Below are 56967 nucleotides of genomic sequence, written 5' to 3'. Positions count from 1 at the left end.
GCCTCACTGTCCGAGGCCGACACCCGGGAAATCACCGACTGGCTCAACACCGTGGCCCAGGAACTGGGCGAAGCCCCACCCAACAACCGCATCACCGAGGCATTCTGGTTCACCCGCAAACATGGCACCAAACACATCCGACCCGAGGTCTGGCGCCGGGCATCGGTCAAAAGTCCATCCAACTGTCAGGCCTGCCATGTCGATGCCGCCAAGGGCGACTTCAACGAACACAACATCCGCATCCCGCGCTGAACCTGCGGGCTGCAGCCGCCTATTTTTTGTTTGATCCACTGAAAGGAAATACCATGAAATTCACATTCCATACCTCTGCCCTGCTGGCTTGCGCGGCCTTGGCTTTGCCGCTGGTCGTCAGCGCCAACCCGATCCTGGATGGCTACAAAGCCGAAACCAAGGGCACCTTCAGCGCCGCGGCTGGCGAAAAGCTGTACAAAACGGTCGGCCCGAACCAGTTGTCCTGCGCGTCGTGCCACACCGACTCACCCAAGAATGCCGGCAAACACGCCAAGACCAACAAGGCCATCGACCCGCTGGCACCCAGCGCCAATGCCCAGCGTTTCACGGATGCCGCCAAGGTTGAAAAATGGTTCAAGCGCAATTGCAATGACGCCCTGGGCCGGGCCTGCACCACCCAGGAAAAGGGTGACTTCATGACCTACGTGCTGTCGGTCAAATAAGGTGGCCTTCATGAAACTCGTCAAATCCCTGTTGTTGGTCACGCTGGCGCTTGCTGCGGTCGGCGTGCAAGCCAAATACAACGGTGAAGACCGGGGTCGCCCGGTCATGCCCGCTGAAATCAACGCCAAGATGCAAGCCGAGTGTTCGGGCTGTCACATGGCCTTCCCGCCTGGCCTGCTGCCTGCAGCATCGTGGAAAAAAGTCATGACCGGCCTGGACAAGCATTTTGGAACAGACGCCTCGCTGTCGGCCGCCGACACCAAGGAAATCACCGATTACCTGGTGAAATATGGCTCCAACCGCTGGACGGCCAGCACCGCGCCCCTGCGCATCACCGAGAGTGAGTGGTTCAAGGCCAAGCACCTGAGTGGTGAAATCAGTCCGGCGGTCTGGAAACGCGAATCCGTCAAGAGCGCTTCCAACTGCATGGCTTGCCATAGCGGCGCGGACAAAGGCGACTACAACGAGCGCAATATCCACATTCCCAAGTAACCAGCGTCAACCACGCCAGCGCCAGCTGGCGTTTGTTTGAGGTATCAGCTCTTTTTTTTCCTGAAAGCCAGGCTCATGCAACGCACCCTGATCTGGGATTTGCCCACCCGTTTGTTCCACTGGACGCTGGCGTCCAGTTTTGCCATCGCCTGGCTCACCAGCGAAGGTGACCGCTGGCATGCGGTGCATGTGTTTGTGGGTTACCTGATGTTGGGGCTGGTGGGTTTTCGGGTGTTATGGGGCTTTGTCGGCTCGCACTTTTCGCGCTTTGCCTCATTCTGGTTTGGCCCACGCGAGGCCTTTGACTACCTCAGGCAGGTGGCCAGTGGTCACGCCGCCCGCCATGTGGGTCACAACCCCACGGGCAGCCTGGCCATTTACATTTTGCTGGCCCTTGCGCTGACAGTTGGGTTCACCGGCATCACCACCATGGGCGGGGATGAACAGCAGGGTATCGCTGCCGGTTGGTTCAGCTTTTCACAGATCAGGCTGTTGAAGAAACTGCACGAGGCCGGCGCCGTCCTGATGCTGCTGGTGGTCATCACCCACATCGCCGGGGTGGTGGTGGAAAGTGTGCTGCACAAGGAGAACCTGGCCCGCTCCATGGTCACGGGCATCAAGCTGGCTGAACCTGGCACCCCGGTGGCGTCCAGCCACAGGCTGGTGGCGCTGGTCATGCTGGTGACCATGCTGGGTTTTGGCGGCTGGTGGTTTTCTTATACCCTGGTCCCGCAAGCGGACAGACCAGCGGTCAAGTTTGTCGGACAGCAATTGCCGGACAACGCGCAATGGCGCGAGGAATGCGGCAGTTGCCATGCGGTGTTTTACCCGGCATTGTTGCCGGCGCGCTCCTGGCAAAAGATGATGGCCGAACAGGACAAACACTTTGGTTCGGACCTGGGTCTGGACGCGGCCACCACCCAGGCCGTGCTGAAGTTCCTGGTGGACAACGCTGCAGATCGCCATCAGACCGAAGCCGCGTTCAAGATTGACCGCTCCGTTGCCAGTGGGGACACGCCACAGCGCATCACCGAAACCCCTTACTGGATCAAGAAACACCGCGACATTGCCGGCGCCGACTGGGCCAACCCCCTGGTCAAAAGCAAGAGCAACTGCGCGGCCTGCCACCTGGACGCGGACGCCGGCACGTTTGAGGACGGCGCCATGCGAATCCCCAAGGCCCCGGCCGCCGGGACCTCTGGCCCCCAGCCTGCTGCCGCCAAACCCTGACTCTTTGGAACATCCCCGGCGGGCTGTGCCAGGCGCCGCTGTGGTGGCCTGGGCACGGCTTGCGATAATCCCTGCCATGAACACATCCAGCCCTTCTTTTGCCCCCCTTCAAAACGACACCTTCCTGCGCGCCTGCCTGCGCCAGGCCACCGACTACACACCGATCTGGATGATGCGCCAGGCCGGTCGTTTTCTGCCTGAATACCGCGCCACCCGCGCCAAGGCCGGCAGCTTCATGGGGCTGGCCACCAACACCGACTACGCCACCGAAGTCACCTTGCAGCCGGTCGACCGCTTTCCGATTGATGCGGCCATTTTGTTCAGCGACATCCTGACCGTGCCCGATGCCATGGGTCTGGGGCTGTCATTTGCCCTGGGTGAAGGCCCCAAGTTTGCCTCCCCCGTGCGTGACGAAGCCGCCGTCGCCAAGCTCGAAGTGCCCGACATGGCCAAGCTGCGCTACGTGTTTGATGCCGTCACCTCCATTCGCAAGGCCCTGAATGGCCGGGTGCCGTTGATCGGCTTTTCCGGCAGCCCCTGGACGCTGGCCTGCTACATGGTCGAAGGCGGCGGCTCAGACGACTACCGGCTGGTCAAGACCATGCTGTACAGCCGCCCGGACCTGATGCACAAAGTGCTGCAAATCAATGCCGACGCGGTAGCGCTGTACCTCAACACCCAAATCGAAGCCGGGGCCCAGGCCGTGATGGTGTTTGACAGCTGGGGCGGCGTGCTGGCCGATGGCGCCTTCCAGGAATTCAGCCTGGCCTACACCCGCCGGGTGCTCGCGCAACTGCACAAGACTTGGAACGGTGTGCGCATTCCCAGTATTGTGTTCACCAAAGGCGGCGGCCTGTGGCTGGACGAGATGGCGGCACTGGACTGCAACGTGCTGGGGGTGGACTGGACCGTCAACCTGGCCAGGGCACGTGCCCAGGTCGGTGGCAGCAAGGCCCTGCAAGGCAACCTGGACCCGAACGTGCTGTTTGCCCCACCGGCCCAGATCGAGGCCGAAGTGTGCAAGGTGCTCGACGCCTTTGGCGCCCCCCACCGCGGCCCGGGCGAGGGGCCGACCCACATTTTCAATCTGGGCCATGGCATCAGCCAGCACACGCCGCCCGAGCATGTGGCGGCCCTGGTCCAGGCGGTGCACGAGCATTCCCGGCGCATGCGCAGCGCGAGCTGACCGTCCAGGGACGCCCTAGCACTTTTGCACCCGTTTTTGTCAATCATCAGACAAAAAAATTTGTAACTTATGCACAAAAATGAGAGCGGCCGATCAAGACGGCACTGCGCTGCCCGGCTCTCGCTACCAAACGAATAGCAATCGTAAGTTGTTGATTTATATAGGCATTTGAAATTTGCATGTTTTTTGAGCAGGTTAACCAAAGCCTTGATTTACAAGGCTCGGCAGCAGCTATTGACGATCTATCAACAAAGTTATCCACAGAAAAGTTGAATGACCTGCAAAACCTCGCAGAATCAATGACTTAAGGCCACTTTCACAAGTTCACTTGAACAATACAGCCCGACCGGACCTGCCCATGCCCTCCCCGCTTACGGTGTTGGTGCACACCCCGGCCTATAGCCAGGTGGGTGGTGCGTTGAGTTATTTGAGCGATCAGCCCTTGCCGGCAGGTACCCTGGTCCGGGTGCCGCTGGGCCAGCGTGAGCTGCTGGGGGTGGTGTGGGATCACGCTGATCCCGGGGCGGCATCCACCGCGCTGGACCCGGCCAAGCTGCGCCCCATCACCGCCGCGCTGGATGCGCTGCCACCGCTGACATCCGCCTGGCGGGCATTGATTTCGTTTGCCGCGAGTTATTACCAGCGCTCCGCCGGCGAAGTGGCGCTGGCGGCACTGCCCCCGCAATTGCGTGACCTCAACGCCCTGCAACTGGCCCGGCGCTTGAAAAAGCAGGCCAAGTTGAGCCACCCAGTGTCGACCGAGACCTCAGCCTCCTCAAAAAACACTATAGATTCAATAGCATTAACTGAAGAACAGACGCGGGCTATCGGCCAATTTCATTCACATGCCGGGCCATTTTTGCTGTTTGGCGCCACCGGCAGCGGCAAGACCGAGGTCTTCATGCGCTGTACCGCCGACCTGCTGGCCGGCTCGGACATGGCCCAGGCGCTGGTGATGGTGCCTGAGATCAACCTGACACCACAGCTGGAAGAACGCTTCAAAAGCCGTTTCAGCGCGCAATACGGTCCGGATGCGGTGGTGTCGATGCACAGCGGCATGACACCAGCGCAACGGCTCAAAAGCTGGCTGGCAGCCCACAGTGGTACGGCGCGTATCGTGCTGGGCACCCGCATGGCGGTGTTTGCCTCGCTGCCGCACCTGGCCCTGATCGTCGTCGATGAGGAGCATGATCCCAGCTACAAGAGCCACGAAGGGGCGCGTTACTCGGCGCGCGACCTGGCGATCTACCGCGGCAAGCTCGAAGGTGCCAAGGTGCTGCTGGGTTCAGCCACACCGTCACTGGAGAGCTGGTACCACAGCCGCCCGGCCAGCGACGGCGGGCGTTACCTGCGGCTGGAGATGCCCAGCCGGGTCGGTGCCAATGCGGTCCTGCCACTGGTGCGCCGGGTCGACATGAACCACCAGCCCAAGGCCTGTGTCATTTCACCGCCACTGCTCGAGGCCATCAGCCAACGTATTGCCAACGGTGAACAAAGCATGGTGTTCCTGAACCGGCGCGGCTACGCCCCGGTGCTGCACTGCACCGACTGCGACTGGAAGAGTGAATGCCCACACTGCAGCGCCTACCGCGTGTTCCACAAGATCGACCGCACCCTGCGCTGCCACCACTGCGGCCAGGCGGAACGGGTGCCACGCGCCTGCCCGGCCTGTGGCAACCCCGACATCGCGCCACTGGGGCGCGGCACCGAGCGTCTGGAAGAACACCTGGCACAACTGCTGGCCGGCGTCACACGCCCGGAGGGTTCCGCGGTGCGCATCGCCCGCATTGATGCCGACACCACCCGGCTCAAGGGTTCACTGGAATCCCAATTGGCGCAGGTGCATGCGGGCGAGGTGGATGTGCTGGTGGGCACCCAGATGATTGCCAAGGGGCATGACTTTCGTCGCATCACGCTGGTGGCGGCCATCAACCCGGATGGAGCCCTGTTTTCCAGCGACTTCCGCGCGCCGGAGCGTTTGTTCAGCCTGCTGATGCAGGCGGCGGGCCGTGCCGGGCGCGACGCCAGCCAGACCCGGCGCAGTGAGATGTGGGTGCAGACCTTTCACCCGACCCACCCCTTGTTTGAAGCGCTGAAACGCCACGACTACCCGGCCTTCGCCCAGTCGCAACTGGTCGAGCGCCAGCAGGCCGGCATGCCACCGTTCAGCTTCCAGGCCCTGGTGCGGGCCGAGGCGCGCACCCAGGAAGCCGCCCAGGCTTTTCTGAATGCGGCCAGACAAGCCAGCGCCGAACTGCCCGAAGCCGCACCGCTGCTGCCCCACATCACGCTGTACCCGGCGGTGCCGATGAGCATCCAGCGTATTGCCAATGTGGAACGGGCCCAGATGCTGATCGAGAGTGCGTCGCGCTCGGCCTTGCAGCGTTTCCTGGGCCTGTGGCAAACCACCCTGCACGCCACCCGTGCCCAGCCCGAGGGCAAGGGGCTGATCCGCTGGGCGGTGGACGTGGACCCGCTGGCGATTTGATGGACTAGCTGCTCAGAAAGCGCTGATCAACGGGCACACCATACCCGATGGCCAGCCGATTGGTTTCGTTGGCCAGGCCAACCACGGCCAGCAACTCCCCGAACTGCTCATCGGTCATGCCCTTGGCCTTGGCCGCTGCCGTATGCGAGGCCATGCAATAACCGCAATTGTTGGTGATGCTGACGGCCACGTAGATCAGCTCCTTGGTCAGCGGGTCCAGCGCGCCAGAGCCCATCACCTGTTTGATGTTGTTCCAGATGCGCTCCAGCGTCGGCGGATGATGCGCCAGGACTTTCCAGAAATTGTTCACCCAGTCCGTCTGGCGGGTGGCCATGATGTCGTCGTAAACCGCTTTGACAACCGGGGAAGCCTGATCGTATTCAATAGGTGTTTGCAGTGCCATGGTGTTGATATCGGTGATGAGGGGGTTGAACACCCACCGATTTTGACAACACGGCCGGCCAACTCAGTCGGCAGCGCCTTTGGTCGCCACAATCACTTGAAAGTTGCCAAAAAACACCACATGGCGTTCGCAGCGCACGCCGGGCATGGCACTGAGTTGCAGCACCGGGTCGTGGGTGTTCCAGAGCGCCAGACCGTAGGGCTCGAACACTTTGAAATACGTCCAGCTCAGGGCCCGCAGCACCGAGGGCCGGGGCCGGTGAAATTCGGCCAAATAGAGCTTGCCCCCCGGGGCCAGCACCCGCATGGCTTCCTTGAGGGCTTCACCCTTGAGGTGATGCGGCAACTCATGCAGCAGGAAAAACATGACGTTGGCGTCCACTGAACCATCTGGAAGTTGCATCGCAATGGCGTTGTCCTGCCGGTAGTCGACCTGCCCGGCATAGCCACCCAGCTTGCGCCGGGCATGGTCCAGCTCGTTCTGGATGATGTCGGCCACCAGCACCTTGCGCGCCCCTGACTTGAGAGCTGCCTTCACCACCCGCGGCATCACATTGCCAAAGGCACAGGAGGTGATCAGGACCTGCTGGCCACGCAGGTCCGTGTGGTGCAAACCATGCGTGATCAGGGACACCAGCCGGCTGTACTGGAACAGCAGAATCGCGGCAATGATGGGCTGGTAGTCCACCAGCCGGATCAGGCGCATATTGGAATAAATCGGATAAACGTGGGCGGCTTCGTGATGCAGACGGCCCAAGGCGCCGCGCATGATCAGCGCGCCACGGGTCAGGGTGAAAAAAAACAGCGCGGTGCTGGCCAGTACCAGCACCACAGCAACCATGCTGTAAGTCAACCAGGTAGTCATGTCATTCCTTTGTGATCAACAGTGATCTGTGACGTTCATCATTTGTTAATAATCGCCATTAGACTGCTGCCATTGACAGGAAACTTGAGCCAGATCAGGTTTTGCTGAAAAACCCGGCGATCCCCCCTGGGACTGGCGCTGCCAAACCTAATGCAGCAGGATCACCGCCAGCGAAAACGTGACAAAGGCCGCGGCGGTGGACACCAGAATGATGCGTGCCACCCTTCCGTTGTCCGCACCAAAGCGCTCGGTCAGCAGCGACACATTGCTGGCGCTGGGCAAGGCCGCCACCAGCACCACCACCGTCAGGGCAAAAGGGTCCAGCGACATGCCCAAGCTGATCACCGCCCCCCCCACCAGCAACACCAGCAACGGGTGCAGAAACAATTTGAGCATCGCCACCGGCAGGTAGTCACCCAGTCGGGTGGCTGGCGCGTGCCCGGCCATGGCCATCATTTGTGATCGTGCCAACACCGCCCCAATGGTGAACAGCGCCACCGGTGACGCCGCATCAGCCAGCATCCCCACCACTTGCATCACCGGCGGTGGCAGGGCCAGTCCCAGTGCAGACACCAGCGCGCCCAGCAAAATCGACCAGGGCATGGGGTTGGTCAACACCCCCTTGAGGGCGTTCTTCAACGCCTTGGCCGCACCGTGTTCATCCGCACCATCCAGCCGGGACAAGGCAATACACAGCGAACTGATGACAATCATGTCAATCACCATCGTCAGGATGGTGGGGCCTGCGGCCTGCGCACCCAGCAAGGCCACCAGCAGCGGCACCCCCATGAAGCCAGAATTGGGAAAAGCCGCGACCAGGGCACCAAAGGCCGCGTCATTCCAGCCAATGCGGGAACTCAGGCTGGTGGCCACCGTGAAACCGACCATGATCAGACCACACACCAGCCAGGTGATGGCCACCGACACATCCAGCAACTGCGCAATGGGGGTGTTGGCGCCAAAGCGGTACAACATACACGGCAAGGCAAAAAACAGCACAAAACCATTCAAGCCAGGGATCGCCTCCAGGGGCAACATGCGTCGGCGTGCCGCCAGATAACCGCACAGCACCAGCGCAAAAAACGGGAAGGTGGTGATGAAGATTTTCAGCATGGCCACATCAGGCACCCGACGGTGCCTGCTCCAGCCATTGCGCCTGCCCTTGGGGCCCAGTCGGCTTGCCGTCGGTTCAACGCAGGTTTCCGGTGTGCCCCAGGGAGTACCTGCCGGGCAAGGGCCACATGGTCAGACCATGGGGCTCGGCGCCAACCGCCACCTTGTCGACTTTGCCATTGCTGGTGTCAAACCGGTACACCACGTCATCAAAACGCCCGGCCAGCCACAGCCATTTGCCGTCCACGCTGACATTGCCCATGTCCGGGCTGCCGCCCCCCGGGATGGGCCAGGTGGTCACCACCTTGTTGCTGGCAAAGTCGACCACGGTGACACTGCCCGGCCCCTTGCGCTTGCCGTGGATGGCATGGGAACCGCGGTTGGCCACATACAGCAACTTGCCGTCACGGCTGGGGTACAGGCCGTGGGCAGCCACACCGGTGGCAATGAAGCCGGTTTCCTTGAAAGAGGCACCGTCAATCAGATGGACCCCGTCAGCCATCATGTCGGCCACATAAAAGGTTTTGCCGTCAGGCGAAATCCGGATGTCCTGCGGCATGCCTTTGCGGGTGGTGCAGATTTCGGTTTCCAGCGGATTGAAGGTGTTGCCCACCTCCTTGAAACGCACTTTCGGCATCGTCAGCTTCAGATATCCCACCACACTTCTGGCCACCATGTCGATCTTGGCGACGCTGCCGTCGAACTCGCAAGTGAAGATGGCGTACCGCCCATCGATGGCAAAGTCACCATGGTTGATACCGCCGCATTGAGGCACCTCAATGGCGTATTGCAGCTTTAGAGTCTTCGGGTCGCGGAAATCGAGCCGACGTCTGGCTTCGGCCACCACGATGGCCGACTGGCCGTCCGGGGTGAAATACAGGTTGTACGGATCATCCACGTCAATGGCCTTGCCCGGTTTGCCGGTGCGCGGGTCGATCGGGGTCAGGCTGCCCTTGTTGCTGCGCTCGGCGTTGTTGGCCACCCACAGCGTACGCAGATCCCAGGAGGGCACCACATGCTGCGGTGCCTGCCCCACCTTGAAACGGTCGACCACCTTCAGGGTTTTGGGGTCAATCACCGACACGTCGTGGGAACGCAGGTTGGGCACATAAATACGCTCCAGGTCGTCCTTGACAGCCGCGCTGAGCTGGTCGGTCCGGGTGTCGCTGTAGAGGTTATCAGCGTCCGTCACCGCCGGCATACCCGGCACCGTCTGCACCACGGCCTTGGGCGCACTGGCCGCCGGCGTGGCCGAAACACCATGCATGACCAGAGAAGGGGTCAAGACCACCCCGGCAATAACCACGATACGTTTGAAATTGAACTTCACGAACGGATGACTCCACAGATTTACCGAATACCACGCTGCCGGATCGCGTCCTGAATCGCCTGAACCGACTGGTCCACAATGATTCGCACGCCCATTTGCCCCAGTTCCGCGCTGGCTTTGCGCGGATCACCATAAACACCATCGGCCGCACCGATTTTCGCCGCAGGTCTCAACCAGACCTCGCGCACCAGGGAAGGGTCCACCGCCAAGGCCAGGGAAGTATCGGACAAGCCGGCATGGGTGCCGATTTCGGTGTCCGAAAGCCCCCGGGCCCTGAGTTCCTGTGAAAAAGGGGCTTGGGCGGCTTCGTAATAAGCCGTCAGGCCGTAGGCGCGGTAACGGGTATCACCAGCCCATGCCTTGTTGAGTTTCTCCGCCGCACGCACTTCGTTTTTCTGATAACCGCCATGGTCACCAAGAAAAACCACATCGCGGAAACCATGCTGCTTGAAACTCCTGGCCGCAGCCACCAGCAGGTTTTCAAAGGTGTCGGGGGGGATCGAGATCGTCCCGGTAAAACGCATGTGGGCTTGCGGTGGGGAAATCGCCCCCTCAGGCACATAGGCCAATACCGGCGCCACCACCGCATTGCCCAGCCGCTGGGCGATCTGCCCCGCCAACGCCTTGACCCGGACATTGTGCTTGCCCAGCACCATGTGGGGACCATTCTGCTCGGTCCCGCCAATGGGAACCAGGATGGTCGTCACCCCGTGGGCGACCTTGTCACGCAGTTCAACCGAGGTCAGCTCTTCGAGAAACACAGTCTTGGCCGTGTCTGGCGCGGCCAGGGCCAGCCCCCACCAAGCCAAACTCAAACCAACCACCAGACAGGGCGGCAAACGGCGTCTTCTGAAAATGCTCAAACACATGACACCCATTGTGCCAAACACAAGACAAGCCATGCCCCGCTGCTACGCCTGGTGGCAGGTCAGGCCGGATTCATCACCATCCTCATGCCGCAGCATGGCATCGAGGTTGGCGCACAACGCCCGTCAATTTAGTCTGAGCAGGTGCGTGTTGTCTGGCTCCTGGTCCAAGGCAGCCGGTGTAGTCCTGACCTGCTCATCCGTCAGTTTGAACTGTGCCACCATCTGCACCAGATCCTGGGCCTGACTACGTAGGCTACCGGCAGCTGCAGCCATTTCTTCGACCAGAGCCGCATTTTGCTGCGTGGTGTGATCCATTTGGGACACCGCCTCCCCTACCTGCGTCACACCGGTGGACTGTTCACGGCTGGCCGAGCTGATTTCTCCCACAATATCGGACACATGCTCAATGGCCTTGACCACCTCGCTCATGGTCGCGCCAGCCCGGTCCACCAGGCTGGAGCCTTGTTTGACACTGGTCACACTGGCATTGATCAGCGTCTTGATTTCTTTGGCCGCATCTGCGCTGCGTTTGGCCAGGCTGCGCACTTCGCTGGCCACCACGGCAAAGCCACGCCCTTGCTCTCCGGCGCGTGCCGCCTCCACCGCCGCATTGAGCGCCAGGATGTTGGTTTGAAAGGCAATACCGTCGATCACGCCGATGATGTCGACGATCTTTTGGGACGACTCGTTGATGTCTTTCATGGTTTCCACCACTTGCCCCATCACCTCCCCCTCCTGCACGGCCACCGCCGAAGCGCCGGCGGCCAATTCACTGGCCCGGCGCGCCGAATCGGCGTTTTGCGCCACGGTTGCCCCCAGTTGTTCCATGGAGGCTGCTGTTTGCTCCAGCGCGCTGGCCTGCTGCTCGGTGCGATTGGACAAATCGGTATTGCCCTGGGCGATCTCAAAGCTGGCCGTGGCCACGCTGTCCGAACTCAAGCGCACCCCCGTCACCACACTGGACAGGCCCTGGCGCATCGACTCCAGCGCCCCGAGCAATTGCGCGGGTTCGTCCCGGCCCTTCACCTGCAAGGGGGTGGACAAATTGCCAGCGGCAAACTCCCTGGCTGCCAACACCGCCGCTTGGATCGGCACGGTGATCTGTCGCGCAATCCACCACCCCAGCACCATGGCCACGCCCAACACAATGGCCAGCACCAGCGCCACGGTGAACGTGGCCCTGGCGTAAGCCGCATGGCCGTCTTGTGCGGCCTGATCCGCACCCTTGACATGCAGGACATTCATTTCATCCAGTGTCTTGAAAATGGCCCGGAAGGTGGTTCTGGAATCACCTTTGAGGTATTTGGTGGTGAGCTCCTGCCCGGAGGGGCCAACGGAAGACAGCTCAAACAATGAGATGCTGGTGGCCAGGTAGGCTTGGCTTTCGGTCTTGTAGCGCTCATAGAGTTGCCGCTCTTGTGGTGCATCCAGCAGCTCTCCCAGTTTTTTCTCCAGCGCGCGAAGTTTGGCCACATCCGCCTTGAATCGCTCGGCCTCGGGCTTCTTTTCCTCAGCGCTGGCGGCGATCACATGCTGCAATTCGGCCCGGCGCATGTCATTGAGCAGGGCTTGCATGTCACCCACCACCCGGATCGAAGGCAGCCAGTTTTCTGATAGATCGGTGGTATCGGCGTCAATCCGGCCCATCTGCATCATGGACAACCCGCCAATCAGCGCGGTCAACAACACAATCACCCCGAACCCCATACCCAGCTTGGTGCTGATCTTGTAACGCGACAAGTCCATGACCCTGCTCCCGTCTGTTTGCTTACCTCAAATTACACCATCGACCTCGCTTTTGTCCAATAGAAAACCGGCAGGAACATGACATAACTCAAACCTGACGGTGTCGGGCTGGCTGGGTATGATTCGCCCCTTCGCGAAAGTTGTCGTCCTCCATGTTTGCCCACTCCCCCAACTCCGGCCTGAACCTGGCTCAGCAAGAAGCCGTCAATTACCTGCACGGCCCGTGTCTGGTGCTGGCCGGCGCCGGCTCGGGCAAGACACGGGTGATCACCCACAAGATCGGCCGCCTGATCCAGTCGGGGGTGGCGGCCAAGCGTATTCTGGCCATCACCTTCACCAACAAGGCTGCCAGCGAGATGCGCGAACGCGCCCGCGGCCTGATCGGCAGAGCCGCCAAAGACGTGGTGATCTGCACCTTTCACGCCCTGGGTGTGCGTCTGCTGCGTGAAGATGGCGCAGCGCTGGGTCTCAAACCCCAGTTTTCGATTCTGGACAGCGATGACGTCACCAGCATCCTCAAGGACGCTGGCGGCAGTGTGGATGCCGCGACCGCACGATCCTGGCAATGGACCATCAGCCTGTGGAAAAACCTGGGGCTCAATGCGGCAGCGGCAGCGGCGCAGGCCAGCAACGACAACGAACGCATCATTGCCCGGGTCATGGCGCACTACGAAGAGCGGCTGGCGGCCTACCAGAGTGTGGATTTTGATGACCTGATTGGTCTGCCCCTCAAGCTGCTCCAGAACCACGAGCCCGTCAGGCAGAAGTGGCAGAAATTGATCGGGCACATTCTGGTGGACGAATATCAGGACACCAACGCCACCCAGTATGAGATGCTCAAACTGCTGGTGAACGGTGACCAGCCGGCGCAGGCACGGTTCACTGCCGTGGGGGACGACGACCAGTCGATCTACGGCTGGCGTGGCGCCACGCTGGACAATCTGAAGAAGCTGCCGATCGACTTCCCCACGCTGAAAGTCATCAAGCTGGAACAGAACTACCGCTCCACCAGTGCCATCCTGCGTGCTGCCAACAATGTGATCGGCCCCAACCCCAAGCTGTTTCCGAAAAACCTGTGGAGCGACCTGGGCGAAGGTGAGCCGGTGCGGGTGGTGGATGCCGACACCGAGGAACACGAGGCCGAGCGAGCCGTCGCCCGCATCCAGAGCCTGCGCGCCAGCGGCACCAGCACGGGGGGACCCCAATTCAAGGAATGGCGTGACTTTGCCGTGTTGTACCGCGCCAACCACCAGGCCAAACCGTTCGAAAAGGCCCTGCGCCGGGCGCAAATTCCCTACAAGGTGTCCGGTGGCACCAGTTTTTTTGACCGCGCCGAAGTCAAGGATCTGTGTGCCTGGTTTCGCCTGTGGATCAACAACAACGACGATCCGGCTTTTTTGCGTGCCGTGACCACGCCCAAACGCGGCATCGGCCACCAGACCCTGGCGCACCTGGGCGACTTTGCCAGCAAATACCGCCTCAGCATGTTCGAGGCGCTGTTCTCCAGCAGTCTGGGCAGCGTCATTTCAGGCAAGGCGCTGGGCAGCCTGCATGAATTCGGCCGCGAGGTCAACGACCTGGAGTTCCGTGCCCGCCACACCCTGGGCGCCGAAGCCGCCAAGGCCTTTTTGCTGGATTGGCTCAAGGACATTGGCTACGAGGCCTACCTGTACGACGGTGAGGACAGTGAAAAAGTCGCCGCCGCCCGCTGGAGCAATGTGCTGGACTTCATCGACTGGATGTCCGGGCGCTGTGGCGGGCAGATTGAAGACGCCACCGGTGTCAACACGGCGGGGGAGGTCAAATCACTGCTTGAAGTGGCCCAGACGATTTCGCTGCTGTCGACCATCAGCGAGCGCGAGCAGGACCAGAACGTGGTGACACTCTCGACACTGCACGCCTCCAAGGGCCTGGAGTGGCCGCATGTGCTGCTGGTGGGGGTGACCGAGGGCATGCTGCCGTTCAAGCAACGCGACAACCCCGACGAGACGGCGCCGAGCAGGGCATCCAGCATCCAGCGCGCCGCCGCCCTTGAGGCCGCCAGCGAAAGCCTGACCCAGCACCTGCAGGAAGAGCGCCGCCTGATGTATGTGGGCATCACCCGTGCCCAGCGTAGCCTGGCGGTCAGCTGGACCCGCAAACGCAAAAAGGGCCGCGAGATGGTCGCGGCCCAGCCCAGCCGTTTCATCACCGAAATGGGGCTGGACCAAAATACCGTCAAGGAAGACCCGCGCGAAAAACTCAAGGCCTTGCGCGCCGAGTTTGCACAGAAGGCGCAGGACAGTGCCGCAGCACGGGCACTGGTACGCTAACGCCACTACCCCTGGAGGGCCATTCATGAAAATCCATTACGCTATATTTTTTGTAGCTTTATGCACAATCAATACCTGGGCTAGAGGCCAAATTAGCACTCAAGACCCGGTTGGGCCAAAGTCCGCTGACTGGCAACAGTGTCAGGCCCTCACGGACAGGGATGCCCGTCTGCGCTGTTTTGACCAGTGGGCCGCGCAGCAGCCCGGGGCCGCATCCCGCTCACCCTCGGAAACCGCTGCCGCCGCGTCAGTCAACCCTCCCGTGGTCCAGGTCGCCCCCACGGCACAACCCGCCACGGAGCCTGTCACCATCACCATGCGTGCGCCGGAAGCCCACAACTGCAAGAACCCGCGCTTTTCGGAGTTGTCGCGCTTCTGGGAGCTTGAGGCTGGCAGCGACTGCGGCACCTTTGGCATCCGCGGTTACAAACCCATCAGCCTGTCCTGGATCGGGGCCAACCATGTCAACACCCAACCCAGCTCCCCCAGCCCAGGGCATACGGCCGCGGGCATCACCCCCTACAGCAACAACGAAGCCCGCATCCAGTTGTCGGTGCGCACCAAGATCGCCCAGGGTCTGCTCACGCAGGGGGAGCCCTTCAAACGTGACTCGGTGTGGTTTGGGTATAGCCAGCAGTCCTACTGGCAACTGTTTACCGGCGACCTGTCGCGCCCCTTTCGCAGCACCGACCACGAGCCCGAGGTGGCCTATATCTACCCGATGGACCTGAGCCTGCCCGCAGGCTGGCGCTGGCGTTATGCGGGCTGGAGCATCAACCACCAGTCCAACGGCCAGTCGCTGCCGCTGTCGCGCAGCTGGAACCGCAACATCCTGATGGCGGGTTTTGAAAACGGCAACACCCTGCAACTGACCGCCCGTCTGTGGCAGCGGGTGCCCGAAGCTGCCGAAGACGACGACAACCCCGATATCAGCGACCTGGTGGGCCGCGCCGAGCTGGCCGGACTCTGGCATCCGGATGGGAAAAATACACTGGGCCTGACCTTGCGCCACTCGCTGAGGGCCCAGGCCAATGGGTCGATCCGGTTGGAATGGCTCAGAGCGCTGACCAATGACAACCCGCTCACCGGTAAAAATGGCCTGCGTTTTCACACCCAGCTATTTTCCGGCTATGGCGACTCGCTACTGGACTACAACCGCCGGCGTACGGTGCTCAGTGTCGGCCTGAGTCTGGTGGATTGGTAGATAAAGAGAGCAACAACGTCATCTTCTGAGCGGGCCACTGGCGGTTTTGATACGGACAGCCAGCCACAACCACACCCTGACCGCAGACAAGGCGGCCTGGCGCACCGCCATACCGATGAGCGCATATGCGCCAAAAGTCATATCAGGGTTTACTCTAATAGTATCTAATATTGACACTTTTCAACAAAGCCGCCAAAATTCATGCTTTAGATCAACCCGGAGTTTGACCCATGGGGGCCACCACTTTTGAGCCAGTACAACGTCTTCATCACTTTGCCTGGCGCTGCAAGGATGCCGAACAAACCCGGGCGTTTTACGAAGACCTGCTGGGCCTGCCGCTGACCCACGTCGTCCGCGCAGACAACGTTCCCAGCACCGGGGAAAACACACCTTACGTGCACATTTTTTTTGAGCTGCAGGATGGTTCTTCCGTGGCCTTTTTCGACCTCGGCAATAACCAGTCCGCACAACCCTCACCCAACACGCCAGCCTGGGTCAATCACCTGGCACTCAAGGTGGGTTCATTGGCATCACTGGAACGCGCCAAGCAGCGTCTGGAGGCTGCCGGCGTCGAAGTCCTGGGCATCACCGACCACGGTTTTGTGCGCTCCATTTACTTTTTCGACCCGAATGGCGTGCGATTGGAACTGACCGCCGACATGACGAGCGGAATAGTCTCTGATTCTGATAGAGAAAATGCCCGCGTCAAACTCAATGACTGGACGGCCGAAAAAGCTGCCCGTGCTGCCCACTGAGTCGCCATTCAACTTTATCAAGGAAAACCTTCCCATGCACCTGCCCCACAGGCAACCCCACCCGTCCAGCTATTTCAAGTACGAGATCTACCCGTTCGTCCGGCCGTCCGACATGGGTGCGCCAGAGCCGACCCACCACCCGGTGGTGGTGGTGGGCGCCGGCCCGGCCGGGCTGGTGCTGGCCATTCAACTGGCATCCAACGGCGTCGCCTGTGTGCTGATCGAGTCCGAAGCCCAGGTCAGCGGCGGTAGCCGTGCCTTGGCCCTGACCAAACGCTCGATGGAGATCATCGAACAGTCGGGGGTTGCCCAACAGTTTTTGCAACGCGCCCTCGTCTGGAAAGACGGCTACAGCTTCTACAAGAACCGGGTGGTGCACCACCTGGACCTGCCGTTTTCGGAAGATGACAAATTCGCGCCGATGACCAACCTGCCGCAATGCGTCATGGAAAAAATTCTGGTGGATCGCGCCCGCGAGCTGGGTGTGGACATGCGCTTCCAGACTCGACTGGAAGCCATGGAAGCAACGGCTGATGGTGTGACTCTGACCCTGGACACCCCCGAAGGTGACTATCGTATCCATGCCGACTGGGTGGTCGGTTGTGATGGCGCACGCTCGGCCGTGCGACGCCTGCAGGGGTTGCGGTTTGAGGGCAAGTCTTATGAAAGCCGCTTTGTCATTGCCGACTTCAACATCGCACTGGAGGAACCCACAGGACGGCGCTGTTATTACGAGCCGCCTTGGCTGCCAGGTCACACGGCGTTGATGCACAAGGCGCCCGGCGGTATCTGGCGACTGGACTACCAGGTTCCGGACGACGTGACGGACGAACAGGCGCTTGACCCCAAGCGCATCCACGGACACATTCAGGCCCACCTCGACTACATCGGGGTTGATCTGCCCTGGACCATCGAGTGGACCACGCTGTACAAACCCAACACCTTGACGCTGGCCAGCTACCACCATGGCCGCGTGCTGTATTGCGGGGACGCTGCCCATTTGCTGCCGGTGTTTGGCGTGCGCGGCATGAATACCGGCATTCAGGATTCGATCAACCTGGCCTGGAAACTCGCGGCCGTGGTACACCATCAGGCGCAGGCTTCGATCCTGGACAGTTACAGCAGCGAACGTGTCGCTGATGCGCGCCAGATCTGCATTGAAGCTGGCCGCAGCACACGCATGATGGCACCACCCACACGGGGTTACCGGGTCCTGCAACAAGCGGTGTTGTCCCTGTCGCTCAACCATGCGTTCACCCGTGGCCTGCTGCACTGGCGCACATCCCACCCGATCGACTACGCCAGCAGTCCGCTGACCTGGGTCGATGCCACGGAAAGCAACTTTGCTGCCGGCCCCACTCCTGGCGCCCCGGCACGCAATGTCCAGCTCGAACCCGGCAAGCCCGACAGTGCCTACCTGCTGGATGCTTTCCAGCCGGCTTTTCAGGTACTGGTGTTCGGACAGAACGCAGCACTGTGGCAAGCAGCGCGCGAAGACGTGCTCGCTGCCAGGCAGCAGGGCCTGCGGGTACGCCTGATGGCGATCACGGTTGACGGCACACCCATGGCCGACGCGGACGCCGTGCTGCACGATCCACTCGGCCATGCCCAGGCGTTATGGGGTACAGCCGACGGTGCCGTGTATGTCCTGCGCCCCGACCAACATGTCTGCGCCCGCTGGAGCGCCAGCAGCGGCACCCGCGTGAAGCAGGTGCTCGACCATGTGCTCTCTGCAGCCCAGGCCACCCCCGCCGTTTAACAGGAGACACCATGAGCCAACTGACGTTTCCCCAGCTTGAAGCGCTGTACGACGAACTGGCCACCGCGATCGACGCGGCCGGGCCCGAGCAGGAAAGTGTTTTCCTGGCCAAACTGGTCTTGAACCTGGCACAGGAGTTGGGCGATGCCACACGTATCTCGGCGCTGATTCAGGACAGTCTGAATGAGCCCGCCACCGAGTCGCAGCCTCATCAGCGGCTGATTTAGTTTTTAAAGAGGTCATTCCAACATGAAACAAGCCATTCGACACCAGTGGGTGCATGTCAGTTACGCTGAAACCAGCCAGATCACCGAGACTTACGGTTTCGTCGGTAGCCAGGGCACGGTCAACCTGGAGGGCCTGCTGATTCGCCCTGAACAAGCCTCATCGGACACCGTGTTCCTGATGATGCATCCCAGCTCCACCCTGCAATTGCTGCCGCTGCCCACGGCCATGGCCGAAGCCGGCTACCCGGTGTTGTGTATGGGCAGCCGCTACGCCAAGAACGACTCGGCCTTGATTTATGAGAAAGTGGCACTGGACCTGGGCGCCTGTGTGCGTCACGCCAAGGAACAGCTCGGCTTCAAACAGGTCATCCTGCTGGGCTGGTCAGGCGGTGGCTCACTGGCGCTGTTCTACCAGTCACAGGCGCAGAATCCCACCATCACCGCCACCCCGGCCGGGGACCCGGTTGATCTCACTGCCGCCAGACTGTTGCCAGCCGACGGGGTGGTGCTTGAAGCAGCCCACCGCTCACGCGCCCGCTGCCTGACCGACTGGATTGATCCGTCCGTGCTGGATGAACTCGACCCAGACAAGCGTGATCCAAAATTTGATCTGTATGCCCCCGATCTGCCAGTGCGCCCCCCCTATCCAGCTGACTGGCTGGCGGCCTACCGCGCCGCCCAGCTGGCCCGGGTTCGCCGCATCACGGCACGGGTGCAGGAAACCCTGGAGATGCTGAGAAAACGCGGTACCGCCGAGATGGAGCGCGGCTTCGTCACCCACCGAACCATGGCTGAACCCAGATTCCTGGATGGCAGCATCGACCCGAATGACCGCCCGATCGGACACTGCTACCTCGGTGTGCCAGAGACGGTGAACAACGGCCCGGTCGGGCTGGCCCGTTTCTCAATGCTGCGGTCCTGGATGTCGCAATGGTCGATTGACCACTCCCGCGCTGACGGAGAAACCTGCGCCAGCCAGATCAATGTGCCGCTGCTGGCCATCGAACACAGCGCCGACGATGCCGTGCCCCAGCCTGACATTGGCCTGATGTACCAGGCCTGCGGCAGTGCCGACAAGGAAATGCTGTGCCTCAAGGGAGCCAACCACTATTTCAAAGGCCAGCCAGAGCATCTGCGCCAGTCAGTCCAAGTGATTTCTGACTGGACGCAGCGCCACAACTGGTGAGATTTTCCTGTTCCCGTTCCACTCATCCAAGGAGACAAACCGTGAGTCATCAAAACCCAAACCGCCCTTTCAATCATCTGCGTCGTTGCCTGCTGGGAGGTGCTGCCGCCCTGCTGGGCGGCCTGAGCTTTTCCGCTGCTGCACAGCAGGCCTATCCGAGCAAGCCGATTCGCTGGATCGTGCCCTACAACGCCGGCGGCGCCAGTGACATCGTCGCACGCCTGATCGGTGAAGGCCTGGGCAACGCCCTTGGTCAGCGCGTGATGATCGAAAACCGCCCGGGCGCCGGCGGCACCGTCGGCATCCAGGCGATGGTCAGCTCGCCAGCAGACGGCTATACCCTGGCCACTGCCGACAATGGCACGCTGTACAACAACTGGTACCTGTTCGAGAAGCTGCCTTACAACCAGAACAGTTTTGAATATGTGGCCATGACTGGCCGCTTCCCCCTGGTGCTGGCGGTCAACAAGAGTGTGCCGGCCAAGACCGTCAAGGAATGGCAACAATGGGCCAAAAAAGAGGGCGGCAAGGTCAACTACGGCACCCCCGGCGTGGGCTCTCCTCACCACATGGCCATGGCCACGCTTGACGACATGTTGGGTCTGCAGATGCAGCATGTCCCTTACAAGGGTGACTCGGCGGCCGTGGTTGATCTGGTCGGCGGTCAAATCCAGACCATGCTGATGGGTGTCGCCACGGCCCGCCAGTACCTCAAGGATGATCGCATCCGCTTCCTGGCCGTCACCTGGCCAACCCGGTTGAGCAGCATGCCCGACGTGCCCACACTGGAAGAAGCCGGCGTCAAGAACTTCGATATGAGCGCAGAACAAGGTATCCTGATGCCCGCTGGAACACCCAAGGAAGTGGTCCAACGTGTGAACAAGGAAGTGGCCAAAGTCCTCAACACCCCCGCTGTGCGCGACAAACTGGAGACGCTGGGCATGTATCCAGTGTTGAAGTCACCTGAAGAGTTCAAGGCCTACGTCTTGAAGACAGCAACGGCTGCTGGCGACATCATCAAACGCAAAAATATCAGCCTCAACTAAAGTCAATCCAATTGACGTGAACCGTGCGACCCGGCGCCAGCAAGGAGGATGTCCCTGCCGGCGCCGGGTTCAAACTTGATCAGAACAACATGAACATCACAGCGCAACGCCCTTTGCAAGGGATTCGTATCATCGAAATGGGAAGCCTGATCGCAGGTCCGTTTGCCGCCAAGACACTGGGAGATTTTGGCGCAGAGGTGATCAAGATCGAACCCCCCGAAACCGGGGACCCGCTGCGCACCTGGCGCACGCCTGTCGGCACCACGTCGGTCTGGTGGCATGTGCAGTCCCGCAACAAGCAGTCGGTCGCTATTGACTTAAGACAGGTCGAAGGTCAGGCGCTGGTACGGGAGCTGGCACGCGAGGCCGATGTGCTGATTGAAAATTTTCGCCCAGGGACACTGGAGCAGTGGGGTCTTGATTACGACACCCTCTCCAGGATCAATCCCAAGCTGATCATGCTGCGCATCTCGGGTTATGGCCAGTCCGGCCCCCTGCGTGATCTGCCTGGCTTTGGGGTGATCGCCGAAGCCATGGGAGGTTTGCGCCACATCACCGGTATGCCTGGGCAGGCCCCCGTGCGTCCGGCCATCAGCATTGGCGACTCGCTGTCGGCGCTGCACGGTGTGATTGGTGTGCTCATGGCGCTCTACCACCGCGTGGCACATGGTGGCACCGGTCAGGTGGTGGATGTCGCACTGTATGAGTCGGTCTTCAACATGATGGAAGGGGCGGTCTCTGAATTTGACCGTTACCAGATGGTGCGCGAACCCGCAGGCAGCGCCCTGCCAGGCGTCGCGCCCACCAACGCGTATCCCTGTGCCAACGGCACCTATGTGCTGATTGCCGGCAATGGTGACAGCATTTTCAAACGTCTGATGCAATTGGTTGGCCGCGACGATCTCGCCAACGATCCGCGTCTGGCCAGCAATCCGGGGCGGGTTGAACAAATGGCCGTGATCGACGACGCCATTGCGGCCTGGACCCGGCAACACACCCTCGACGAAGCGCTGGCAGCCCTGGCCACCGCACGGGTCCCGGCGGGCAAGGTGTTCACCATCAAGGACATCGTCGAGAACGAACACTACCAACAGCGCGACATGCTGCGCACTATTCAACTCAAGGACGGCTCCAGCCTCAAGGTTCCCGGCATCGTCCCCAAGCTCAGCCTCACGCCAGGCGGTTTTGACGCCGGAGGCCCCGAGCTCGGTGAGCACACCAGCAAGGTGCTGCGTGCCGCCGGCCTGTCCGAAGCCACCCTGGCCGAATTGCGTGCCAAAGGAGTGATTGCGTGAGCGGGTTGGTGTTGCCCCCAGCCGGGCAGCGCATCTACGTCAATGACGTGGTGATGCGTGACGGCCTGCAAAACGAACCGGTATTTGTGCCCACCGAGGACAAGGTGGCTCTCGCTGACGCGCTCAGTCTGAGCGGATTGCACAAGATTGAAGTGACCTCGTTCACGTCTGCCAAAGCCATTCCCGCACTGCGTGACGCGGAAGCGGTGATGCACCAGATCAGGCGTGTCCCTGGCGTCACCTACGCGGCCCTGGTGCTCAACACCCGTGGTGCCGAGCGGGCGCTGGAATGCCAGGTGGATGAAATCAATCTGGTCGTCTCGGCCAGCGAAACCCACAACCTGGCCAACACCCGGATGACACGCCAACAGTCACGTCGATCGCTGCGCGAGATCGTGAAGATGGTCGAAGGGAAAATGGCCGTCAACCTGTCGGTGGCCACGGCCTTTGGTTGCCCCATGGAAGGCCGGGTGGCAGCGGACGATGTGCTGGCCATTGCCGATGAATTTGTGGCCCTGGGCGTGGCAGGTATCAGCCTGTGCGACACCACAGGCATGGCCAATCCAGTGCAAATCCAACAGCTGTGCGCAGGCCTGCCACAACGCTGGCCCAACACCGAGTTGACCCTGCACATCCACAACACCCGCGGTCTCGGACTGGCCAATGTGCTGGCCGGCCTGTCAGCAGGCATCACCCATTTCGATGCGTCGCTGGCCGGCTTGGGCGGCTGCCCGTTTGCGCCGGGAGCCAGCGGCAATATCTGCACTGAAGATCTGGTGCACATGCTGCAGTCCATGGGGTATGAAACCGGCGTTGACCTGGCGCGCCTGTTAACCTGCGCCAGCCACATTCCTCGTCTGGTCGGACATGATGTGCCAGGACAGGTTCTCAAGGCCGGCCCCTGGGACCACCGTCATCCAGTTCCTGCAGACTTTGAGGAAACCCGCGCCCGCGCGCTGGCCCGTGACAACCCATCATCCACCGCCTGACTGGCGCGATGCAACGACCTTTTTTTCACACCAATATGGCACGCACTCTTTACGACAAACTCTGGGACGAACATGTCGTCCATACCGAAGAAGACGGCACTGCCGTTCTTTACATTGACCGTCATCTGGTTCACGAAGTCACCAGTCCGCAAGCATTTGAAGGCTTGCGCGAAGCCGGGCGCAAGGTCTGGCGTGCCAGCTCCGTGGTGGCCACAGCGGACCACAACACCCCGACCACCGGCTGGGAACGGGGTTATGACGGCATCACTGACTCTGTCAGCAAGGAGCAGATCACCACCCTGGATACCAATATCCGGGAATTCGGTGCTGCCGCCTACTTCCCGTTTCTGAGCCCGCGCCAAGGCATCGTGCACGTGATCAGTCCGGAAAGCGGCGCCACCCTGCCTGGCATGACCGTGGTCTGTGGTGATTCACACACATCCACACACGGCGCTTTTGGTGCGCTGGCGCACGGCATCGGCACCAGCGAAGTCGAACATGTGCTGGCAACCCAGACGCTGCTGGCCAAAAAGGCCAAAAACATGCTGGTGCGTGTCGACGGCGTGCTGACAAAAGGCTGCACCGCCAAGGACATCGTGTTGGCCATTATTGGCCACATCGGCACGGCGGGTGGCACCGGGTACACCATCGAGTTTGGCGGTTCAGCCATCCACGCGCTGTCGATGGAAAACCGAATGACGTTATGCAACATGGCGATTGAAGCCGGTGCCCGTGCTGGTCTGGTCGCGGTGGATGAGAAAACCATCGCCTACGTCAAAGGCCGTCCGCTGGCGCCGTCTGGTGTCGCCTGGGACCAGGCCGTGGCTTACTGGAAGACCCTGCATTCCGATGCCGAGGCCCGGTTTGATGCGGTGATTGAACTCGATGCCACGCAGATTGCGCCGCAGGTCACCTGGGGCACGTCACCCGAAATGGTGCTGCCCGTGACGGCTGCGGTACCAGACCCCGACCGTGAAAAGGACACCAACAAACGTGCGGCCATGGAGCGTGCGCTGAATTACATGGGCTTGCAGCCTGGCAAGACACTGACCGACATTCATGTCGACAAGGTGTTCATCGGCTCCTGCACCAACAGCCGCATTGAAGACATGCGAGATGCGGCGGCCGTGGTTAAAAAACTGGGACAAAAAATCGCCAAAAACATCAAACAGGCGCTGGTGGTACCGGGTTCAGGACTGGTCAAACAGCAAGCCGAGCGCGAAGGTTTGCACGAGATTTTCCTGGCGGCAGGCTTTGAATGGCGTGAACCGGGATGCTCCATGTGCTTGGCAATGAACGCCGACCAGCTGGAACCGGGCGAGCGCTGCGCCTCTACCAGCAACCGAAACTTCGAGGGGCGCCAGGGTGCCGGTGGACGCACCCATCTGGTCAGCCCCGCCATGGCGGCGGCTGCAGCCATCCACGGTCATTTTGTCGACGTCCGATCCCTCTCCTGAACCATCCATGGAAAAATTTACCCTGCTCCAAGGCCTTGTGGCCCCGATTGACCGTGAGAACGTCGACACTGACGCCATCATTCCCAAACAATTTCTCAAGTCGATCCGCAAAACCGGCTTTGGTAGCAACCTGTTTGACGAGTGGCGTTATCTGGATGTTGGCTACCCAGGCCAGGATCCAGCCAGCCGCAGACCCAACCCTGACTTCGTGCTCAACCAGCCGCGTTATACCAATGCCTCCATTTTGCTGACCCGACGGAACTTTGGTTGTGGCTCCAGCCGGGAACATGCACCCTGGGCATTACAACAATATGGTTTCCGTGCGCTGATCGCCCCGAGCTTTGCGGACATCTTCTTCAACAACTGCTTCAAGAACGGTCTGCTGCCGATCGTCCTACCAGAGACCACCGTGTCCCGATTGTTTGATGCAGTGAATGCGCTGCCGGGTTACCGCCTGAGTATTGACCTGGAGCAGCAAGTGGTGATCACCCCACAAGGGGAAAATATCGCCTTTGACGTCCAGCCCTTTCGCAAGTATTGCCTGCTCAATGGCTTTGATGATATTGGCTTGACACTGCGTCACAAGGAAAAAATCCGGGCTTTTGAAGCCGAACGTCTGGCGGTCAAGCCCTGGTTGGCTGCGACGATGCCAACCTGATCACCCGCACCGGGCAAATAAAAAGCCCTCTGCGAATCGCAGAGGGCTTTTTTGTGATCAAACCAGAACCGGGGTCACTGAAGCTGCACTCAGGCAGCGACAGCCTTCCCCCTCAAAGGGCAAAAACGCCCAGATACTGACTGATACCGAGGTGCACAGGATGGGTGCTGGACTTGCCGCCCGGAGCCGTCAATGTCAAAACATAGCTGCCACTCTCCGGTTCCAGTCCGTCAATTTTGAATTCCCCAAAGTGATCGGTGATGGCGGCACCGACCACCTTGCCGTTGTGTGAAAGCTCGGCCGAGACACCGGACTGGCAATCCTCCACGCCGTCGGTCACGCGCACCAGTGTGCCCCCAACAAACGCCTTGTGCATCAGGTGCAGGTTCTTGTAGTAGACCCGCGGCTTGGTTTTTCGCTCAGGCAACAGGACATCGAGCTTCTCCGCCGTGGCGATCTCCCGCATCTCTTCGTCGCTGACTTTCAGGGAGCGCAAGGCACCGGTGGCGCAGACCTGCTCGGCGCGCGTGCGGGTCCAGCCAGCATCCATCAGATGGGCATCAAAAATCCATTTCTGAGGCAAATCCAGCTCATCATTCCAATAGATCACTTTATAGGGACAGGAGTTGACAATCTGCTTCTGACCTTTGGCCTTCACCGGGTCAATGATCACAATGCCATCATCACGCTGATACACCGCGCCATCTTTTCCTGCGCGAATACATGGTGCGTCGTCACACTGGTTGCACATGACCGGCATCGAATGGGCGTCGACAATCGGGGCCTGCCCCCGCTCGTGACGACGCATGGCGATCCACTCATGCCCGTGTAATGGCTGGGGCGCCGAGTAGCCGGGAAAATCGTTGCTGACGTGTTCATCCTTGGTGACCAGAAAACAGTTGTGGCAGTTCTCGCATTTGGCGACGTCCACGATCATGTTCCATTTTTTACTCATTTGCTCAACTCCAAATTCATGCGACGACGGTTTCTGCCTTGGCAGCGGCACCAGACTGAACACCCGTATCGCGGTCAGGCTGCCATAACTCCAGCTGGATCAGGCAAGCGTTGGGTGCCATGGCGCTGCCCCCCCGAATTTGAGAGCGGTGGTTGGTCAACAGATTGACGCAGCCGCCCCGATCTGCGGAATAGCCGGGTTTGCCCACCGGTTCATAGACAGCGGATGACTCATAGGTATGCGCCACACCTGGGCGCAGTCGCGGACTGACCTTGGCAGCGAAGATCACGGCGCCACGGTCGTTAAATGCACGCACCAAGTCGCCGGTCCGAATACCGCGCAACGCCGCATCCTCCGGGCTCATGCGGATCTGCAGGTAATAGTGCCCCTCTACCAGCATCCGGTGACTCTTCACGTCATTGATGGTGGAGTCCTTGCCATCTGCCTGGGTATGGAAGCTGTAGCGCGGATGCGAGGACAACAACTGCAACGGATATTTGTCGAGCAACTCGGTTGTGCTGCATCCCTCCCAACTACGGATGTATTTGTTGACGGCAGGACGATCCGGGTCGTTGGCCAGTTTCAGACTGGATGGCACAAACTCAAACTTGCCACTACGGGTTTGCAACCCTTCCAGGAAGTTCTCGGTGTAGTCTGCCGGCAGCGGCTGCATCTCTGGCACATCTTTCTTGCGTCCTTCGTAGTACCAGCTGTAGGCCGTTGGCACCCGCATGTTTTCCTTTTCGGGAGGAACCACGTAATAGCCTTTTTTGAGCAGTTTCTTCCACGAAATGTGCTTGGAGAGATCGGAGCCCTCCCAGATACGACGGCACCAGTCGATCTCCGACATGCCTTCCGTGAACAGGGCAGATAGGCCGAGCCGTTGTGCCAGTTCCGCGTAAATCTGGTAATCGGACTTCGACTCTCCCAGCGGTTCAATACACTTGTGCTGCAACACCACCACACGGTGGTTAAGCTGGGCAAAGTACTGCGGCGCGTACCCCCCTGCCGAAGCCCATTCACCGATGTCCCAGCGCTCAAAGTTCGTACAGGCCGGCAGAATCACGTCTGCAAACTTGGCCTCACCTTCAAACCAGATCGACTGGTTGACAACAAACTCAATCTTGTCGGACTGGTAGGTCCGTACCCACCGGTTGGAACCACTTTGTGTCCCAAACTGGGAGGCGCCAAACTTGTACATCATCCGCACCGGCTCCTGGCCTGGCGCGGGATACTTGAATGGCAGGAACTGGTTGGTGATAGACGACACATCGGTCGGGTAGCCGGACGCCGTGCCATTCATAATCGCCTCCGGAAACTCGATCCGGGGTATCTGCTGCCTGACATTGTTCATCGACATGATGTGAGGGATTTGCTGGTAGTTGATCGGTCCGTTGGCAGTGAACTGCAAATCACCCGAGATACCGCCTTCGGCATAACCCGGAAACCAGAAATTGAAGTCCACTGGGGTACCAATCTGCATGTTGCCCATGTTGACGCCCGGGCGGCCATAACCTTGCATGCCCATCATGATGACCATCATGCGCGCCCATTGGGTACCCGTCGCCGTGCGGCAGGCACCACCAAAGGTATTGCCCATGCCTCCAGCACCGAGATAAACCTTCTTGCTGCCCCATTCACGCGCCAGTGCACGAATGTCGCGTGCAGGCACCCCGGTCTCTGCCTCGGCCCACTCGGGCGTCTTGGGTACACCATCGTCCACACCCAGAACGTGATCGGACCACTCGGCAAAGCCGGTGGTACGGTTTTCCACATACCACTTGTCATACAGACCCTCAGTGATCCAGACGTGGCAAATGGCCTGTGCCAACGCCGGATCGGTACCGGGACGTGGTGCAATCCACTTGCCACCGAGCAGCGCGGCCGTCTCGTTGAAGTACGGATCGATATGGACGAACTTGATGCCCAACTCCTTGGCCCACATGCGCCGCACCGTACCTTCCAGACCACCGTAACAACCACTTGTTGCCTCCGGATCACTGGACCAGAACACCATCATTTCACAATTTTTGAGGATGTCCTCCACCTGGCCAAAGACCTCACCCTGCCCCAAACGCATGGTATGCCCCCAATGGTGCACAGCGCCCCAGTACCAGCCTTCCCAACTCTGGGGATTGCCGTGGACTTTGGTGAATCCCAACAGATTGAAGAAGCGAAAACCCGAGCTCAAGTGGTACCCCACATTGCCCCACATCTGGTGAGCGCTATGGGTAAAAGCCAACGCGCTCGGGCCGTAGTCACGTTTGATACGCTTGATTTCCCCCGCGACCAGGTCAAGCGCCTCGTCCCAGCTGATCCGCACATAACCCGAGGTGCCACGATTCTGCGGGTTGCGCTCACCCTGGGGATCGAAGTCCACACGCTTCATCGGATAGAGCAAGCGATTCTTTGAATAGACCAGTGATTTACCAGCCAGCACGTGGGGTGGCAACGTCGTCTGCCGTGGTGGCGTGAAGGTCTTGCCCCGGGCGTTGATGCTCCAGGTGGGCCCGTCTTCTTCGGTAAATTCGATCGGTGTGATCCGCTGGATCTTGCCGTCCTTGACATGCACATGCACCGGCCCGCCATTGTTGTTGCCGGTGAATCGCGTCACGCCCTGCCCCAAGTCTTCGCCATATTTCCAGCCAACCCGCTGGACCATCTGCAGCGTCTCCATGAACCAGGCAGTCAGCACATCCGGTCCATCCAGGCTGATGGTGAAGTTTTTCATGCCATGGATGTTGGCCCGGTAGTCCTGCTTGAGCGACAACATCTGGTCAGCCACATCTGCATTCTTGAAGCCAAGCACAATATCCGGGTTCGGGTGCAGTTCAGCCTTGGACAGGACCTTGCCATCACGGATTTCGATATAGCGGGCCACCGAGCCATCCCGCAATCGCAACTGGGCGACCAGATTGCGCTCCTTGAGCCGAGCACCGAAAGCCGGATCGCGGTACGCGGTCAGCTTGAAGGCCTGCACCATGGCAAAGAGTTTGATGGCAAGTTTCATATCCTGTTTTCTACCTTTCCACTTTTCAAATTTGATCCAGCACCCCGGACGTTGTGATCAACACCAGCCCCGGAGTTTTGACGGATTCGACTCAATGCTTGGCCAATTCAGCCTCATGAACCCAAGCCGCATGAGGCAGCGCCTTTTTGCTCTTGGTCCAATCCACCAGCATTTGCTCTGACACACTCACCAGCTTCTCCATCATCTCCGGCGTGGCAACCGGTGCGCAAAGTTCAAGTCGATGCCCATTGGGGTCAAAGAAATAAATTGATCGGACAAAACCATGGTCCGTCGGACCCAGCACTTCCACACCTTTGGCTTCCAGTTCGGACTTGGCAACCTTCAAGGTATCCTCATCCTTGACCTGAAAAGCCAGGTGTTGCACCCACTGCGGTGTATTCGGATCAAACGTCATCGCCGGTGATTCCGGCAACTCAAAAAAGGCCAGGATGTTGCCATTGCCGGCATCCAGAAACAGGTGCATGTAAGGCGTGGCCTCCTTGGTCGACGGCACCTTGCTTTCAGAGACGGCAAACAGGTATTTCATGTCCAGCTTGTCGCGGTACCAGTCGATCGTTTCTTTGGCGTCGTTGCAGCGATACGCGACATGGTGAATTTGTTGAATATGCATTTTTGGCCTTTCACTAGGGAGTTGTTGCGGGAATTAACAAACGGAAATCACAAATCGAAACTCGATGGCTTTTAAATTTATGTCAAATTCAGATACTTTAAACATCATGACACTTGCCATGACAACCAAGAGTGTCTTGCACAGATCGAAGATTGGTCCGATTCATCGAATCAGCTTTCTCCAACACGCTCTGGAACTTCGCAATCACTTGTGCAGATGGATGAATTTTTACCGCATAATTGAAAAGTGTCAATATTAGATACTATTAGAGTAAACCCTGATGCTGTCTTCAGCTCGCTTGGCAGCAAAAATGCTTTAAATTCAAACCATGAACAAATTTGCGCGAATGATCGATGTACTTGATCTGTACTCGGAGAGCGACACCGTCCTGACTGCTGAAGAAATTGCCGATCGTCTCCAGGTATCGCGCCCCACAGCGTTCCGTTACGTCAGGGAATTGAGTACAGCTGGTTTTCTGGCCAACTATTCGGGGCGTTATTCCCTAGGCGCACGCATCATCACGCTGGACTATCGGATTCGCGAATCGGATCCGGTTCTCAAAGTGGCCCGCAAGGTGATGCACGAACTTGCGGCCGAAACGGCAAGTACCGCGATCCTGTGCCGCATGTACAACGAAGACGTGATCAATGTGCACCACGAGCTCGGTTATGACGAATCTGGCGTGACTTTCGGGCGCGGCCGGCCATTGCCGTTATTCCGAGGATCTGCCTCGAAGACCATGCTGGCTCATCTGCCACCAGCCAGACTCAAGAAAATCTACACACAGCACAGCCACGACCCAGATGTACAAAAAATTGCACGGGATTGGCCAAGCTTCAAAGACTACTTTGCGCGCATCCGCCAAGCCGGGCACTACATCTCCACCAAGGAAGTCGATGCCAATGTGGTGGGTATTGCCGCCCCCATCACGGTTGCAGGATTGGGCACACTGGGCGTCATCTCATTGGTTGTTTCTGTTGAGCGGCTCAAGCTCATCAACACTGAAGGCATTGCAGAAATCCTCAAGCTGCGCTCGAGGGAAATTGCGGAAAAACTCCGCACCTTGGCGGACAACCGGACCGCAATCTCCAACAGTGTTCAAGCACAGGTGTTACAGCCCGCAGACGTGGCCGACTCAGGCCCGCAGGTCAAGCGTGCGGCAACCAAGCGCAGCGAAGTCGCTGTTGCGGAGTAATGTGCCCTCACCCACCGAAGCGGCATCAAGACACCCCGTTCTGTGATCAACCGCCAAGTACGTAGAGTCCACATTTCGGACCCTCTGCCGGTGGTTAAGAATCGCAAGTGATGAAAACAATTTGAGGAGACACAATGGTCATAAAAAGCCACAAGGATTTTTTTTCGGGACTGATGTTCACTGTGGTGGGCATCGGATTTGCGGTGGGGGCACGCACCTACACCGTGGGCACGTCAGCGCGCATGGGGCCAGGCTACTTTCCGTTGTTGCTCGGTGTCATTCTGGCCATCATTGGCATCGCGATCACACTCAATGCCTTCGGCAAACATCACGACAATGACGAGCGCATCGGTGCCATTGCCTGGCGTCCGCTCTTTTTCATCATCTTCGCCAACTTGGTTTTTGGTGTTTTACTCGGTGGACTACCGTCCATCGGACTGCCTCCTTTGGGTCTGGCCTTGGCCATCGTGGCATTGGTCTTTCTGGCAACACTGGCCAGCAAGGAAACCAAGTTCAAGGAGACCGTGGTATTGGCATTTGTGCTGGTCGTCGGTAGCTACCTGACTTTCGTCACCGTACTCAGCCTGCCATTCCAGGTCTGGCCCACCTTTATTACCGGCTGAGGAGCCACACCATGATGGATCTGATCAACAATCTTTCGCTGGGCATGGGTGTGGCGTTCACCACGCAAAACCTGCTCTACGCATTGGTCGGCTGTTTACTCGGCACCGTGATTGGCGTGCTGCCGGGCCTAGGCCCCGTGGCCACCATTGCCATGCTGCTGCCAGCCACCTATGCCCTGCCACCTCTGGCAGCGCTGATCATGCTGGCCGGTATTTACTACGGCGCCCAATACGGTGGTTCGACCACGGCCATTCTGGTCAACTTGCCAGGTGAAGCCTCTTCAGTCGTGACCGCCATCGACGGTTATCAGATGGCACGCAAGGGCCGAGCTGGCCCGGCGCTTGCCGCCGCTGGTATCGGGTCCTTCATTGCCGGTACCTTCGGCACACTGGTACTGGCCGCGTTTGCCGTTCCGTTGGCCGAGGTGGCCTTCAAATTCGGGCCTGCAGAGTATTTTTCACTGATGGTGCTGGGCCTGATCGGTGCGGTGGTGCTGGCCTCTGGTTCGCTGCTCAAAGCCATTGCCATGGTGATTCTGGGCCTGCTTCTGGGTATGGTGGGCACTGACGTCAACTCCGGTGTGGCACGCTACAACTTTGACATCCCCGAGCTGACCGACGGTATTGGCTTCATCGCCATTGCCATGGGCGTGTTTGGCTATGGCGACATCATCACCTCGTTGTCTCGCCCCAGCGAGAGCCGTGAACTGTTGACCAAGAAGGTCGAAGGCCTGTTCCCGACCCGAGAAGATTTCAAGAACATGATGCCGGCTGTGCTGCGTGGCACCGCGCTGGGCTCCATGATGGGTATCCTGCCCGGTGGCGGCGCCTTGCTGGCCTCGTTTGCTTCCTACACCATCGAGAAGAAGCTTCGCCTCAAAAAGGGTGAAGTGCCTTTTGGCCAGGGCAATATCCGCGGTGTCGCCGCCCCGGAGGCAGCCAACAATGCGGGAGCGCAAACCTCCTTCATTCCGCTGCTGACCCTGGGCATCCCCCCCAATGCCGTGATGGCGTTAATGGTGGGCGCCATGACGATCCACAACATCCAGCCAGGCCCACAGGTCATGACCAGCAACCCCGAATTGTTCTGGGGTCTGATCGCCTCCATGTGGATCGGCAACGCGATGCTGGTGATCCTGAACCTGCCGATGATCGGCATCTGGGTCAAACTGCTGACGGTGCCCTATCGCTGGCTGTTTCCCGCAATTGTGCTTTTCTGCGCCATTGGTGTGTATTCCACCAACAACAACACGTTTGACATCTGGATCGTGGGCGCCTTTGGTGTCATCGGTTACGCCTTTGCCAAGATGGGTTGCGAACCTGCCCCGCTACTGCTCGGGCTGATCCTGGGGCCCATGATGGAAGAAAACCTGCGCCGTTCGCTGTTGCTCTCGCGTGGTGACTGGAGTGTGTTTGTCACACGCCCCCTGTCAGCCTCGTTGCTGGCCGTGGCTGTGCTGCTGCTGATTGTGGTGTTGTCACCCAGCATCAAGAAACGCCGCGAAGAAGCTTTTGTTGAGGACTAAGGTGGTCCCCCACCTCTCTGGAAATTGCCCCTTTTATAGGAGAGACCATGTATAAACATTTGTTCGTCCCGGTTGATGGTTCAGAGCTTTCCCACCGAGCTATGGATGGCAGCATTGAACTGGCAGTGCAGTTGGGCGCCCGAGTCACCGGTTTCGTGGTTGAACCCGATCTACCCGTCTCGGCAACAAGCCATGATGCACAAGCGTTCGCCAGCCATATTCAGGAACATGAATCCAAGAACAAGGCGCATTCCAAGGCGCTGCTCGACCAGTTCGAGCAGCGCGCGGTCGCTGCCGGTGTGGTCTTTTCAAGGCTGGCAGTCACCGCCTATTCGGTTGACCACGCCATTCTTGAAGAAGCCGAAAAGGCCGGTTGCGACATGATCGTGATGGTGACCCATGGTCGCGGCCCGATCGGTGAATTCGTCTTTGGCTCGCATACCAAAAAAATCATCGCCCATAGCCAATTGCCCGTCCTTGTGTTGCACTGAAAGCAATTCAAAAACACCAGCCACGCAGGAAACAGAGGTCCGCATTGCCAGCAAGTCAATGGACTCGGCCCACCGCCGACAGCAGGGGCACGGCATTCCATCGTGAATGATCAATTGCAGTCCGGCTTTGCCCATAGTCGACGCTGGTTCTGGGCTGCGCTCTTCGCCCTCATGCTGGCCCTGCTGGGGGTTCTGGTGTTCCTGGCGCGTGAGTACGAAGAAAATCACGCCGTCAGTCAACTGGAACTCAGCGCTGCAAACATGGCCGGTGAGTTGCGTGCCGGCCTGCTACGCAACATCCAGGATCTGCAAGCTCTGAGCGTCACCAGTGCCTCGGAGCCGCAATGGCAGCGTGCCGCATCTGTCCTGTTGAGCGCGCATCGCGAAATGCTCCGGCTGGAGTGGCGTGATCGGGATCTTCGCATCCAACAAGAGCTTCGCAGCCCATTCCAGCCACAGACGTTTGACGACATGAACCGTGAGCAGGTTCTGCCTGATGTACAACATGCCTGCGCCAACGCTCGGCGTCTCAAGGGCCCAGCCTATTCAGCCAGTTATTGGTTACCGATGGCCCAGTGGTTAGGTCAGGAGGTGATGGAAATGTGCGTCCCGGTGATCCAGGCCAACCGGGAGGCTGGCTTCATTGTGGCCACCTACGGTCTGCCCGGGCTCCTGACCGAATTGATCCGGTCCGAAACACGACGCGCTCGCAGCGTCGCCATCAACGAAGGTGACGGCACCCGACTGGCCATTGTGGGCAGTGTGGTGAATGAGCGTGGTGTTATTCAGGCCAGACAGTTGCTCGACCTGCCAGGCGTTGCCTACGTGTTACGAGTGGAGCAGGCGCGTGAATCGGGCGGCTGGTTGCCCAATATCCTGACCGCCACCGTTGTCGCACTCACCTTGGCACTCACCACCTTGTTTGCGCTGCTGGCACTGGACGTGCGCCGACGCCGACGCGCCGAAGGCAGTCTGGCCGAAGCCCTGGCCTTTCGCAAGGCCATGGAAGACTCACTGCTCACCGGACTGTGCGCCCGCGACATGCAAGGTCGGATCACCTACGTCAATCCAGCGTTCTGCCAAATCGTCGGACGACCACCCGAACAACTCGTCGGCACCGGCATACCGGCGCCCTACTGGCCACCTGAACAGATCGATTGTTATCGACAAAGGCAATCCATCCGCCAGACTTCTCGCCTGCTGCCACGCCAAGGTTTCGAATCAGAATTTCTGCGAGCCGATGGTGTCCATGTGCCCGTGCTGGTGGTGGAAGCACCTCTGATCAACGCGCAGGCCAGACAAACCGGCTGGATGAGTGCCATCATCGACCAGAGTGACCAGCGCAAGGCGGAAGAGCTTTCCCGAGCCTCGCAAGACCGCCTGCAGGCCACCGCCCGGTTGGCCATGGTGGGGGAAATGGCATCCCTCATCAGCCACGAGCTCAACCAACCGTTAGCGGCCATCGCCAGCTACGCCAGTGGTTCCCTCAATGTGCTGCAAGACCCGCAAGTCCCCCTGCAGACACTGCGAATCGAACTTGAGGCCACCATCCAGCGCATGGCCGATCAGGCTGAACGCGCCGGCAAGGTCATCAAGAGTGTGGGGGACCTGGTGCGCCGACGAGAACGCGCCCGCGCCGCCGTGCCGATCCAGGCACTTTGGGATGGCATTTCGCCGCTGGTGAAACTACAGGCCCACAAGCTCGGCATTGAGGTGCAGTGGGAGATTGCCGCAGATTGCCCAGCCGTCTGGTGTGATGCCACCATGGTCGAGCAGGTCTTGCTGAACCTGGTGCGCAATGGCTTTCAGGCCATGCCCCCAGGCGATCCCGCTTCCGGCTCAGGTTGGCGCAACCTGAGCCTGCACGCTGCGCCCGTTCCCGCCAACGCAACCAGCCCTGGACGATGGGTTGCCTTCACTGTCACTGACCATGGACACGGCCTGACAGACGAGGTAGCCAAGCGGATATTCACCCCATTTTTCACCACCAAAGCCGAAGGCATGGGACTGGGCCTGAGCCTGTGCCGCTCGATCGTGGAGCAACATGGCGGCTTGCTCGACTTCGAACCAGCCACACCACGCGGCACCACCTTCCGCTTCACCCTGCCCGCCGCCCTATGATGGCGACATGATGGGCACTGGCAGCACGGTCTTTTTGATTGACGATGACGACGCTGTGCGTGACGCACTGGGCTGGCTGTTGCGTACCCGACGTCTGCTGAGCACCCCGTTCGACAGCGCAGACCGCTTCTGGGCTCAGGCACAACAATGGCCCGACGGCCCGCAAGACCCCTGTTGCGCCGTGCTGGACCTGCGGATGCCCGGCATGAGTGGCCTGGCCCTGTTCGAGCATCTGCGTACCCTGCATTGGTTCGAAACCATGCCCATCATCTTTCTGTCTGGACATGCCGACCTGCCCACAGCCGTGGATGCAGTCCTGCGTGGTGCCTTTGACTTTTGCGAAAAGCCGTTTTCCAACAATGCACTGGTGGAGCGGGTGGAGCGGGCGCTGGACAAGTCAGCTCGCGTGTTGGCCGAGCGTCACCGGTGCCAAGCCCTACGTCAACGCATCGCCGATTTGACCGAACGCGAACAGGCCGTGATGCGACTGATGATGGAAGGTCTGCCCAACAAGCTCATTGCCGACCAATTGCAAATCAGCATCCGCACAGTGGAGGTTCATCGTGCGCGCGTCCTGGACAAGATGAACGCCAGAACCGTGGTCGATCTGGTCAACCTGTTGAACAAAACCGGCCAGCGCTGAACGCCCCAGCCCGCCAACGCTACTTGACCAACTGATTGAGCTGGATGATCGGCATCAGCACCGCCAGCACAATCAGCATCACCACCACCCCCATGGCCACAATCAACAGGGGCTCCAGCAACGTAGCCAGTTGCATGGCACGGCGTTGCACTTCGGTCCCCAACTGCTTCGCAGCACGCTGCAACATCACGGGCAATTGCCCGGTTTGCTCTCCCAGACGGGCAAACATGGCCAGCAGTGGCGGAAAACGCTTCTTCTGCGCCAAAGCCGACGCCAGCGGAGCTCCTTCACGCACCAGTACCAGCGCCTCTTGTGCATCGGTACGCAAGGCTCGATTGGAGAGGGTCTGCGTCGCCGCCTGCAAGGCCTTCAAGATCGGCACACCTGCCGCAGCCAGCATCGCCAGCGTGCTGGCAAAACGGGCAGCGTTGTAACTTCGCGATAACCGGCCGAGAATGGGCAGGTTCAGCCAGGCGGCGTCCCATTTTTCGTGCCACTGGTCATTGGCCAGCGCCACACGGGCACCAACCACGCCCGAAACCATCACCACCAACATCAGCCAGCCATAACTGCGCACCAGGTCGCTCAGACTGATCATGATGACCGTGAGCAGCGGCAGAGCCCGCTTGCTGCCGGCGAACACGTGCGCCACCTGCGGCACCACATAGGTCACCAGAAACAACACGATGACGATGGCCACCAACGACACAATGGCCGGGTACAGTGCGGCACCAATCAGCTTGGCCTTGAGCGCCTGCTGCTCTTCCAGATCATCGGCCAAACGCTCCAGCACCAGACCCAGGTTGCCGCTGTGCTCACCGGCACCAATCACCGCCACGTAAATCTCGGAAAACTCGCGCGGATGCTGGGACAGTGCCTTGGCAAACGACGTCCCTCCATTGACCTCGGCGCGCAGCGTGGCCACCAGTTCGCGTTCCGGTGCTTTTTCGGCTTCATCCGACAGCGAGGTGAGCGCCCGCTCCAGCGGCAGACCAGAGGACACCAGACCAGCCAGCTGGCGTGTCCAGACCGCCAGTGCGGTTGCATTGAACACGCGCTTGCCGTAGCGTGCTGTCATGCCGCCGCCCGTGCGATCTTGTGCACTCACTGGCTCCACCCTGAGCGGCACCAGCGCCTGCGCACGCAACTGCCCCCGTGCCGCCTTGGCGGAATCTGCCTCGATCACCCCCTTGCGGGTGTCTCCGGCGGCACTGACGGCTTCAAAAGAATAAACCGGCATGGCTACTCACAAGTTCAGTCGCGTGTCACACGCAGCAATTCTTCGCGCGAGGTCAGCCCCAGGCTCACCAGCCGCTCACCGTCTTCACGCATCAGCACCATACCCGCGGCCTGCGCGGCACTGCGGATGTCGGCTTCCGAAGCCCGGTTGTGAATCTGGGCGCGGATGGCCTCGTCGGTCACCAGCAGCTCAAACACGCCGCTGCGCCCGCTGTAACCGGTGTGGCCACAATGCTCGCAGCCTTTTCCGCCGCAATGGATGCACAGCTTGCGCACCAGGCGCTGGGCCAGCACACCCAGCAAGCTGGAGCTGAGCAGAAACGGCTCCACCCCCATGTCAGTCAGGCGCGTCACCGCACTGGCGGCATCGTTGGTGTGCAGCGTGGCCAGCACCAGGTGGCCGGTCAAACTGGCCTGGATGGCGATCTGCGCAGTCTCGAAGTCGCGGATTTCGCCAATCATGATGATGTCGGGGTCCTGGCGCAGGATGGCACGCAAGGCCTTGGCAAAGTCCAGTTCGATCTTCGGGTTGACCTGGGTCTGCCCCACACCAGCGAGCTCGTACTCGATCGGGTCTTCCACCGTCATGATGTTGTTGCGCGTGGCATCCAGCCGCCCCAGCGCCGCATACAGCGTGGTGGTCTTGCCCGAGCCGGTGGGACCGGTCACCAGCACAATGCCATGCGGCTGGGTCACCAGCGCCTCAAAACGGCGCAACACCTCGCCCTGCATGCCCAGCGCTTCCAGGCTCAACCGTCCCTCGGACTTGTCCAACAGGCGCAGCACCGCACGCTCGCCATAGGCGCTGGGCAACGTGGAAACCCGCACGTCCACCGCCCGCGTGCCAATGCGCAGGCTGATGCGCCCATCCTGCGGCAGGCGGCGCTCGGCAATGTCGAGTTCGGCCATGATCTTCAGGCGCGAAATCAGCGCTGCGTGCAGGGCGCGGTTGGGCTGCACCACCTCGCGCAGGGTGCCGTCCACCCGAAAACGCACACTGGAGTGGCGCTCATACGGTTCGATGTGGATGTCGCTGGCGCCGTCACGTGCCGCCTGCGTCAACAGCGCATTGAGCATGCGGATGATGGGTGCGTCATCCGCCGTTTCCAGCAGGTCCTCAATGGCGGGCAGGTCCTGCATCATGCGCGACAGATCAGCATCACTTTCGACCTCGCTGACCACCGCCGCCGCGCTGGACTCCCCTTGGGCATAAGCCGCACTGATACGCTGCACCAGGGTGTTGGCGGCCTGGGTCTGCAACTGACAGTGAGGGTATTTACGCAGCACCTCACTCAGGGCCGCCGCGGCGGATTGCGGATGCAGCCACAGCGTGAGCTGGCCGGCATCGTCTTCCAGCAACAGCTGGTAGGTCCGGGCAAAGGCGTAGGGCAGTGGGTAACGCATGACAGTCGAAAACGTTCAGCGTTGGGTCTTGGCGCCCGATGCTGGCGCTGGTGGCAACACCGGCTGGGCCAGCGGCAGGACCGGCAATTGCGGCGAGTCATTGATGTTCAACACACTGCTGGGTTTCGGCTGGGCGTCATTCAGACCGGCGCGCATCAGGTCATACCGGTCCATCGATAACCGATCCGTGGCCTGGGCATCACGCACCACCACTGGCCGCAAAAACACCATCAGGTTGGTTTTTTTGCGGCCCCGCGCCTCACTCTTGAACAGGTGGCCAAACAGCGGGACATCACCCAGCCCCGGCACTTTTTCCTGGTTGCCGGAATAAGTGTCCTGCAGCAGCCCGCCCAGCACCACGATGTTGTTGTCATCCACCAGCACCGTCGACTCAATCGTGCGTTTGGTGGTGGTCGGGCCATTGCTGTCTTTTTCGGTGCCGGCCTTGACCGCCGAGGTTTCCTGGTAAATCACCAGCTTGACCGTGCCGTTTTCGTTGATTTGCGGCCGCACCTTGAGCGTCAGACCCACGTCCTTGCGCTCCACCGTGGTGAACGGGTTGACCGAATTGCCGCTGGTGTTGTTGCTGGTGTAGGAGCCGGTGACAAACGGCACGTTTTCACCAATCACGATCTTGGCCTCTTCGTTGTCCAGCGTCAGCAAATTGGGCGTCGACAGCACATTGCCGCTGCCACTGCTTTCCAGGAAGTTCGCCAGAAAACCCAGCACATACACCCCGTTGGTCTTGTGCGCCACCCCCAGGTTCAGACCGCCAGCAGGCACGGCCGTCCCGGAGGCCGCGTTGGTCGCCAGATCAATGATGGTGGGGGTGGTTTTGCCCAAGGAAAAATTGGTGCCCAGCAAACCGACATTGGTGCTGGCCGCACCGCCCAGAGCCCCTTGCCACTGGACCCCGAATTCAGCCGCCCGGTCCATGTTCACCTCGGCAATCAGGCTCTCCACCAGCACCTGGGCACGCCGGCCATCGAGCTTGTCAATGACCGCGCGCAACTGGCGGAATTGCGGCTCCGGCGCGGTGATGATGAGGGCATTGGTGGCTGCATCAGCCTGAATCTGCCCGCCCGTGGCACTGGCGACTGAGGCCGCTGCCGCCGCGGCCCCGGCGGTGCCGCCGCCGGTTGCCGCTGGCGCCGTGGAGGAGCGGGTGTCGTTGCTGATGGCCGCCCGCAGGGTGGCCGCCAGCTTGGTGGCATCGGCATTTTTCAGGTAAACCACATGGATGTTGCCCGCCGCGCCGCCGCTGCCGCCGGCATCGGGCTGGTCAAGCTTGGCCACCAGCGAATGCACCAGCGCCAGCTGGGCGCCATTGCTGGCCCGCACGATCAGCGCGTTGGAACGGGGTTCGGCCAGCAAGGTGGTCTTGAACGAGGTATCGGCCTGGCCGGCCGGTGCGGCAGCGGTGCTGCTGCCCAGCAGCTTGAGCACCAAGGGTGCCAGATCGGCGGCAATGGCATGCTTGAGCGGGATCACCTCCACGTCGGTGGCGTTGGCCACGTCCATGGCGGCGATGATGCGCCCCAAGCGACGCAGGTTGTCGGCGTAATCGGTGATCACCAGCGTGTTGGTGCCGGGGTTGGCGTTGATGGTGTTGTTCGGGCTGATCAGCGGGCGCAACACCGGTACCAGGTTGTTGGCCGACTCATGGCTGAGCTTGAAGATCTGGGTCGCAATCTGGTTGCCGGCGGGCAGGCCCGGCCCCTGGGCACTGTCCACGGTCACCGCACTGGTCTGCAGCTTGGCCTCAGCTTCGGGCACCACCTTGTACAGCCCACCGGACTCGACCAGCGTGTAACCCTGCAGGCGCAAGGTGGCCACAAACTGGGCCAGCGCCGCCGCCTGGCTGACCGGCTTGTCCGTCACCAGCGTCAAGGTGCCCTTGACGCGCGGGTCGACCACCACGTTTTTACCGGTGATGCTGGCAAAGGTCCGCGCCACCGCCTCGATGTCCGCCGCCTGGAAATTCAGCGTGACCGGCTCACCGGCTTTCACCGGGGCACTGGTCTGTGCCATCACATTTGAGGAAAAAAGACCTGTAGCCCAGATAAAGACTGCACTTATAGCTACAGAAGATATAGCAATCTTGAAACCGGGAATTTGCTGATGTGTCATGCCAATTCAACCCACTTTGATGATGGAACGCGCGCCATCGCGCCGCCCGATGATGTTCAACAGATTCGACAACGCCGCCAGCGACTCCGGCGCAGCACTGGCTTCGCCGGCAAACCGCAGCCGGTTACCCACCCACTGGCCTTGGCCCGAAAGCTGCAAGGCGCCCTTGAGCGTCACCAGTTGCAGCCCCGGCGTCGCCCCGCCGCTGAGCGTCAGACGGTAACTGCCCATGGGACGCAGTGTCGACAGCCGTGACGACAACTCCAGCGCATCCAGTTGGGCCCGCCCGGCCAGTTGCAAACGCCCGGCCGACCAGTTCAGCGTCAGCGCCTGGGTACTCAACGCCAGCTGCCCCTGTGCGGCAATGGTGTTCCAGGGTGTGCCCAAGCCGGACAGCCACTGGGCCGGCCATTGCGACACACTGTCCGACAAAACCACCTGCCCGCCGCCCCAGTGCGGCGACAGGCGCCAGGTCCAGGGCTGCAGCAGGCAACAATCGGCACGCAGCTGCAGCACCAGGCCAGCGGCACCACCGGTCAAAGCCGGGCGCAGTTGCCACTGAAGCCGGCCCGGCAAGGTGGCCTGGTCCTGGCTGCCAGCACCCCCAGTGAGTAGCAAGCGGGCCGAACCCGTCCACACCGTGCCATGGGCTTCCTGCAGCTGCAACTGCCCGTTGCTGCTCTGTTGCACCCAGCTGCCCAGCCAGCGCGCGGGTGCGAACACCAGGCTGCCCACCACCAGCCCCAGACCCACACCCGCCAGCGCCCAGCCCCAGGGGGCGCCGGATGCCCCGCGCGGTCCAGCGGCACGGCCAGAGATCAGAGAGCGGGGTTGGAACTGCAGAGCCATCGTGAATCGTGCTGCCCGCGCTCAGGAGGCGGGCAGGGCAAACACCACCGAACCATCCCAGACGGCAGCCCCCGCAGCCGCGCGCCGCAGATGGGTCTCCACCGGCACCAGGTGGGCGTTTTGCCGGCAGGCCGATAACCACTGTGCCAGCGCCTGGGCCGGCACCCCTTTGAGGGTGACATTCAGGCGGTCCATCTGCTGCGTCATCTGGGCTCCCGTACCCAAGGGTTTGAGCGCCTCTTCCAGCGCGCGCCGGGCTTCCGGCGCATTCAGGGTCGGCAGCGCCTGCAGTGCCCGCGCCTGGGCCTGGAGCCCCAGCATCTGCTGCAACTGCGCTTCCAGGGCCACCCGCTGGCTGTCGGCTGAACGCCATACCGCCAGCGCCGGTGCCAGGGCCAGCCACCACAACAGGGCCAGCGCCACCACCACCAGCGCCAGGATCAGACTGCGCTGCTCGCGCCGGGACGCTGCCTGCCAGCGTGCCTTCAAAGGAGTGAGCCCGTTCATGGTGTGTCCCCGGTGCGGATCAACCACTGATCCCCCTGCACACTGGCCATCAGACCTTGGGCCTTGAGCCCGGCGGTCACCCGCGCCTGCTCCTGCGCCGTCATGGCCGGGCCACCCAGGCGCAACTCATTGGCGGCAAATTCAATCGTGGTCGGCACATAACTCGCAGGGGCCAGGGTTGAGAAGGAAGACAACAAACTCTCCAGATCAGAACCTGCGGCGCTGCCGCTGGCGCGCCGCAAGGCCGCCACTTCACGCGCCATCTGCAGCGGCGCATCCACCACCACCGGCACTTTCGCAAAGGTATCGGTCAGCACGGCACGAATCGCGGCACGCTGCGCCGCCAGAACCCGCTGTTCACGCCAGGCCCAGGCGTTGAGCCCGATCACATTCGCCAGCACCAGCACCAGCAGCGCCCAACGCGCCGCCCGCCACTGCGGCGAGCGCGCCAGCTGCTGCAGCCCCTGCATCAGCTGCGCCCAGCGCGGGTCACGCTGGGCATTGGTGAACTCAAACTGCGCCAGATCCCATGGACTGTGCGCGGCCTGCAACAAACGCTCTCCGCGCTGCTGCAAGGTGACCGCCCGCTGAAAAACCTGCTCGGCCAGCGTCACCACCGCGGGTTCCGCCACCACTGCGGCCCCGGCGTCCAGCAGATTCACCGCCGCAGCCGACAAGGCGCAGCTCAACACCCCGGCAGCGGTCGCTTCACCCGCCGGCGCCAGCAGCCCGGCCACCCGGGGCCGGTCCGCCTCACCCGTGACCTCGATCACTTCGCTCAACGCCTGCGGCGAACTCTCTGGCACGATGCGGGTCACGCTGTGGCCAGCCTGCTCCACCACGGCCAACGCCGCCTTGAGCCAGGCGCGGTCACAGGCAGCCAGCCACACCGGCAAGCCGACCTGCGGCTGCGGCTGCAGCGCCAGATGCAATTGCGCCGGCTCGTCGAGCAACTGGTCTTCAAGCAGTCCATCCAGAATCGCACGCAGGCGGTTGCCGCCGCGCTCGGCTAGCAGCGACCGGGGCAAACTGCCTGGCGGCAACTGCACCTGATGCCAGGACAGCGCCTGCAGCGGCACCACAGCCACCACCTCGGTCTGGCGATCAGTCGCTGGCAACAACGCCAGCGGCACACGGGCGTGGCTGGCCACGGTGCGGCCATCCGGGCTTTGCACGCAGTCAAATAACGCCGCCGTGTCAGCGGGCGTCAGGGGCAGGGTAATGATCAACACAGACATAAAAAATCAGCCGCTCATTGTAGGGTTGGCGCCACATCACTGACCACCTCGCGGTGGCGGCTCAGGGTTTTGACATCCAGCCCGTCGCGTTGCAACAGCGACACCTCCTGCACGGTGCTGCCGCCCAGCCGCAGTTGGCCGGTCACGCTGAAAAAGCGTGAGGCCACCCCATGCAGGTTGGCGTCAAAACGGACCTCGGGCTTGCCCACCAACTGGTCGGCGTCCATCAGGGTGGCCATGTGGCGGCTGGCACGCGCCTGCACCAGACGCTGCGCCAGCGCCATGTCCAGACCCGGCACACTGGCCAGCAACACCTCGGCTGGCGCGGTATTGAGGTTGACCGGGGTGCGCACCGGCAACACCGTGATGAAAGGCCGCAGTGTCTGCAAACTGGCGGCAGACAGCCCCAGCCAGCGCAAATCATCCACCCCCTGCGGCTGCAGCGGCCGGCTGCCACCCTCCTGACCGGCAGCACGCATGTCCTGCGAACGCAACAGCGCCTGGCTCAAGGCCAGCAGCTCGGACTCGGGCAGCTTCAGATGCTTGAACAGCCGCCCCCAGGCCGCCACACTGGGGTCATGCAGCTTGCCGTTGTCAAGCAGGTTGGTCACATTCAGGCGCGCCTGCATGTCCTGCATCTGGCCTGACAAAAACGCCTCCTGCCCAGGATCAACCTCATCGGTCACCAGCGCCTGACCGCGTTCGGCAGCCAGGAAAGTGGACAGCCGCGCGGGCGCCAGCGGCACCGCCCAGGGCTCGGCCAGATGATCGGCGCCGCCCTGACGCGCATCTTCACGCAGGATCAGGCGCGCCCAGTCCAGGGCGCCGGTCAACACCCAGCTCGATTGCACCCGGGTGCGCTGTGCCGTCTCCACCTCGACCCCGCGCCATTGCTGCCACAACATGGCCGAGGCCAGCGTCGCCACCAGCACCACCGTGAGCATGGCCGTCAGGATGGCGGCACCGCGCTGACGGGGGGGCTGAAACAGCCTCGGCGCCTTCATTTGCCCCCACCGATCAGGGGGCTGACCCAGTCGCGCGTCAGCGTGCCGCTGATGGCCTGGCCTGCTGGCAGTGTCAGGACCAGCCGCACCCCGTCGGGGACACTGGTGCTGGCGGCCGCGCTGCCGGCGCTGGACAAGGGGTTGGTCCAGGCGTTGCCCCGATAAAAATACACCTGCCACTGGTCCAGCGCCACTGTGCGCACCTCACGCACCCGATCGTCATCGCTGGGGGCCTGGCCCCACAGCGCTGCTTTCTGCCAGGCCAGATCCAGATCACCGCGCGCGGCAAGCGGTGGCGATTGCCAGCGCAGCCACTGGCCCAGCCCGTTGCTGGCGCGCCGCGCCCACGCCACCACCACCAGGCCAGCCCCCGGGTCGGCACTGCTGCTGCGCAGGATCCGCAGGGTGCGACCATCCCAGTCCAGCCCAGGCAAATCCGGCTGGCTGACCATGGCATCCAGATCGGCGCCCCACTGTGCCAGCGTGGCCTGCAGGGTCAGCACCTCATCCGAGCGCTGCTGCAAACCTTGCTGCGAGCGGCTGACGCCATCCAGGCCGCGCCAGCTCAACACGGCCATCAGGGCCATCAAACTGATGGCCACCAGCAGCTCAATCAGCGTGAACCCGCGGTGGGGATGACGACAGGAACCTGGCCGGTGCATCAGTAACGCCCCACCACCGTGGTCAGATTCCAGATGGTCTGCTCACCGTCCAGCACCAACGCATCCACCCGCCGGAAATTGGGATTGGGCGTAGGGCGCACCGCCAAAGCCACGCTCAGCGGACGCCCGCCCTGCTCACATGGCACGGTGCTGTTGCCCACACCGGGCATCTGCCGGGTCAGACGCACCTTGACCAGCTCGTTTTCCGCGCACAACTGGGCCAGCACCATGTCCGACTGCCGCTGGGCGTGCCGGGTCAAGGCGCCCGTGGCCTGCACACCGGCCATCAGGGCAATCGCCACGATGCCCAGCGCCACCAGCACCTCCACCAGGGTGAAACCACGCAGACCGGATCGGCCAGGGCGGCGCGCAGGCGCGCAGGACATCATCACGGTGTCCCGGCCTGCACGGCAAACGGCCGCACACCATCCGTGGCCAGCCGCAACCCGGACTGCGGCTGGCTGCTGATGGACAGCACCACGGCCTGGGGTTCAATGATGGCATCGGGCCCGAGCACCAGAGCCTGCGCCTCGCGGCCGGCGCGCTGCAACCGGACGCGGGTGTCGGGGTCCAGCCACTGGCGTGGCGCGTCCGGGGGGCTCGCCACCAACTCCGGTTCAAAACGAAAACCTTGCGCTGTGGCAGACCAGCGCACCGGCACGCCCCTGACCTGGGCCTGCGCCCGCCCGGCTTCCAGCATAGCGGCCAGGCGCAAGGCTTCACGCTCCAGCCGGGTCTGCGTGTCGTCACGCAGGGCGAAACCCACACCGGCAGAGGCCAACCCGACAATCGCCAGCACCACCAACAGCTCCAGCAGGGTAAAACCCGCCAGGGCCCGCACGCCCTGGCGGCCAGCAGGCCGTCGGTGTTTCAGGCCGGCCAGGCGCCAGTCATCAGGGTTGCCAGCTGCCAATGTCCGCATTCTTGCCTTCGCCACCGGCCTGGCCATCGGCGCCGTAAGACATCACATCCACCTCACCCTTGATGCCGGGGTTGAGATACACATAAGGATTGCCCCAGGGGTCCTTGGGCAACTGGTCCAGATAATGTTTCCAGTTGCCAGGCACGGGTGCGGTCGTGGGTTTGACCAGCAGCGCCTGCAGGCCCTGCTCGGCAGTCGGATACCGCTGGTTGTCCAGCCGGTACAGCTTGAGCGCCTGCATCAGGTTGGTCACGTCGGTTTTGGCCGCCGTGGCCCGGGCATCGTCGGCCCGGTCCAGCACATTGGGCACGATCAACGCGGCCAGCACACCAATGATCAACAGCACCACCATGAGTTCGATCAAGGTGAAACCGGCCTGCAGGCGGCGCGGCAAGGAGAGGACAAAAGCAGAAGAAGTTGAGCGCATGGTCTTGACCTGAACGTCATGAAGTCTTGGAAGTGTTGCGATGATAATCGCGCCCATGTTACGCACACCCCCCGAATCCGGCCCGAATCGCTGGTTGACACGTCTGCTTACGCTTTTTTTGTCGGCACTGGCCACGGCCAGCGCCGTCTTCTGGGTCCTGCACTGGCCGGCCCAGCCCCAGCCCGCGCGCAACCCGGTCAGCGCCACACCGGTGGCCAGCATTGACAGCACCAAGATCGCGCAGCTGCTGGGCGCCAGCCAATCCACCGAACCCAACGCCACGCCGAGCCTGCAAAGCCATTACAAGCTGCTGGGTGTGATTGCCCAGGGCGGCCAGGGCACCCAGGGGCGCGCCCTGCTGGCAGCCCAAGGTGCGGCGGCCAAACCCTACCGGGTGGGCGATCCGGTTGGCGACGGGCTGGTACTGCAAGCCGTCAAAGCCCGCAGCGTGGTGCTGGGGCCGCCAGGCCAGACACAAGGCACGGTCACGCTGACCCTGCCGATCCTGCCCGGCATGCCCGAGACACCGTGAGCCGCCATGCCAGCCTCCTGCGCTTACCAATTCCACGTTCAGGTCCGGCCACGCTATCTGGCCGACCAGTCAGCCCCCGATCAGGGGCTGTACTTCTTTGCCTACACCATCACCATCCGCAACACCGGTCAGGTGGCCGCTCAACTGATTTCCCGCACCTGGAACATCAACGATGCCAATGGCCTGCACGAAAAGGTCAAGGGCCTGGGGGTGATTGGCCAGCAGCCCCTGTTGCAACCCGGCGAGTCCTTTGAATACACCAGCGGCACCCGCCTGCGCACCCCCACCGGCACCATGCACGGCAGTTACTTTTGTGTGGCCGAAGATGGTGAAAAGTTTGACGTGGACGTGCCCATGTTTGTGCTGGACGCGCTGAGCGCCAGCGGCGGCACCCGCACCCTGCACTGACACCCCATGCGACCCCGCCACGACCTGCCCGAACTGCTGGATGCGCTCAACCCGCACGCTGGCCTGGTGCAACGCCATCTGTGGCTGATCCAGCTGCTCGACTGGGTGCGTGGTGACGCCCGATCGGTGGCCGCCGCACACTCGCGCCTGACCCTGCTGCTGGACGCCCTGCAACAACGCCCGCAGACCCGCGCCCAGGTGCAGCAATGGTGGCAAACCCTGCTGGACACCGTGGACGCCACCGCCCTGCTGGCCGACTACGGTTTTGCCTCGCGCAGCGCCTTCATCAGCGAGCTGGCCGAACGCCTGCGCCTGAAGCTGCTGCCCGGCACCCCCGAGACCGCCGACGCCTCCACGCTGTTTGCGCTGGTGCTCAACCACCCGTTTGATGCGTCATGGATCGCTGCGCTGGACGCCCCCCTGCTGCAGCGTCTGGCCGACCTGCTACAAGGCCCGGCAACGGCGCCGACATCCACGCAGCCGCCACCGCCGTCGCCCTGGCAAGCCACCGTGATGGAAGCCATCACCTTTTGTACCAGCCAGATTCGCGCTGCCGGCTTTTCCCCCGAGCTGCGCCTGCGCATGAGCGCCCCGGCCCGCGAAACCGGGCCCTTCCATGCCCTGAACGCCCACCTGGACCGGCTGGCCACCGCCTGGCGCCGCAACCCGCACCAGCCCAGCGCCGAGTGCCAGCAGGCGCTGCAACGCTACCAGAGCCAGCTGGATGACTGCCGCCATGCCGCGGCCTCGGTCTACACCCACCTGGAAGCTCACGGCATCTCGGTCAACCTGGTGTTCCAGCTGCGCCAGTTGCGGGCCCGGGTGCTGCGCATCCGCGCCCTGCTGGACTGCCTGTTTTCCGACACACCCCACGCGCACACCGCCGAATTGCTGGCCCATCTGGTGACCATCGGACAGGAGCGCCTGAGTCTGCGCGCCCTGATTGCCGCCAACTCGTCCATGCTGGCGGCCAAGGTCGCCGAGCGCAGCTCGGAAACCGGGGAACACTACATCACCCGCACCCGCGCCGAATACCGGCACATGCTGCGTGATGCCGCGGGCGGCGGCGCCGTGATGTCGCTCACCACCCTGATGAAATTTGTGGTGCTGTCGATGGGCCTGTCGGCGTTCTGGAGCGGCTTTTATGCCGGCCTGAATTACGCCCTGAGTTTTGTGCTGGTGCAGTTGCTGCACTGGACCGTGGCCACCAAACAGCCGGCCATGACCGCCCCGGCGATGGCCGCCAAACTCAAGGAGCTGGGCCACCCGGATGCCATTGACCATTTCATTGACGAAGTCGCGCACTTGGTGCGCTCGCAGGTGGCGGCCATTGCCGGCAACCTGGCGCTGGTCATTCCCTGCGTGCTGCTGATCAGCACCGCGCTGTGGGCCACGCTGGGCCGCCCCATGATTGACCACGCCACCGCCGAGCATGTGCTGCACGACCTGACCCTGCTCGGCCCGACTGCGCTATTTGCCGCCCTCACTGGGGTGCTGCTGTTTGCATCCAGCATCATCGCCGGCTGGGCCGAGAACTGGTTTGTGCTGCAGCGGCTGGACTCGGCACTGCGTTACAACCCCCGCATCACTGCCGTGCTGGGCGCAGCCCGCGCCGACCGCTGGGCCACCTTCATGCGCAACAACATTTCGGGCCTGACCGCCAACGTGTCGCTGGGCTTCATGCTGGGGCTGATTCCCGCCTTTACGGCGTTTTTTGGCCTGGGACTGGAGGTGCGCCACGTCACGCTGTCCACCGGCCAGCTCGCCGCTGCGGCGGCCAGCCTGGGCCTGGGGATCTTTCAGCAAGGCGCGTTCTGGTGGTGTCTGGCCGGGCTGGCCGTCACCGGACTGCTCAACGTGGGGGTGAGCTTCTACTTTGCCTTCCAGTTGGCACTGCGTGCGCACAATGTCGGCGGCGTCGAGCGCAGCGCCATCTACGCCGCACTGCGCCAGCGCCTGCGCACGCGGCTGCGCAGCTTCTTCTGGCCCGAACCCGAAACCACGCCGCAGGCCCCCGGCAGCGAACCTCCGCATGGGTGAGTTCGACCTGATTGCGCGTTACTTCAAGCACCCGGCCCGGCGTGCGGCGCTGGGGGTGGGTGACGACTGCGCGCTGCTGCAGGCCCGGCCCGGCACCCAGCTGGCGATCTCGACCGACATGCTGGTGCAGGGGCGGCACTTTTTTGCCGATGTGGACCCGGCCAGCCTGGGCCACAAAGCGCTGGCGGTGAACCTCAGCGACCTGGCCGCCTGCGGCGCCCAGCCGCTGGCCTTCACGCTGGCGCTGGCCCTGCCCGAGGCCAACGAGGCCTGGCTGGCCGCTTTTGCCCAAGGGCTGCTGACGCTGGCCGACGCCCACGACTGTGAGCTGATTGGCGGCGACACCACCGGCGGGCCGCTGACCATCTGCATCACGGTGTTTGGCGAGGTGCCGGTGGTGGCAGGCCGCTCGCAGGCGCTGTTGCGCTCGGGCGCCCAGCCGGGTGACGACCTGTACGTGAGTGGCACCCTGGGCGACGCCCGGCTGGCGCTTGATGCCCTGCAGGGCCAACTGACCCTGCCCGCCGACGTGCTGACCGCCGCCCGCGCCCGGCTGGAGCGGCCCACGCCGCGCTTGGCGCTGGGCCTGGCGCTGCGCGGCATCGCCAGCGCCGCCATGGATGTCAGCGACGGCCTGCTCGGCGACCTGGGCCACATCCTGCAAGCCTCCGGCGTCGGCGCCCTGGTGGATGTTGATATTGCTACAACATTGATAGCTAATAACGATTATTTCATCCGGGCTAGCGGCCAATTTGATGCCCAATGGCTGCAAACCACCCGACGCACCCTGGTGCTGTCCGGCGGGGACGATTACGAGCTGTTGTTCACCGCCCCTGCGCACCTGCGTGACGCGGTGGCAGCGGCCGGGCGCCTCAGCCAGACCCCGGTGACCCGCATTGGCCAGATCCAGGCCCAGCCCGGCCTGCGGCTGGTGGATGGCGCCGGCCAAGCCCTGCCCAACCACTACGCCTCGTTCGATCATTTCAAGTGACTTCAGGACCAGCGCCGGGGGTCACAACTTTGTCACAAAATTGACACGTCACTGTTTTAAATTGAGCACCTGTCCTTCCCGGAATGGTCCTCATGTCGTCTCCCCAGTTCAATGTCCGCACCCCCGAGCCGATGGCCACCGTCGGTCCATTGACGATGCCGCCAATCATCGAGTTCGGCGGCGCTGGGCCGCTGGCCCGGGTGCTGCAGGAACGCCAGTTGCAGCCGGTGTTCCAGCCCATCGTCCAGCTGGGGCAGGCCGCCATCCATGCCCATGAGGCCTTGATCCGCGGCCCAGCCGGACACGCCCTGCACAGCCCGGACGCCCTGCTGGCTGCGGCGGCTACCGAGCAGCTCGGTTACGAACTGGAAATCGCCTGCATCGTGGTCCAGCTGCAGGCTTGGGGCCGGCTCAAGGCGGCCGGACGGCTGTTTCTCAACATCAGCGCGGCGGTGCTGATCGAGTGGGTGCTGACACGCGGGCCGCAAGGCTTGCTGAACCTGTTGAGCAGCGCGGGCGTGTTGCCCCGCATGATCGTGCTGGAGATCACCGAACACGAACGGGTGACCGACATGGACTTGCTGGCCGAAGTGGTGCAGGCGCTGCGCAGCAAAGGCGTCGCGCTGGCGCTCGACGACTTTGGCGACGGCCGCTCCAGCCTGCGCCTGTGGTCCCAGCTGCGGCCCGAAATCGTCAAGATCGACAAGTATTTCATCCAGCACATCAGTGAACATGCCGACAAGCTGAAAACGGTGCGTGCCCTGCTGCAGATCGCCGCCATCTTCGACACCGAACTGGTGGCCGAGGGGGTCGAAAACGCGCAGGACCTGCGGGTGCTGCGCGACCTGGGACTCACCTTCGGCCAGGGTTACCACTTTGGCCGCCCGGCCAGCGTGCCCCTGGACAAGCTCGACCGTGCCGCCACCCAACTGCTGACGGAGCGGGAAATTGCGGTCTTTCCCCAATTGGGCAAGGCCGTGCCCGATGGCCATCTGAACAAGCTGCCGCTGCTCGAAGCCCCCACCGTCACCGCGAAAAACACCAATGACGAGGTCGCGGCACTGTTCCTGGCCCGGCCCGACCTGCACGCCGTGGCGGTGCTGGAGGACGGCCGGCCGGTGGCCATCCTCAACCGCCTGCACTTTATGAACGAGTACGCCAAGCTCTACTACCGCGACCTGTCGGGCCGCAAGTCGTGCATGCTCAATGCCAACACCCAGCCCCGCCTGATTGAAAAAAACCACCGGGTCGATGACCTGGTGGGCATCCTGACCTCGGAAGACCAGCGTTACCTGGCCGACGGGTTCATCGTCACCGACAACGGTCGTTACGTCGGCCTCGGTACCGGCGACCAGCTGGTGCGCTCGGTCACCGAAGCCCGCATCGAAGCGGCGCGCCACGCCAACCCGCTGACGTTTTTACCAGGCAACATCCCGATCAGCCAGCACATCGAACGCCTGCTGAAAAAACAAAGCCGCTTCGTCGCCTGTTATGCCGACCTGAACAACTTCAAGCCTTTCAACGACTGTTACGGCTACTGGCGCGGCGACGAAATGATCCGCCTGATGGCGCACATTGCCAAACAGCACTGCGACCCGCAGCGCGACTTCCTGGGCCATGTCGGGGGCGACGACTTCATCCTGCTGTTCCAGAGCCCGGACTGGCGCCAGCGCTGTGAGCGCCTGGTGGAAGAGTTCAACAGCCAATCGGTCACCCTGTTTGACGAAGCGGCGCGCCAGGCCGGCGGCATCCACGCCGAAGACCGCCATGGCGTGGCCCGGTTTTTCCCGTTCACCACCGTCGCCGTTGGTGCCGTGGTGATTGAAGGTGGCGAGTTTTCCCAGGCCGAAGAGGTGGCCAATCTGGCGGCCCTGGCCAAGCATGACGCCAAACAGGCCGGCTCCGGCCTGTTCGAGCGCAGCCAACCCAGTCAGACCGCTACTCCTGCTGCGCCCACTGCGCCTGCACTGGCGCCGGCACCGCCAGCCGAAAGTAGTCCGCCAGCGTCTTGCCCGCCTCATCCCGATAGCGCCCATCCGGCCCGGCCATGAGCTGCACCTCCGCCACCCGGTCCAGGCGGAAGTTCCTGAAGTCATGGCGCGTCTCGCACCAAGCGGCCAGCGTCCAGACCTTGCCCCAGTAAAAACAACCCAGCGGCCGCAGCGTGCGCAGGCTGGCCTGCCCGGCGGCATCGCAGTAACTCAAGCGCACCTTGTGATGCCCCTGGGCGGCCTGGCGCAGGGTTTGCAACACGCCCTGCACCGCAGGCTCCAACCCGATGGGCGGGGCGTAGATCGCCAGACTTTGCGCCGCGGTACGCGCCGCCGCCGGCAACACCGACAGGATCTTGCCCAGCGCCACCTGCGAGGCCTGCGCCAGCGCCGGGTCCTGCCAGACCTGCGCCATCCGCACCGAGGCCACCAGCGCCCGTGCCTCATCGTGGGTGAACATCAGCGGCGGCAGCTCAAACCCGGCGCCCAGCCGGTAACCCACACCGGCCTCACCTTCGATCGGCACCCCCTGGTGCTGCAGGTCGGCCACGTCGCGGTAAACGGTGCGTTCAGACACCTCCAGCCGCTGCGCCAGAAAGGCCGCCGTGGTCAGGCGCCGGCCACGGATGAGCTGGACAATTTGAAACAGGCGGTCGGCACGGCGCATGAAGTTACCAGTGTTTTAGGGCTCCAGCCCAGACAAAATAGATCTACACAGCTATATTACTTATAGCAAACCAATTCTCAGTTCAGCATGCTCCAGACCATGGCCACCCCCAGCCCCCAGAGGTCCAGCCTTGGCGAGTTGTCACCGGGCAGTGTGAAGCCGCCAGCCTCCCGGGCCTCACGCTGCGCCCGCTGGCGATCACGTTCCAGCGCCACCAGGGCGTCAGCCAGTTCGGGGACCTTGACGGCCTGGGCGCCGCTGGCCGCTTTGGCATAACCCTGCAGCGCCCGCTCCACCGCTTGCGGGTCCAGCAGGGAAAAGGCCGAACGGCAATGCGGGCAGGCGTGGTCCTGGCGCAGGTCCACCGGCGCACCACAGCTGCTGCAATAGATCACCGCCACCCGGCGCGCCATGTCGTCAATTTCAGGCTGGGTGAGCTGGCGCACAAACCCTTTTTCAATCATGAACGACGAAAACGCGCTGAAGCGACCATGGCGCTGCGGGCACCGGTAGGTGATGTAGCGGCCACTGCGCACCACATCAAAGCCCTGGGCCAGCGTGCGGCTGCAGTGCGGGCAGGCCAGCTTGAGCGCCAGCGGCTGGCGCGGCGCATCACGGTGCTCGTGCAAGAGCTTGAACAAGGTCACCACCGCCGCGGCGGTGAGTTTGAGGTTTTCCTGCGGGTCAAACCAGATGCCATGGCAGGCAAAACACAGGTCCAGCGCCACCTTGCCCCCGGCCACGCTGGCCAGCGCGTGCACCTCCATGGGAGCGTGGCAGGACGGGCAGTTGGGGGCGTCGGACATGGTGCAATGGATCGGTGTGCAAGACCCTCCAATGCTAATCTGTCTTGCCGCCATCCCGGCGCCTGCGGCGCAGCTAGGAAAAACAGAGTGACGCCAAATCCGCGCCCATGGCCTGGGCAATCCGGCGCATGTCGTGGTCAGACACCTTGAACAGGCCAAACCGGAACTTGTCACCCCAACGCTTGCGGTCTTCGACAAACTCGAAGCCGTCCAGCAGCGGCGCAATCGGCGCCGGTTGCGCCGGCACATAGACCACATCCCGGCGAAACGGCACAAAGCCGCCACCCATGTCAAACGCGTAGGGTTGCCCCGGCTGCACCACACCGATGGTCACAAAACACTGCAGCCGGTCCTGGCCGCCCATGGTGACGGTGGGGGCGTAATACACCACCCGGTCACCGGGCGCCACCCGTTTGAGCGGTGCACACTTGCCATGACACACCTGCATGAAACCGTGGGCCGGTACCGCACACCCACGCAGGGCATGTTCGGCGCAGGCCACGGCAATCCAGTTCTGGCGCATGGCCGCCTTTATTGTTCGGCGTGCAAGCCAACCCGGTTGCCATCCAGGTCGGTGATGTGGGCAAAAAAGCCCATGCCCGGCGGCAGGGCCTCACGTGGCAGCGCCACCTGCCCGCCATGCACCACGGCCCGGGCCAGGGCCGCGTCCAGCGACGGGGAGGCGTCCAGGTAAACCAGCGCGCCTGTGCCGGTGGCGCCAGCGGCACAGGGCCCCGACAACAAGGCGCCACCCACACCGCCGCCCGGGTGATCGTAGGCAAACACCGCCCCTTCAAACGGGCCCATGGCCTCGCGGCGCATCGGCCGCCCCAGCACGGCTTCGTAAAAAGCCTGGGCCTGGTCCAGTTGGGTGGTGGGAATTTCAAACCATGTGATGGCGTTTTTCATCAGGAACTCCTGTTGTGTTGAAGAAGCCCAGATGGTGCGCCAGGGCTGCTGACAACGCTGTGTCAGCAGCGTGATGTCACTCAGCAGCGCCGAACCCGTGGCCACGTTCGCGCTGGCCCACCCCGTTGCCGCAAAATTTGTGCCAATTTAGCCTTTAGCCCTCGTATTTATTACCTTAATAGCTATTGATTTAGTAGTGAATTGTGGACCAAAACAGCACCCACAGCGCCAGCTCATGGGACTGGCCCAACAAGTGCAGGCGGTGTGTGGTGTGCCAAGTGATGCGGCGGGGATGTGAACTCAGCGTTTCAGACCACGCACCGGCTCATGGGAATTGACCTTGGGAAGGGTGCTTTTACAGCTTCAACGTAGAAGTGAGCTGCCTGCGCGGCTTTTTGCGCAGGTCCGCTCGACTGCCGGGTTAGCGCTCATTTTCGCCGACCAATACGCTTGCAGACAAATAGCCAAGGTCGAATTTCATGAGCGGAAGCGTGCCGTACTTCGACTGTAGAAAGGCAAGTAAGGCGCTTTCGTCATTGCGGTCGATGTCGCTATCAACGACAAGAACGTCCTTCGCTTGTTCCTGCGCCACAGGATCTTCAACCGCTGTACCAAATGGCACCACGACGGAGGAACTCTTGAGTGCGCTGAACTGCGGGGACAGTGGATTCAGGCAGAGCTTGGCGGAAATGGACGAACCAGAAACGTGCGCCACGACGGCTCCGTCAATGACCTGCGCATAGCGATGAAAATCGCTGTTTCGGAAAAAGTAGCAGCGTCTATAGTGCGAGGCGTTCATCTCAAGGATGTTGGTCGTTCCATAGATTGTTGCGATGAATTGATGGAACTTTGCTTCAGCATCGACTCCGGTACCGGTGAACCAAATCAAACGAAAGTCATGATCTTTATCAGCCGAGGATAAAAGTTGGCTGGCGGCTTTTCCAACTAGGCCGGAAAGGCGGTTGTCTCGAACTAATGGAGTCGATGCACCATGTACTTCGCCCTTCGACAACGTGGCTGCCCGTTGCAATAGGCGGGTTGGGTCGTCGATCTTCGTCTTTTCTTCAATCAATACCTTGTATGTCCCGAACGTAGCTAAGAAGTCCGATTCCTCTTTCACTGACGTAGGTATGTCGGAAACGGCAATGCCCCAATGTTGCAGGAGCTGCTTTGCAAAGGATGGGGCGGCCATCTTGAGCGCTAACTTAATGCAGCCGACCGCCTATCCTGGCATTGCCAAGTCAGACGACTGGATAAGCTGGGATATTGTCTGCGGGCGGCGTTGAGCAACCACGCGGAAGGCGCATGGGGCCTCGATTGGTGGTCAATGGCATTGAATATTGGCGTCATGTCCCTCCCCTTGAACCCTGTCGCCTAGGCTGGCGAAATTCTGGCAAACGCCGGTCTGTTGTCCCCGGCGCTGTTTATTCAGCCGGACTATAGCCCATGGGGCCGCGCCCCTGAATGGGCCTTCCCAAGCTCGCCTTCACGGCCCTGACCCGGCCGACTTGCGCGCCGCCTGGGTCTGGCCGCCGTAACCCCAATCGGTGACGGGCAGCTCGCGCACGATGACGTAGCTGGCGCGCTCCAGCGCTTGGCCCGCGCCGAGTTGATGCTGCAACTCCTCAAACGCGGCGGCGATGAAGTCGGCCTTCTGCTGCGCGGTATTGGTTCCCTGGGTCACGCTGATTTCCAGAAAAGCCGTCGGCCCGGCCACGCTGCGGCCTCCCACATGCCATTG

At 61.7% G+C, this 56967-nt stretch carries 53 protein-coding genes and 1 pseudogene (1 of these 54 only partly in view); 28 read left to right on the top strand and 26 right to left on the bottom strand.

The window, feature by feature from the left end:
- From PHW99_RS04195 to priA, 6 genes are all read left to right on the top strand, one after another.
- A protein-coding gene (locus PHW99_RS04195) for a cytochrome C (RefSeq protein ID WP_300174093.1) crosses the window boundary here: on the top strand, positions 1-252 show its 3' portion. It extends 204 nt beyond the left edge of the window; only the last 252 of its 456 coding nucleotides appear in the window; its start codon lies beyond the left edge, outside the window; it ends in the stop codon at positions 250-252.
- Between the two features lie 53 nt (positions 253-305).
- Positions 306-695, top strand: a complete 390-nt coding sequence (locus PHW99_RS04190) for a DUF1924 domain-containing protein (RefSeq protein WP_300174092.1) — start codon at positions 306-308, stop codon at positions 693-695.
- Between the two features lie 10 nt (positions 696-705).
- Positions 706-1188 (top strand): diheme cytochrome c, encoded by a 483-nt coding sequence (locus tag PHW99_RS04185; RefSeq protein ID WP_300174090.1) that lies wholly within the window; start codon positions 706-708, stop codon positions 1186-1188.
- A 75-nt stretch (positions 1189-1263) separates the two neighbouring features.
- Positions 1264-2418, top strand: a complete 1155-nt coding sequence (locus tag PHW99_RS04180; RefSeq protein ID WP_300174088.1) for a cytochrome b/b6 domain-containing protein — start codon at positions 1264-1266, stop codon at positions 2416-2418.
- A gap of 76 nt (positions 2419-2494) precedes the next feature.
- Complete coding sequence (gene hemE / locus PHW99_RS04175; protein ID WP_300174087.1) at positions 2495-3604, top strand: uroporphyrinogen decarboxylase; 1110 nt, start codon at positions 2495-2497, stop codon at positions 3602-3604.
- Between the two features lie 358 nt (positions 3605-3962).
- Positions 3963-6092, top strand: a complete 2130-nt coding sequence (priA, locus tag PHW99_RS04170; protein WP_300174085.1) for a primosomal protein N' — start codon at positions 3963-3965, stop codon at positions 6090-6092.
- 4 nt (positions 6093-6096) lie between these two features.
- Here the strand turns inward: priA and PHW99_RS04165 are convergent, their stop codons facing one another.
- The 6 genes from PHW99_RS04165 to PHW99_RS04140 form a co-directional block, all read right to left on the bottom strand.
- The gene (locus PHW99_RS04165) at positions 6097-6495 is read right to left on the bottom strand and encodes a carboxymuconolactone decarboxylase family protein (protein ID WP_300174083.1); all 399 of its coding nucleotides are present in this window, start codon (positions 6493-6495) and stop codon (positions 6097-6099) included.
- Between the two features lie 63 nt (positions 6496-6558).
- A complete protein-coding gene (locus PHW99_RS04160) occupies positions 6559-7359 on the bottom strand; it encodes a class I SAM-dependent methyltransferase (protein WP_300174081.1) in 801 nt (266 codons plus the stop codon).
- 147 nt (positions 7360-7506) lie between these two features.
- Positions 7507-8472, bottom strand: coding sequence for an AEC family transporter (locus PHW99_RS04155; protein ID WP_300174079.1), 966 nt, complete (start codon positions 8470-8472; stop codon positions 7507-7509).
- Positions 8473-8548: 76 nt separating this feature from the next.
- The gene (locus PHW99_RS04150; protein WP_300174106.1) at positions 8549-9739 is read right to left on the bottom strand and encodes a YncE family protein; all 1191 of its coding nucleotides are present in this window, start codon (positions 9737-9739) and stop codon (positions 8549-8551) included.
- An 83-nt stretch (positions 9740-9822) separates the two neighbouring features.
- Positions 9823-10641, bottom strand: a complete 819-nt coding sequence (locus PHW99_RS04145) for a creatininase family protein (RefSeq protein WP_300174076.1) — start codon at positions 10639-10641, stop codon at positions 9823-9825.
- 153 nt (positions 10642-10794) lie between these two features.
- Positions 10795-12417, bottom strand: coding sequence for a methyl-accepting chemotaxis protein (locus PHW99_RS04140; protein ID WP_300174074.1), 1623 nt, complete (start codon positions 12415-12417; stop codon positions 10795-10797).
- A gap of 152 nt (positions 12418-12569) precedes the next feature.
- Here PHW99_RS04140 and PHW99_RS04135 point away from each other — a divergent pair, with 152 nt between their 5' ends.
- The 11 genes from PHW99_RS04135 to leuD all read left to right on the top strand — a co-directional run bounded on the left by PHW99_RS04135 (position 12570) and on the right by leuD (position 25305).
- Entirely contained in the window at positions 12570-14729 is a 2160-nt protein-coding gene (locus PHW99_RS04135) for an ATP-dependent helicase (protein WP_300174072.1), read from the top strand.
- 316 nt (positions 14730-15045) lie between these two features.
- A complete protein-coding gene (locus PHW99_RS04130) occupies positions 15046-15933 on the top strand; it encodes a phospholipase A (protein WP_300174070.1) in 888 nt (295 codons plus the stop codon).
- Between the two features lie 230 nt (positions 15934-16163).
- Complete coding sequence (locus PHW99_RS04125; RefSeq protein ID WP_300174068.1) at positions 16164-16688, top strand: VOC family protein; 525 nt, start codon at positions 16164-16166, stop codon at positions 16686-16688.
- 34 nt (positions 16689-16722) lie between these two features.
- On the top strand, positions 16723-18447 hold the full coding sequence (locus PHW99_RS04120; RefSeq protein WP_300174066.1) for an FAD-dependent monooxygenase: 1725 nt from the start codon (positions 16723-16725) through the stop codon (positions 18445-18447).
- Positions 18448-18458: 11 nt separating this feature from the next.
- Positions 18459-18674 (top strand): DUF2783 domain-containing protein, encoded by a 216-nt coding sequence (locus PHW99_RS04115; RefSeq protein ID WP_300174064.1) that lies wholly within the window; start codon positions 18459-18461, stop codon positions 18672-18674.
- A gap of 22 nt (positions 18675-18696) precedes the next feature.
- Entirely contained in the window at positions 18697-19860 is a 1164-nt protein-coding gene (locus tag PHW99_RS04110) for an alpha/beta hydrolase (RefSeq protein ID WP_300174063.1), read from the top strand.
- Positions 19861-19901: 41 nt separating this feature from the next.
- A complete protein-coding gene (locus PHW99_RS04105) occupies positions 19902-20906 on the top strand; it encodes a tripartite tricarboxylate transporter substrate binding protein (RefSeq protein WP_300174062.1) in 1005 nt (334 codons plus the stop codon).
- Positions 20907-20995: 89 nt separating this feature from the next.
- Positions 20996-22201 (top strand): CaiB/BaiF CoA-transferase family protein, encoded by a 1206-nt coding sequence (locus PHW99_RS04100; RefSeq protein WP_300174060.1) that lies wholly within the window; start codon positions 20996-20998, stop codon positions 22199-22201.
- Positions 22198-23190, top strand: coding sequence for a hydroxymethylglutaryl-CoA lyase (locus PHW99_RS04095; RefSeq protein WP_300174058.1), 993 nt, complete (start codon positions 22198-22200; stop codon positions 23188-23190). The genes PHW99_RS04100 and PHW99_RS04095 overlap by 4 nt, the downstream gene beginning before the upstream one ends.
- Before the next feature lie 35 nt (positions 23191-23225).
- A complete protein-coding gene (gene leuC, locus PHW99_RS04090) occupies positions 23226-24647 on the top strand; it encodes a 3-isopropylmalate dehydratase large subunit (protein ID WP_300174056.1) in 1422 nt (473 codons plus the stop codon).
- A 7-nt stretch (positions 24648-24654) separates the two neighbouring features.
- A complete protein-coding gene (gene leuD, locus PHW99_RS04085) occupies positions 24655-25305 on the top strand; it encodes a 3-isopropylmalate dehydratase small subunit (protein ID WP_300174054.1) in 651 nt (216 codons plus the stop codon).
- A gap of 112 nt (positions 25306-25417) precedes the next feature.
- Here the strand turns inward: leuD and PHW99_RS04080 are convergent, their stop codons facing one another.
- From PHW99_RS04080 to PHW99_RS04070, 3 genes are all read right to left on the bottom strand, one after another.
- Positions 25418-26260, bottom strand: a complete 843-nt coding sequence (locus tag PHW99_RS04080; RefSeq protein WP_300174051.1) for a 4Fe-4S dicluster domain-containing protein — start codon at positions 26258-26260, stop codon at positions 25418-25420.
- A gap of 16 nt (positions 26261-26276) precedes the next feature.
- Complete coding sequence (locus PHW99_RS04075) at positions 26277-29270, bottom strand: molybdopterin-dependent oxidoreductase (protein WP_300174049.1); 2994 nt, start codon at positions 29268-29270, stop codon at positions 26277-26279.
- A 91-nt stretch (positions 29271-29361) separates the two neighbouring features.
- Entirely contained in the window at positions 29362-29901 is a 540-nt protein-coding gene (locus tag PHW99_RS04070; protein ID WP_300174047.1) for a VOC family protein, read from the bottom strand.
- Between the two features lie 328 nt (positions 29902-30229).
- Between PHW99_RS04070 and PHW99_RS04065 the strand changes: the two genes are divergently transcribed.
- From PHW99_RS04065 to PHW99_RS04040, 6 genes are all read left to right on the top strand, one after another.
- Positions 30230-31096 carry an IclR family transcriptional regulator gene (locus tag PHW99_RS04065; protein ID WP_300174045.1) on the top strand — a complete coding sequence of 289 codons (867 nt, stop codon included), beginning with the start codon at positions 30230-30232 and terminating at the stop codon, positions 31094-31096.
- 134 nt (positions 31097-31230) lie between these two features.
- Complete coding sequence (locus PHW99_RS04060) at positions 31231-31719, top strand: tripartite tricarboxylate transporter TctB family protein (protein ID WP_300174043.1); 489 nt, start codon at positions 31231-31233, stop codon at positions 31717-31719.
- 14 nt (positions 31720-31733) lie between these two features.
- A complete protein-coding gene (locus PHW99_RS04055) occupies positions 31734-33245 on the top strand; it encodes a tripartite tricarboxylate transporter permease (protein WP_300174105.1) in 1512 nt (503 codons plus the stop codon).
- 47 nt (positions 33246-33292) lie between these two features.
- On the top strand, positions 33293-33736 hold the full coding sequence (locus tag PHW99_RS04050; protein WP_300174041.1) for a universal stress protein: 444 nt from the start codon (positions 33293-33295) through the stop codon (positions 33734-33736).
- Positions 33737-33838: 102 nt separating this feature from the next.
- Positions 33839-35857, top strand: a complete 2019-nt coding sequence (locus PHW99_RS04045) for an ATP-binding protein (RefSeq protein ID WP_366912992.1) — start codon at positions 33839-33841, stop codon at positions 35855-35857.
- 10 nt (positions 35858-35867) lie between these two features.
- Positions 35868-36500, top strand: a complete 633-nt coding sequence (locus tag PHW99_RS04040; protein ID WP_300174102.1) for a response regulator — start codon at positions 35868-35870, stop codon at positions 36498-36500.
- A gap of 19 nt (positions 36501-36519) precedes the next feature.
- On the opposite strand, the gene gspF is transcribed toward PHW99_RS04040, so the two are convergent.
- Genes gspF through gspG form a run of 11 tightly spaced genes read right to left on the bottom strand, consistent with a single transcriptional unit; the run spans position 36520 to position 46882 of the window.
- Positions 36520-37740, bottom strand: coding sequence for a type II secretion system inner membrane protein GspF (gspF, locus tag PHW99_RS04035; RefSeq protein WP_300174039.1), 1221 nt, complete (start codon positions 37738-37740; stop codon positions 36520-36522).
- Between the two features lie 14 nt (positions 37741-37754).
- Positions 37755-39143: an ATPase, T2SS/T4P/T4SS family gene (locus tag PHW99_RS04030; RefSeq protein WP_300174037.1), complete on the bottom strand. Its 1389-nt coding sequence runs from the start codon at positions 39141-39143 to the stop codon at positions 37755-37757.
- 15 nt (positions 39144-39158) lie between these two features.
- Positions 39159-41273 (bottom strand): type II secretion system secretin GspD, encoded by a 2115-nt coding sequence (gspD, locus tag PHW99_RS04025; RefSeq protein ID WP_300174035.1) that lies wholly within the window; start codon positions 41271-41273, stop codon positions 39159-39161.
- Between the two features lie 6 nt (positions 41274-41279).
- Entirely contained in the window at positions 41280-42122 is an 843-nt protein-coding gene (gene gspN, locus PHW99_RS04020; RefSeq protein WP_300174033.1) for a type II secretion system protein N, read from the bottom strand.
- A gap of 21 nt (positions 42123-42143) precedes the next feature.
- Positions 42144-42629 carry a type II secretion system protein GspM gene (gene gspM / locus PHW99_RS04015; protein WP_300174031.1) on the bottom strand — a complete coding sequence of 162 codons (486 nt, stop codon included), beginning with the start codon at positions 42627-42629 and terminating at the stop codon, positions 42144-42146.
- Complete coding sequence (gene gspL / locus PHW99_RS04010) at positions 42626-43867, bottom strand: type II secretion system protein GspL (protein WP_300174029.1); 1242 nt, start codon at positions 43865-43867, stop codon at positions 42626-42628. The genes gspM and gspL overlap by 4 nt, the downstream gene beginning before the upstream one ends.
- 14 nt (positions 43868-43881) lie before the next feature.
- Positions 43882-44871 carry a type II secretion system minor pseudopilin GspK gene (gene gspK / locus PHW99_RS04005; protein WP_300174028.1) on the bottom strand — a complete coding sequence of 330 codons (990 nt, stop codon included), beginning with the start codon at positions 44869-44871 and terminating at the stop codon, positions 43882-43884.
- Entirely contained in the window at positions 44868-45533 is a 666-nt protein-coding gene (locus PHW99_RS04000) for a prepilin-type N-terminal cleavage/methylation domain-containing protein (protein WP_300174026.1), read from the bottom strand. The genes gspK and PHW99_RS04000 overlap by 4 nt, the downstream gene beginning before the upstream one ends.
- Positions 45533-45922 carry a type II secretion system minor pseudopilin GspI gene (gene gspI / locus PHW99_RS03995; RefSeq protein ID WP_300174024.1) on the bottom strand — a complete coding sequence of 130 codons (390 nt, stop codon included), beginning with the start codon at positions 45920-45922 and terminating at the stop codon, positions 45533-45535. Before gspI ends, PHW99_RS04000 begins: the two co-directional genes overlap by 1 nt.
- On the bottom strand, positions 45922-46455 hold the full coding sequence (locus PHW99_RS03990; RefSeq protein ID WP_300174022.1) for a prepilin-type N-terminal cleavage/methylation domain-containing protein: 534 nt from the start codon (positions 46453-46455) through the stop codon (positions 45922-45924). Before PHW99_RS03990 ends, gspI begins: the two co-directional genes overlap by 1 nt.
- Entirely contained in the window at positions 46427-46882 is a 456-nt protein-coding gene (gspG, locus tag PHW99_RS03985) for a type II secretion system major pseudopilin GspG (RefSeq protein WP_300174020.1), read from the bottom strand. Before gspG ends, PHW99_RS03990 begins: the two co-directional genes overlap by 29 nt.
- 55 nt (positions 46883-46937) lie before the next feature.
- Here gspG and PHW99_RS03980 point away from each other — a divergent pair, with 55 nt between their 5' ends.
- The 5 genes from PHW99_RS03980 (at position 46938) to PHW99_RS03960 (ending at position 52904) form a co-directional block, all read left to right on the top strand.
- Entirely contained in the window at positions 46938-47414 is a 477-nt protein-coding gene (locus tag PHW99_RS03980) for a type II secretion system protein N (RefSeq protein WP_300174018.1), read from the top strand.
- Between the two features lie 6 nt (positions 47415-47420).
- Positions 47421-47822 carry a Co2+/Mg2+ efflux protein ApaG gene (apaG, locus tag PHW99_RS03975; protein ID WP_300174016.1) on the top strand — a complete coding sequence of 134 codons (402 nt, stop codon included), beginning with the start codon at positions 47421-47423 and terminating at the stop codon, positions 47820-47822.
- A gap of 6 nt (positions 47823-47828) precedes the next feature.
- Positions 47829-49862: a site-specific recombinase gene (locus tag PHW99_RS03970; RefSeq protein WP_300174014.1), complete on the top strand. Its 2034-nt coding sequence runs from the start codon at positions 47829-47831 to the stop codon at positions 49860-49862.
- Positions 49855-50853 carry a thiamine-phosphate kinase gene (gene thiL, locus PHW99_RS03965; RefSeq protein ID WP_300174012.1) on the top strand — a complete coding sequence of 333 codons (999 nt, stop codon included), beginning with the start codon at positions 49855-49857 and terminating at the stop codon, positions 50851-50853. Before PHW99_RS03970 ends, thiL begins: the two co-directional genes overlap by 8 nt.
- Before the next feature lie 92 nt (positions 50854-50945).
- Complete coding sequence (locus tag PHW99_RS03960) at positions 50946-52904, top strand: phosphodiesterase (RefSeq protein WP_300174010.1); 1959 nt, start codon at positions 50946-50948, stop codon at positions 52902-52904.
- Here PHW99_RS03960 and PHW99_RS03955 read toward each other — a convergent pair.
- From PHW99_RS03955 to PHW99_RS03930, 6 genes and pseudogenes are all read right to left on the bottom strand, one after another.
- Positions 52792-53511: a YafY family protein gene (locus PHW99_RS03955; protein ID WP_300174008.1), complete on the bottom strand. Its 720-nt coding sequence runs from the start codon at positions 53509-53511 to the stop codon at positions 52792-52794. The two genes, PHW99_RS03960 and PHW99_RS03955, sit on opposite strands and share 113 nt — an antisense overlap.
- A 77-nt stretch (positions 53512-53588) precedes the next feature.
- Positions 53589-54317 carry a zf-TFIIB domain-containing protein gene (locus tag PHW99_RS03950; RefSeq protein ID WP_300174006.1) on the bottom strand — a complete coding sequence of 243 codons (729 nt, stop codon included), beginning with the start codon at positions 54315-54317 and terminating at the stop codon, positions 53589-53591.
- 73 nt (positions 54318-54390) lie between these two features.
- Entirely contained in the window at positions 54391-54840 is a 450-nt protein-coding gene (locus tag PHW99_RS03945) for an EVE domain-containing protein (RefSeq protein ID WP_300174004.1), read from the bottom strand.
- An 8-nt stretch (positions 54841-54848) separates the two neighbouring features.
- Complete coding sequence (locus PHW99_RS03940; RefSeq protein ID WP_300174002.1) at positions 54849-55226, bottom strand: VOC family protein; 378 nt, start codon at positions 55224-55226, stop codon at positions 54849-54851.
- A 421-nt stretch (positions 55227-55647) separates the two neighbouring features.
- On the bottom strand, positions 55648-56418 hold the full coding sequence (locus tag PHW99_RS03935) for a hypothetical protein (protein WP_300174001.1): 771 nt from the start codon (positions 56416-56418) through the stop codon (positions 55648-55650).
- 294 nt (positions 56419-56712) lie between these two features.
- Positions 56713-56967 (bottom strand): annotated as a pseudogene (locus PHW99_RS03930) (tautomerase family protein); the annotation flags it as partial.

This window comes from Rhodoferax sp. (assembly GCF_028689305.1).
Taxonomy (GTDB): domain Bacteria; phylum Pseudomonadota; class Gammaproteobacteria; order Burkholderiales; family Burkholderiaceae_C; genus Rhodoferax.
The sequence above is the reverse complement of the archived record's forward strand: the minus strand, read 5'-3'. Positions and strand labels throughout refer to the sequence as shown.

Bases quoted from the DNA above. Each gene is read 5' to 3' on its own strand.
- PHW99_RS04190 (WP_300174092.1), top strand. From the start codon at position 306: ATGAAATTCACATTCCATACCTCTGCCCTGCTGGCTTGCGCGGCCTTG.
- PHW99_RS04185 (WP_300174090.1), top strand. From the start codon at position 706: ATGAAACTCGTCAAATCCCTGTTGTTGGTCACGCTGGCGCTTGCTGCG.
- PHW99_RS04180 (WP_300174088.1), top strand. From the start codon at position 1,264: ATGCAACGCACCCTGATCTGGGATTTGCCCACCCGTTTGTTCCACTGG.
- hemE (WP_300174087.1), top strand. From the start codon at position 2,495: ATGAACACATCCAGCCCTTCTTTTGCCCCCCTTCAAAACGACACCTTC.
- priA (WP_300174085.1), top strand. From the start codon at position 3,963: ATGCCCTCCCCGCTTACGGTGTTGGTGCACACCCCGGCCTATAGCCAG.
- PHW99_RS04165 (WP_300174083.1), bottom strand. From the start codon at position 6,495: ATGGCACTGCAAACACCTATTGAATACGATCAGGCTTCCCCGGTTGTC.
- PHW99_RS04160 (WP_300174081.1), bottom strand. From the start codon at position 7,359: ATGACTACCTGGTTGACTTACAGCATGGTTGCTGTGGTGCTGGTACTG.
- PHW99_RS04155 (WP_300174079.1), bottom strand. From the start codon at position 8,472: ATGCTGAAAATCTTCATCACCACCTTCCCGTTTTTTGCGCTGGTGCTG.
- PHW99_RS04150 (WP_300174106.1), bottom strand. From the start codon at position 9,739: ATGCATGGTGTTTCGGCCACGCCGGCGGCCAGTGCGCCCAAGGCCGTG.
- PHW99_RS04140 (WP_300174074.1), bottom strand. From the start codon at position 12,417: ATGGACTTGTCGCGTTACAAGATCAGCACCAAGCTGGGTATGGGGTTC.
- PHW99_RS04135 (WP_300174072.1), top strand. From the start codon at position 12,570: ATGTTTGCCCACTCCCCCAACTCCGGCCTGAACCTGGCTCAGCAAGAA.
- PHW99_RS04130 (WP_300174070.1), top strand. From the start codon at position 15,046: ATGCGTGCGCCGGAAGCCCACAACTGCAAGAACCCGCGCTTTTCGGAG.
- PHW99_RS04125 (WP_300174068.1), top strand. From the start codon at position 16,164: ATGGGGGCCACCACTTTTGAGCCAGTACAACGTCTTCATCACTTTGCC.
- PHW99_RS04120 (WP_300174066.1), top strand. From the start codon at position 16,723: ATGCACCTGCCCCACAGGCAACCCCACCCGTCCAGCTATTTCAAGTAC.
- PHW99_RS04115 (WP_300174064.1), top strand. From the start codon at position 18,459: ATGAGCCAACTGACGTTTCCCCAGCTTGAAGCGCTGTACGACGAACTG.
- PHW99_RS04110 (WP_300174063.1), top strand. From the start codon at position 18,697: ATGAAACAAGCCATTCGACACCAGTGGGTGCATGTCAGTTACGCTGAA.
- PHW99_RS04100 (WP_300174060.1), top strand. From the start codon at position 20,996: ATGAACATCACAGCGCAACGCCCTTTGCAAGGGATTCGTATCATCGAA.
- leuC (WP_300174056.1), top strand. From the start codon at position 23,226: ATGGCACGCACTCTTTACGACAAACTCTGGGACGAACATGTCGTCCAT.
- leuD (WP_300174054.1), top strand. From the start codon at position 24,655: ATGGAAAAATTTACCCTGCTCCAAGGCCTTGTGGCCCCGATTGACCGT.
- PHW99_RS04080 (WP_300174051.1), bottom strand. From the start codon at position 26,260: ATGAGTAAAAAATGGAACATGATCGTGGACGTCGCCAAATGCGAGAAC.
- PHW99_RS04075 (WP_300174049.1), bottom strand. From the start codon at position 29,270: ATGAAACTTGCCATCAAACTCTTTGCCATGGTGCAGGCCTTCAAGCTG.
- PHW99_RS04070 (WP_300174047.1), bottom strand. From the start codon at position 29,901: ATGCATATTCAACAAATTCACCATGTCGCGTATCGCTGCAACGACGCC.
- PHW99_RS04065 (WP_300174045.1), top strand. From the start codon at position 30,230: ATGAACAAATTTGCGCGAATGATCGATGTACTTGATCTGTACTCGGAG.
- PHW99_RS04060 (WP_300174043.1), top strand. From the start codon at position 31,231: ATGGTCATAAAAAGCCACAAGGATTTTTTTTCGGGACTGATGTTCACT.
- PHW99_RS04055 (WP_300174105.1), top strand. From the start codon at position 31,734: ATGGATCTGATCAACAATCTTTCGCTGGGCATGGGTGTGGCGTTCACC.
- PHW99_RS04050 (WP_300174041.1), top strand. From the start codon at position 33,293: ATGTATAAACATTTGTTCGTCCCGGTTGATGGTTCAGAGCTTTCCCAC.
- PHW99_RS04040 (WP_300174102.1), top strand. From the start codon at position 35,868: ATGGGCACTGGCAGCACGGTCTTTTTGATTGACGATGACGACGCTGTG.
- gspF (WP_300174039.1), bottom strand. From the start codon at position 37,740: ATGCCGGTTTATTCTTTTGAAGCCGTCAGTGCCGCCGGAGACACCCGC.
- PHW99_RS04030 (WP_300174037.1), bottom strand. From the start codon at position 39,143: ATGCGTTACCCACTGCCCTACGCCTTTGCCCGGACCTACCAGCTGTTG.
- gspD (WP_300174035.1), bottom strand. From the start codon at position 41,273: ATGACACATCAGCAAATTCCCGGTTTCAAGATTGCTATATCTTCTGTA.
- gspN (WP_300174033.1), bottom strand. From the start codon at position 42,122: ATGGCTCTGCAGTTCCAACCCCGCTCTCTGATCTCTGGCCGTGCCGCT.
- gspM (WP_300174031.1), bottom strand. From the start codon at position 42,629: ATGAACGGGCTCACTCCTTTGAAGGCACGCTGGCAGGCAGCGTCCCGG.
- gspL (WP_300174029.1), bottom strand. From the start codon at position 43,867: ATGTCTGTGTTGATCATTACCCTGCCCCTGACGCCCGCTGACACGGCG.
- gspK (WP_300174028.1), bottom strand. From the start codon at position 44,871: ATGAAGGCGCCGAGGCTGTTTCAGCCCCCCCGTCAGCGCGGTGCCGCC.
- PHW99_RS04000 (WP_300174026.1), bottom strand. From the start codon at position 45,533: ATGCACCGGCCAGGTTCCTGTCGTCATCCCCACCGCGGGTTCACGCTG.
- gspI (WP_300174024.1), bottom strand. From the start codon at position 45,922: ATGATGTCCTGCGCGCCTGCGCGCCGCCCTGGCCGATCCGGTCTGCGT.
- PHW99_RS03990 (WP_300174022.1), bottom strand. From the start codon at position 46,455: ATGCGGACATTGGCAGCTGGCAACCCTGATGACTGGCGCCTGGCCGGC.
- gspG (WP_300174020.1), bottom strand. From the start codon at position 46,882: ATGCGCTCAACTTCTTCTGCTTTTGTCCTCTCCTTGCCGCGCCGCCTG.
- PHW99_RS03980 (WP_300174018.1), top strand. From the start codon at position 46,938: ATGTTACGCACACCCCCCGAATCCGGCCCGAATCGCTGGTTGACACGT.
- apaG (WP_300174016.1), top strand. From the start codon at position 47,421: ATGCCAGCCTCCTGCGCTTACCAATTCCACGTTCAGGTCCGGCCACGC.
- PHW99_RS03970 (WP_300174014.1), top strand. From the start codon at position 47,829: ATGCGACCCCGCCACGACCTGCCCGAACTGCTGGATGCGCTCAACCCG.
- thiL (WP_300174012.1), top strand. From the start codon at position 49,855: ATGGGTGAGTTCGACCTGATTGCGCGTTACTTCAAGCACCCGGCCCGG.
- PHW99_RS03960 (WP_300174010.1), top strand. From the start codon at position 50,946: ATGTCGTCTCCCCAGTTCAATGTCCGCACCCCCGAGCCGATGGCCACC.
- PHW99_RS03955 (WP_300174008.1), bottom strand. From the start codon at position 53,511: ATGCGCCGTGCCGACCGCCTGTTTCAAATTGTCCAGCTCATCCGTGGC.
- PHW99_RS03950 (WP_300174006.1), bottom strand. From the start codon at position 54,317: ATGTCCGACGCCCCCAACTGCCCGTCCTGCCACGCTCCCATGGAGGTG.
- PHW99_RS03945 (WP_300174004.1), bottom strand. From the start codon at position 54,840: ATGCGCCAGAACTGGATTGCCGTGGCCTGCGCCGAACATGCCCTGCGT.
- PHW99_RS03940 (WP_300174002.1), bottom strand. From the start codon at position 55,226: ATGAAAAACGCCATCACATGGTTTGAAATTCCCACCACCCAACTGGAC.
- PHW99_RS03935 (WP_300174001.1), bottom strand. From the start codon at position 56,418: ATGGCCGCCCCATCCTTTGCAAAGCAGCTCCTGCAACATTGGGGCATT.